The following is a 57,671-nucleotide window of genomic DNA, read 5'->3' as shown; positions in this document are numbered from 1 at the left end:
CATTGCGGATGTCACCAATGATCAGAACGTCCTGATGAGGAACGGCAACCGTCATTTCGCCTTCTATTTTATCAGCCATCTCTTTTAAAAACGAGTCATTTAAGATTCTGCTGGCATCATATCCGTCATTCGAGTTCAGGAAATAGAATACATTCTCTGCCACTTCATCCCGTTTCATCTCTGCTGGAAGGGAACGGACATTGAATAGTGCCATTTCCTTCATTTGGGCATGTGTCCAGCCCTGATCTTTCAGGAATGGTTCATCAATCAGCCGGTATGTTTTCCCAAGATCCATCGCATAAAAGATTCTCGTTTCTGCAGTATGCTCATCAAATACAAATGAAACGCCTTCTTTTGCTTCTGTCGGGAAAGAAGTCGAGCGAATCACGGGCAGGACATGCTTTTCAGGGTTTTGAACAGCCGCTTTTCTTCCCATCACTGCAAGCGCTTCTTCAACATAATAGGCGGTTTCTTCAACTGCCTGGTCCTTTTTCTGATTCCATTTGCCGATGACACTCGGAATTGAAATTTCGATTCCTTTTTTCGTTTCTTTATCTTCAACTCTGAGCTGGTCCTTTTCACGGTCGTACGTGATGACACGAACCGGATGCTCAAGTCGTTCCTTCAATTTATTTCTCATTTTCAATGAGTCCATTTTTTCTGCCATGATAACCCTCCAATAGTTGAACAGGTTTTTCTCCGCATTCTATTGTACATGAAAAAAGCCTGACGCTAAAGGAATTCATTTTGCGTCAGGCTTTACTTTTTTATGGCGATGATCTGTTTATGCAGGAAGACTCTCTACAAAATGCTCGATTTCTTCCTGCGTCTTGCGGTCCTTACTCACAAAACGGCCCGTCTCTTCACCGTTTTCAAAGGCTACAAAGCTTGGAATACCGAAAACACTAAGGTCGGCACATAGATCAATAAAATCATCACGATCTACGTAAACAAATGTGAATGATGAAAACTTTTCTTCCACTTCAGGGAGAATCGGTTCAATCACACGGCAATCCGGGCACCAGTCAGCTGAGAACATAAAAATGTGCTTACCATTATTTTTCAACTCATTAAATTGCTCCATTGATTCAAGCTTTTTCATTCTTTTCATCCTCCTGTATGAATCCTCATCTGACCTTCTTTAATCAGACGGGCTTTTCTCATGTAATGAGATAGTAACAGGGTTATAACGGCAGGTCCAATAATATGCAACAGGAGAACCTGACCGAGTACGGGAAATGAAAAACCCATCGTATTAAAAGTCATGATCTGCCCAACGAGCCCACTCGTCCCCATTCCTGCTCCTTCAGGTGAATTCTCCATTTGGAAAATAACGGTTCCAATCGGTGCGAGTAGAACACCTGCAACGGTTGGAGGGATCCAGATGAGCGGATTTCGGATAATGTTCGGAACCTGAAGCATAGATGTCCCAAGCCCCTGTGCAACCAGGCCACCCCATTTATTCTCTTTATAACTCGCCACTGCAAAACCGATCATCTGCGCGCTGCATCCAATCGTTGCAGCACCTGCAGCAAGGCCATCGAGTCCAAGCATCAGAGCAATCGCAGCACTTGAAATTGGCGCTGTAAGAGCAAGTCCCATGATGCCGGCCACAAGCATGCCCATTACAATCGGACGCTGTTCCGTTGCCCAGCTGATCCAGCTGCCGATCGACTGCATGAATTCATTAATCTCCGGTCCAACAAACGCCGAAATGATATACCCTGTTGCAATCGTAATGAATGGGGTCACGACGATATCAAGCTTTGTTGTCTGACTGACCATTTTACCGATCTCAACAGATACAAGTGCCGCCACATAGGATCCGGCAGGACCACCAAGTGAATAGCCTGCCGCTCCCGTAACAACTGCGGCAAACAGCACTAGTGGCGGCGCTTTTAGACCATATGCAACAGCTGCGCCAATGGCAGGACCGGCAAGAGTTATCGCAAGCGTCCCCATTTCTGTTAAAAAGGGAATAGAGAATTGATTTCCTATTGTCTGGATTATGAGTCCGATGATGAGGGAACTGAAAAGCCCAAGTGCCATGTAACTGAGGCCGTCAATTAAGTATATTTTAAGGGATAATGAAACTCCTTTTTTTCTAAGCCATTTCACGAATGCCCTCTCCTTTACACTTTTACTAGTGTAAAGACAGTTGTTTGTTTTGTAAAGTGGTGGCTTTATGATTTTTCATATGCAGTCGGGCCGTCCTCATCCTTCGCTTTCCGCGGCCGCGCGGTGAGCCAGCTATTGCTACGCAATACGCTGTCTCACCTGTCGCTTCTCTGCCGCAGGAGTCTTCGGATGAGGTCGGCCCTCGGGTTTGTTTATTATTATATGTTTTTTAAAATTCAGGTTGAATCGAGCGGCAGTCAGACTGATAAGTTTTTATGATCCCTGAACCATGATGATTCTATTGTGGTTATTTTGGTTATCGGGCAATAAAAAAAGAAAATGCCCAATGGTTTTGGGCATTTTCCTTTGAATGGTTATTTCCACTGGGCAGAACGGGCTGTTTCCATCATCCATTCGGCATTGTCAGCGATGTTTTGAAGGTCTGTTACGGTGGTGACTTTTACGTGGTTTACGCCTGTCACAAGTTCGTATTCTTCTTCGTCAATCTGTCTGAGCAGTACGTAGCCAAATTGGTCGTTGGCTTCGAACGTTTCGTTGACGAGCCACTCTTCAGATGAGGCTTCTGTCATTGTATAGATCGCATCCTGGCCTGCTTCTTCGTTCAGGTGATGAAAAAGAACGTAGGTTTCATTGCTTTTTTCAATGACGATGTTGTGATCAGCTTCTTCAGCGACTTCTGCGAAATAAGGAATGTGGAACTCGAGATCCTGTGCTTCTTCGTTCGCACGTTCAGGGTCTGCATTAAATACAGCCTCTACTTCTTCAAGTGTCTTGTCTCTTTGTTCCTCTATAGTTGTATTACAAGCTGCCAATACAGCTGAAAGGGCGAGTAATAGGATTAATAAACTGAATTTCTTCATGGTATTTCCTCCTGAAATTTTAAAGCATTCGTTTAACATCATACTGTTCATAGAGGCTTTTGACAACCCCTGGGAAGAGCAACTTATTTCCAGCCTATTTTTTATCGTGATATACTTTGACTATTGCGACATATTTTGAGGAGGAATGTAGATGGAACTGACGATTTATCTTGCGGGAGAAATTCACAGTGACTGGCGGAAACAGTTAAAGGAAAAAGCGAAGGAACTGCCGTACACTCTTCATTTCACAGGTCCGATGGAAAATCACGAGCGCTCGGATCAGATCGGGGAGGAAATACTCGGTGAGCAGCCTTCACCTGTTTTCAAAGATGATGCTGCATCTGCTTTTAATAATCTCCGTACACAGGTACTTATGCAAAAGGCAGACCTGGTCATCGCGCTTTTCGGTGAACAATATAAACAGTGGAACACCGCAATGGACGCTTCCGCTGCCTTAACAGCCGGAAAACCACTGATACTGATTCGACCGGAAAAGCTTCATCACGCATTAAAGGAACTCTCAAGAAAAGCAACCGTCACAGTCGAAACACCTGACCAGGCACTAAAAGCCGTTTCTTATATATTTGAAGAGGAATAAAACGACTATTTTTATACTCTTGTACGAATGAAAAAAGAGATGTCTGTTTTCACGCCTAAATAGAAGGACATGAATGACTATACTTTTGAGTGCCGGTGACATCCGAAGACTCCTTTGGAGCAAAAAAGTGCCAGCTGACTCAACGCTCGGCCACAGAAAAGTGGAAACGGGCTATATAACACACGAATTAGACAACTATTTTTGAGTATTTAACAAAGCTGTCTGTTGAATTATTTGACTACTCTTTAGCTTTATTTGACAACTTTCCTAGGTTATTTGACAACTTTAGATCGTTATTAAACAACTCTCATAGTTTTGATAATACATTTACTTAAAAAATCCGGCATTTCTGCCGGATTTTTTTATGTTCTCTTTGAAAACTCCCACTGACCAATCAGCAGCTCCAAAATATGTTCAAACATCTGATCACGGGTAATCCTGTGGTTTGTAAAAAAACCAACCGCCCCTTCTTCCTGACTGATGTTTTTGTTATGACTGTATGTCCTCATCAGCGGACCAAGTTCTTCCCCCTGTCTGAGCGGTTCAGCCAGTTCGTCCGGCAGCCTGAAACTCGCACCTGCAGCGATAAACGGCTCTCTGCCATCAGGTGTCACAAGCGCTCCCCAGTTACAAATAAAAAGTCCGTGCGGTGTCTCTGTTACACCACCTTCAAGACCAATACCAACGGCTCCGGGAAGCTTTTCTGCTGCTCCTTTTGCCCTGTTCACCGCGCCTTCGATTGTTTCCTCGTGTCCAAATGGCTGATCACTGACACCTGAGGGAATATCAAATCCTTGAACATCACCAATCTGCCAGGCGGTTTCAACAGCTTTTAATTTCGATTTGTTCAGTGTACCGACTGCTGCTTTCATTTTATGAACCCTGACGGATCGATTCGACCGTTGAACGATCACTTGCCTTTACGAGTTTAACGAGCAGCTCTTTTGCAGCTGCATAGTCATCGATATGGATCATGGAAGCTGCCGTGTGGATATAGCGTGAACAGATACCGACAACCGCACTTGGAACCCCTTCGTTCGAAATGTGGACGCGGCCTGCATCGGTACCACCCGCAGAAACAAAATACTGATACGGAATGTTGTTCGTTTCTGCTGTATCCAGAACGAATTCACGCATACCGCGGTGTGTCACCATACTGCGGTCTAAAATACGCAGGAGCGTTCCTTTTCCGAGCTGACCGAATTCATTTTTATCGCCTGTCATATCATTGGCAGGACTTGCATCCATGGCAAAGAAAATATCCGGTTTAATCAGGTTGGCAGCTGTTTGTGCCCCTCTCAAGCCGACTTCCTCCTGCACGGTTGCACCACTGTACAGCGTATTAGGCAGTTTTTCATCCTTCAGCTCTTTCAGTAGCTCGACTGAAATTCCACAGCCATAACGGTTGTCCCATGCTTTGGCTAGGATTTTTTTATTGTTTTCCATAGGCGTGAATGGACAAACCGGTACAATCTGCTGACCTGGACGGATGCCCATTGATTCAGCATCTGCCTTATCGTCTGCCCCAACATCAATCAGCATATTTTTTATTTCCATCGGCTTTGCCCGTTTTTCTTCGCTTAAAAGATGAGGTGGAATTGATCCGATCACACCAATGATTTTTTTATCTTCTGCCACAATTTCAACGCGCTGTGCCAGTAAAACCTGACTCCACCAGCCGCCGAGTGTCTGGAAACGGATCATCCCGTTTTCGGTAATACCTGTCACCATGAACCCAACTTCATCCATGTGGCCTGCCGCCATGACAACCGGTCCATCTTCAGGTCCTTTTTTCAGTCCAAAAATACTGCCAAGACCGTCCTGAACGATTTCATCTGAATACTTGGAGAGTTCCTGTTTCATAAACTTGCGGATTGCATGCTCATTTCCGGGTGCGCCGGGTAATTCTGTTAACGTTTTAAATAGAGATAATGTATCCTGATTCATTATGTATAACTTCCTTTCTGTCGTGTGTCGAAACAACTAACGTTTATTTTACAGAACTTTCACTCCTCTTGCCACAATGGAACAACTAATTTGTCAAAATTGGAAAAGAGAGATGCAGATAAAGAGCCGATCCGCTATACTGATAAAAGAACGGTCCGGAGGTGAAAGTGAACATGAACTGGAAAGATGTATCAATTGGTGCAGCAGTTGGGCTGGCAGCAGGTGTTCTTATCAGTAAAAGCGCTGCTCAAACCGTTTCAGTATCTGCTGACAAAGTGTTGAATGATGTAAAAACACAATTTAAGAAGCAGGGCCCAATCGATGGCTCCTGGATTCAGATGAATCCTGAAGAGCATGAAGTGATGGGTGTAAAAAATAAAGTCTACCGTGGGGGCATTTCCCGTCATCAGGGAAGTGATCTTGAGCAGTTTGAGTTTATTGCGGACTCAAAAACCGGTACAGTGATGGATATTTACAAGATCTCATAAATGCTAAAGAGACTGGAACGGTTTGTTCCAGTCTCTTTTTGAGTTTGAGAAGATTCTTAAAAAACGGGCTAAGACTCATCCTGCGCTTTCCGTGGCCAGGCGATCCCGCACCTGATTAGCGCTAACAAACATTATGAAGCAAAAACGGGACGGGTCGCATCCTTCGCTTTCCATGGCCGGGCGGTGAACCTCTTGTGCTGCGCACAATGGGTTCACCTGTCCCTTTCCGCCATAGGAGTCTTCGGATGCGACCCGTCCCTCTGATTATTATTTCCAGAAAAAAAAACAATAAGAACAAAGCGCGCTGTTCAGTCTATTTGTTAAAAAGATCTATTAATCCTTGAAAGCAGTCCTTTTTAGGGAGTCTGCTACTTCTTTGCCTGATGGATCCCATTTGATCATGCGGTAGATGGCGTCGTGGTAGAAGCTGAACCACCAGCCTTCTGCCAGTCCTTTTTTCACCCAGTGTTCTTTAGCGAAGACGCTGGTCATTGGGTAATCGTCATAGGCAAGCACCCATAAAGGGTTCTGGTGGGCGTGGGTTGGCATGAGATCAGCCATATGAACAATGGTTTCTCCCTGCTGTTCAAGAACAACGATGGAGTGTCCGTCACTGTGTCCGCCTGTATGGATCATTTTGATGCCGGTCAAAATCTCTATCTCTTTTTCAAAAGTTTTCACCTGATCCTGAACCGGCTCCCAGTTTTCTTTCCAATATGTATTACGTGATCTAATATTCGGATTTCTCAATTCATTCCATTCTATCTCTGATGTGTAAATATCCGCATTCGGGAACACTGAATTCAGGTGACCATCAGTAATGCCGGTTAAACCGCCTGCATGATCAAAATGCATATGTGTCATTAAAACCGTATCAATATCCTCAAGCGTAAGCCCCAGCTCCTTCAATGATTGATCCAAAGCAGCTTCCCTGGTAACCCCGTAATTCCTTTTTTTCTTGTCATCGAGCTTACCGTATCCGACGCCTGAATCAATCAGCAGATTCCGTTCACCTGTTCGGATCAGTAACGGCTCTGTCACAAGCTCGATCTGATTAAGCTCATTAACCGGGTATTTTCGTGACCAAAGCGGCTTTGGCACAACCCCAAACATCGCACCTCCGTCCATGTTTGTAATACCCCCATCAAGCCAATACAAAGTCCAATCACCAAAAGTAAAAGAATCCAACTCCATCCCCTCCTTATGTATACGTTTTCATTTTAACATAAACAGTATGAAAAATGAGCGCTTGCTCAGTTGCTCATATATAAATAACCCGACTCACCCGTACACTCCTATGATGGAAGCGAGGGATTAGTCGAGCCCGATTTTTTCTCTATATATAAAAAAAGAATGAGGTTTTATACAAACCAAAGGGCCGGACTCATCCGTAGACTCCTGCGGCAGAAAAGCGACAGGTGAGACAACGTAGCGCGAAGCGCAAGTTGGCTCACCGCGCGGCCGCGGAAAGCGAAGGATGAGTCCGGCCCGGTTCTTTATTCTTGATACTGCACTTCACAACGGTAAATCGGCTGACCTTTAGCCGAAAACTTCTCTTCATACTCTGTCATAATATTACCCTCAAAATCACTCTTATGAAGATCCAGACTTACATATTTGAGCAGCATGCCATACTGCGAAAAACTCCAAAGCGAATACTCAAATAGTCCGCGATTATCTGTCTTAAAATGAATCTCTCCATTTTCAGGAAGCACCGTTTTATACAAATCAAGAAACTTCTTAAATGTCAGACGGCGTTTCTCATGACGGGTTTTTGGCCATGGATCTGAAAAGTTAAGATACACTCGGTCAACCTCACCCGGCTCAAATACGTCAGCCAGGATTTCAGCGTTGATCGTCAGAAGCTTTACGTTTGGCACATCAGCTTCAATCATTTTGTCCAATGCCACAACCGCAACACTTTCAGACAGCTCAATGCCGATATAGTTGACGTCCGGATTTTGCACGGCCATTCCTGTAATGAATTGGCCTTTCCCCATACCAACCTCGATATGGATCGGATTGTCGTTACCAAAAACGGCATTCCATTTTCCTTTGTGTTCCTGAGGAATAGCCGGAACAATAGAAGGAAATTCATCTAAACGGTCTTTTGCCCATGGTTTATTACGTGTTCTCATTGCTTTCTCCTTATCCAATTGCTGATTTCAGCATTTTTTTATAAAAAGCTGTGCATAAAAAATAGCCTTGATGATTTCCAGTTTCCCAGAAAGGCACCAGGCTATTTTTTATTTTCATGAACCCAGGCTGTCTGGAAACAGCGCTGTAGGAAATTCATCCATTTCGTGACGTCATGAAGCCGGCCTTTATCTTTTTGCCACTGGAGCATAATGAGGGCCTGGCATACGACATACCATTTCATACGAAGACGGAATTCATCTGTCAGTTCTTCTCCGTAGTCAGCCATCCAATCTGCCCATTCAACTTCGGGCACATACCAGTATAGCAGCATTCCAACATCGACTGCAGGATCTGCAAGCATCGCACCATCCCAGTCAATCAAAAACAGTTCGTCAATTTCAGAGAGCAGCCAGTTATTGTGGTTGACATCTCCGTGACAAACAGCAAAATTCTCCGTTGTTAGATCATCTATGTGCCGGTTTAAAAAGTCGAGTGCTTCCCTGACCGGCTTTAAAAACGTTAATTCCGTGTCCAGTGTGGATACCACCTCTTCAAGCATTAAAGAAGGGGCATACGGTTCTTTTCCTAAACGACGCAGCATAGAGGTTAACGGCTTGGAGCTATGAATTTTTTTCAGCATTTTTGCGATACGGGGACCATTCATCTCCTGCGCTTTTAACTCACGGCCGTTTAGCCAATGCTGAGCCGTAATGACATCGCCATTTTCAAGCCTCTTTGTCCATTTCAGCCGGGGAACAATTCCTTCAGCAGATAACACGGCAAGAAAAGGGGATGAATTGCGCTTAAGAAATAACTTCTGCTCGTGATAGCGTGCGAAAAAAGCTTCACCCGACGCTCCACCAGCGGACATAATCTCCCATTCCTGATCAAACAGATGTTCCAATTCACTCACCTACTAATGTTGAGTCATTTCTTTTACTCGTTTTACAGAACAGAAAAAGATAGCTGCTGCTTACATAAACAATAGCTATCTTATGCAGATTTTATCGTTAATTGATGGGTTTCGTCAAGACCCATCTCTGAAATCCGCTATTTTCAACGTTTTTGCAGCCACCTGTGCGAAAAGCTTGGCATCCGGTCCAATTTTCCCTTTATCCTCACCATCTGCATGAAGACGTACATAATGGGAGGGAGTCAGTTCAATTCTCTTCACTTTTGCTGTATGTACTTCTTTAAAACGGATATGTTCGCCTTTGAAAACACTCAAAAACACCGTTAGAAATTTGATGACTGACAGACCGTGAACAATGGTCACGTCAAGCTCCCCATCCATGGAATCTGCCTTCGGTGCAATCCGCATCCCTCCACCAAAGTAAGGCTGATTGGAAATCGTGACGAACCAGACTTTTTCAAATGAGAAAGGCTGTCCATCAAGTTTCGCTTTCAATGTAAATGGCTTAAATGTAAACAGACAACGGATTAAAAATACGACATAGACTAGCTTCCCTAGCGAAAGCCGGTTCAGCTGTTTTTTCAGCTTTGACCGATTGGCAAGCCAGGCTACTTCAGCATCAAAACCCGCACCGAGATTGCTGACCGCATACCCGTTTTCATTAGCCTGAAATGCAATCGATTCATGGGACGTTGACGTTTCATCCCACTCTATGATTCTCTTGATCCCCGTTTCAGAAAGAGGTACCCCACTGAAATATCTCGCAAAATCATTTCCCGATCCTGCTAGAACAGAGGTAAAGTAAGCCTCGTTATGTATGGATGACCCGTCAAAAACCTCATTCATCGTCCCGTCTCCGCCCATCACGGCAAAAAGCACTTCAGTCTCCCGGTTCAAACGGCACCAGGCTTCTGTCCGTTTCCTGGCGTCTCCAGCTGATGTAGTCACCCAGATTTCGACAGACTCATTCTGATAGCGGTTAAGCACCTCCAGAAAAGCAGGACCCGCCTTTCCTCCACCTGCCTGTGGATTTAAAACAAAGATCGTTTTCATTCTTCCGGATCCATCAGCAGGTCGTTTTCATCCTGTTCTGACTCACTCCACTGCATTCTTCTGACAGAGGTTGTCTGTGTAAAGTCGACCAGCGCTTTTGCTGCTTTCATCTGCATGTGCTTAAATGGAGAACCCATGTTTTTCTGGGCTTCATGCCACTGGTTGACGGTTCGTTTATCAAGAAGACGATAGCCATAAGGTACATCAGGGAAATCAAGATAACCGTTTCTTGACATGATAGCTTTCTTAACTGAAAAGTCTACTTCTGCTTTGGCAAAAATCGTTTTAATAATAGATTCTGTCCGGTCTAATGACAGCATCGGACTGAGCAATGAGCGCTCCTTATCACCATGCTTCACTTTCCAGAATCGGTCCATTGATCCGACAAATACGGCATCATTCGCCTCCTCAAGAATAGAGATACACCACAGATCCGTCGGGGTAAATAACAGAACCTCCAGTTCAACCGGTGCTTTTTTCAACAGCATAACCGGTTCATACATCAGTAAAAACGTATCAGGGAAGCGCTGTAAAAAGAATTTCAGCTTTTCATCTCTTGTATATTTCGCATCTATGTATGATTTTTCAGTTAAGGTGGAGCTCGCCCATTTTAACTGAAAATGAAACAGCTGATCGAGATAAAGGTGCTTCAGGTCCTCGATCGTTTCTGGGCGGTAATAGACAGAAGGCTCAAAACGGAAGGAATCATCATCCTCAGGTGCAGGCTCCCCCTCCACTTCCTCATGAGATTCATTTTTCACCCATATCTTCTTGAAGCGGTCAAACAGCGTACTTTTGCCCTCAACCTCTTCTTTGAACTGATTGAATTCATCTTCGTTTAAAAAAATCCCGCCGTCTTCCCATTGTTCCTTCAGCTTGTTCCACTGCTGTTTTTTCAACCTAACGTACTGTGAAGGATAGCGGATCATATCTCTTTCATATCTTGATACGTAATCCTGAAGCTTAATCAGCTGAGCCACTTAATCTCCTCCTTCTTTACTCGTAAGTTCATATGTCCAAACCCCTTTATATTTTGGCGTTTTCTCAGGGAAGATCTGATATAAAACAATGTCTTTCACCTCGAGTATAAATGGCAAAAGATCCTGCTTAAGGGCAATCGGTTCCTGATGATCCCATTTCTTTGCCACCGTAATATGGGGCCTGAACGGCCTGTTTTCACGTTTTCTTCCGGCCTCTTCAAGACACAGCTGCACATCCTCATACAGCTGCTCAAGCGAGTCAGAAGCTTCAGGTCCTGCCCATAAAATCCTGGGCTTAAGCGAATGTCCGAAAGTACCCACTTCCCGTACTTCAACTTCAAATGAGTGATGAACCGGCAATTTTTCCTGTAAACAGGTTTTAAACTGCTCAAGAAAGCTTGAATCAGCAGACCCGAGAAAGCTCAGTGTAAGATGAAAATCCTCAGGGTGGGTCCATTTTTTAAATGCGTATATTTTCTTCCATTGCTCCTGCTGTAAAGCGAGATGCTCCTCTGCAGGTTGCGTCAGGCTGACTGCCAGAAAATAATGAGGCTCCATGCATACACGCTCCATTCTCATTTGCTGCAACGCTCTTTCCTTTTATTATCGGCAAAAAAGTCCGATCTTTGCGGACAGTTTATTTTACCACTCTTCACCTTGATCATTACCGTTATTATACAACGATCAACCCGGAAGGAATAGCAATCATGATGAATGCCTGATCATTGAATCCCGCTGACGTTAAATGTAGAATAAAACCACAACGTGCAGTTGAAAGGATGACCGTGATGAGAGTTGTAAATAATATCGCTGAATTAATTGGAGATACTCCATTTGTTAAACTAAACAGGCTGCAGCCTGAAAAAGGCGCAACGGTCTATGCAAAGCTTGAATTTTACAATCCAAGCAAAAGTGTAAAAGACCGCGCTGCATTTAATATGATTGTTGAAGCTGAAAAATCAGGAATGTTAAAGCCCGGCTCTACCATTATTGAGCCGACAAGCGGAAATACAGGAATCGGAATTGCCATGAATGCTGCCGCAAGAGGCTACCGTTCCATCCTTGTCATGCCTGATACGATGACCGCTGAACGCATTAACCTGCTGAAAGCTTACGGGGCAGAAGTCGTATTAACGCCGGGTGACGAGAAAATGCCGGGCGCGATTAAAAAAGCGAATGAACTGGCCGGGCAAATTGAAGGAAGCTTTGTCCCAATGCAGTTTGAAAACTTCGCAAACCCCGATGCGCACCGAACATCAACAGCACTCGAAATCATTGAAGCTGTTGAACAGATCGGAAAACCGCTTGGTGCCTTTGTCGCAACAGCTGGAACCGGCGGAACGATTACAGGTACTGGCGAAACATTAAAAGAAAAATACGACAGCGTCCAGGTACACGTCGTTGAGCCTGCCGGATCACCGGTCCTTTCAGGAGGAAAACCCGGAAAACATAAACTGGTCGGCACAAGCCCGGGATTTATTCCTGATATTTTAAATCAGGATGTTTATGATGAAATTCATAAAATTGAAGATGATGATGCTTATGACATCACACGCAGACTTGCGCGCGAGGAAGGGATCCTTGTCGGTCCGTCATCAGGTGCTGCCTGCTATGCCGCTTTGAAGGTGGCTGAGACACTGCCGGAGGATTCCATCGTGATCTTTATTGCCTGTGATACAGGGGAACGTTATTTATCGAGTGATGTTTTTAGATTTGAGGAGTAATATAATAACCGGGTCGGATGCCGTAGAAGTCTAGAGGCATCCGACCCTTTTTTAGCGTTAATACATAAACCAATCGGGTTTCAGAAAAGAGATTTTCACTAAAGTGTCCAAGTTCCGGTGAAAGGTGACTAAGTAATACGGCAAAGTGACCAAGTTCGGTCGAAATGTGTCCAAAGAACATCAGCAAGTGACCAAACAAAGCCCAAAAGTGACCAAGCTCCGCACGCCCCCACTACAGTTCCTGCCTACCGCTCCCCCAAAACCGCTTCTGCCACATCCAGCCCTGACAAATAAGCACTTTCACACCGTGTTGTGCCTGCTTCGTCGTCTGGACGTAGAAAGGAATCACCTGCTGCCCATAGTCCATCACCAAGCTTGAGCGTTGAAGTGTTAAGCGGGTTAACTGTTTCGGCGTAACGCCATTTTTTAAGCTGGCGCGTTCTGATCGATGCCTCTCCGAAAAACGGAGCTGCCTGCTTTTCGATGAATGACAATGTCTCTTCCTGGTCATGATCAAAGTGCTTTTTAGACCACTCTCCTGTCATATAAACCGTTGCAACCGGAGTGTCTGATATCCCTTTTTCTTTATGTTCAATGATCCGGTCGATTCCTTCATGAAAGTCACCGGTGATTAAGCCTTTTTCAGAAGACGGAGCTGTTTCAAAAGAGAACAATCCCGCAACAACAGGTGTCATGTCTACATTTTTCAAATCGGTAGGAACATCTATTGCGTTCCCCTCCAGCAGATCTGTTATCTGCGGTATCGGCATTGTGAGAATGACCTTCTCTGCTATTGCAACAGATTGCCCTTCTTCGTCCGTCAGCTCATATCCGCGGTCAACCTTTTTCAGCCCTGTGATTCTTTTATCGAGCACAGCAGGAAGATTTTCTGCATAACGTTTCATCAGCGCATTCATCCCATCAACAGACGCGTAACGGGGATGATCGTCTCCGAACCAGTGCTTAACCCAGCCTTTCTCAAGCCATTCGGCGGTGATCTGTTTAAATGCTTCTGTTCTTGTTGTGAAGAACTGGGCACCGTGATCGGCTTTACCACCATCCACCCGACGTGTAGCCATCCTGCCGCCGACACTCCTGCTTTTATCAATTAATAGAATGTTTTCCCCTTTATGCTGAAGCTGTCTGGCAGCGGTAATCCCGGTTAAACCTGCACCGACAATGACTGTTTGATATGTATTCATCTTCATCCCTCCTGTAGCTTTTATCGTAGCACGAACATGCCAAAAACCCCCGGGAGAATGTGTCCCGGGGGTCAGAAAAATTCAGGATTAAATGGTTTGTGCAAGTGATCCGCACTGCTTCTGGACAGCTTCTTCAAACGCTGCCTGCAATTTTTGCGTCCACTCACCAGGCTTGCCGTTTCCAACCGGTGTTTCATCCAGTTGAACAAGCGGCATGACTTCCGCTGTCGTACTGGCCATAAACACTTCGTCTGCATTCGCCAGAGCCTCAAGTGTAAATGCCTGTTCAGCCACCGAAAGCCCGATTTCTTTACAAAGCTTTAGAATCTCCCTGCGTGTGATCCCATTTAAAATCAGGTTCGTAGCAGGATGAGTATATAATGTGTCGCCTGAAATAATAAACACATTGGAAGAAGAGCCCTCCGTTACGGTCCCATCACGGTGAAGAACGGCTTCAAATCCACCTTTTGAAACAGCTTCCTGTTTAGCAAGCAGATTTCCGAGAAGGTTCAGACTCTTAATATCACAGCGCAGCCAACGCACATCATCGGTAATAATCGCCTTCACCCCTGCAGTCATATCTGCCACAGGACGTGCTACTTCTTTTGTATAAGCGGTCAGCACGGCTTTTGTCTGCTCGGGAAAATGATGCTGTCTGGCAGATGATCCTCTCGTAACCTGCAGATAAATAATGCCGGTATCAAGCTGATTGACCTCCATCAGCTTCTCAAGTCTGGCAACAAGCTCATCGTACGTAAATGGAAGTGTCAGATGAATTTTTTCAGCTGACTCGAATAACCGCTCGAGATGCTCTTTTGCTGTAAACATGTTTCCGCCATAAACGCGGACGACTTCATACACACCATCACCAAACTGATAACCGCGGTCCTCTATATCCACTGACCCGTTTTCACGATCTAGAAACTGATCATTAACAAGAATTGTACCCATTCTGATCTTCCCCCTCATTACATTATTTTTCGCAGGCAAGCTCATAAATGGCTTCTGCGTAAATGGCTGTTGCACTCAATAGATCTTCAATATCAATATATTCATCCTTCTGATGGGCTACATCTTCCTTACCCGGAAAGAGCGCCCCAAATGCTACACCCTTTTTTAGAGAGCGGGCATATGTACCGCCGCCAATGGCCAGCAGCTTACCTGGCTCACCCGTCTGTTTTTCATAAATGGAAAGCAGTGTCTGAACAAACGGATCATCCCCATCAACATGATGCGGCTTCGAATCATTCAGCAGCTCTAACGTAACGCCAAGCGCATCCATTTCTTCCTGAAGATCGGTACGTCTTTCATCCATATCATATGTGACAGGATATCGGACGTTCAGCCCGACATACGCTTCCTTTTCGCTGTAACGCATGACCCCTGTATTCAGTGTCAGATCTCCACTGATCTCGTCACTGCCGGAAAGACCAAGTGCAATCGCCCGTGAATCACCATATAAATACTTTTTGGCAAATGAAAGATAGGTTTTTGCCCTGGCATCACATTCAAATCGGCACAGGAATTTCACAAGAAGCAGTCCTGCATTGATGCCATTGTCAGGCTCCATTGCATGGGCAGATTTCCCATGCAGTTCAAGCGTCAAAAGCCCTCTGTCCACATAAAATTCGCCTTTTACATCCTGTTCCTTTAAAAACTCTTCAAACTCCTGAAGTAAATACGTCTGTTCAGCATGAACAATCAGTTCAGCCTTTACGTAATCAGGAACCATATTGTAACGCTCGCCGGAATATAATGTCTTCACTTCAATTTTAGGCGCACGCTCATCTTCCTTAAATCGGGTCAGATGAAGATTAAAGTCTGTGATGCCTTTTTCCGCATGAATAATTGGAAAATCAGCATCCGGTGCAAATCCGATTGAAGGCATCTCCTCGTGCTTGAAGTAATGCTCCACACAGCGCCAGTCACTTTCTTCGTCCGTGCCGATAATCATCCTTACACGTTTATTCAATGTTAAATTAAGCTCTTGAATCATTTTCATCGCAAAATAGGCAGCAATGGTCGGGCCTTTGTCATCAATAGCGCCTCGTCCAAAAAGCTTACCGTCGTGAACCGCTCCCTCAAAAGGATCGTAAGTCCATCCATTTCCTGCAGGCACCACGTCCACATGACAGAGGATCCCAAGAAGATCATCTCCCTGTCCCATTTCCAGATGTCCTGCCAGATTCCCAACATTTTTAGCTGTAAATCCATCGCGCTCTCCTGCATCAAGCAGATAAGATAATGCGCGCTTTACTTCTGTCCCAAGCGGCGCATCCTCCGTGGCATCATCTTCATTGAGCACACTTGGAATCGCAATCAATCCCTGCAGCTCCTGAATGATCTCATCCCGTCTCTTTTCGGCTTCCTGTTTCCATTGAATTGTCACAGCATTCACCTCAACTGTTGATAATGGTCCTATTATAGACTATTTTAAATCGGGAATCACCATGCAATTCGGATTAGTCACAAAACATTGATAAGAATCTTTATAAGTAAAACGATGATCTTTCATCAAAAGATCAGTTTTATGACATCACATAAGAATCGTGTTGATATAATAGATAATCCAAACCATAATGTCGAACATTCATATAAAAGCACAATAATGAATAAACCTTCATTTAATCAATTAATACGCAAATTGGACTTATGAAATCAATAAATTTTATTTTTATGAAAGCGTATACAAGATTATGATAATGCGAACATTAACCTTTCAATATTGTAAATAGTATGTAAAAAGCATCAAAACACTAGAAAAAACAAAAGAATAATTGTACAATGAAATTGTCAGACAATATCGTTTGTCGAAATAGAATGAAAAGGGGCTGTCGTGAGGCATCCAATTTTAATCTTACTCGTGAACTTTAACCTGTCACCTGTCGTCCTTGCCATGGAAAAAAGATGAGGGAGTGGTTTTTTGAAACCAACTACGAACAGAATGCTGACCCGGATCAAATCGGTTTACATGTTCATTAAGGAAAATGGAACGGTAACAACGAATGATCTGGTAGACGAATTCGGCATTACACCTCGCACCATTCAAAGAGATTTGAATGTGTTAGCCTATAACGATTTAGTGACAAGTCCTAGTCGGGGCAAATGGACAACGACACAAAAGAAAGTAAAAATTTCATAATGAACTTTTTTGAAGAGGGCTTTGGCCCTCTTCTTTATTTTTACGCACAAAAAGACCGGACTGATGTCCGGTTTTTTCTCATATTGAATGAACCTATAAACCGTGCCAGGTCATTCCTGCGCTTTTCGCGGCCGCGCGGTGAGCCAGCTAATGCTCCGCATTACGCTGTCTCACCTGTCGCTCCTCTGCCGCAGAAGTCTACGGAATGACCTGGCACTTTTGTATAGAAGAAATATTTAAACCTGAAAATCTACCCTTTCTAGCAAGTTGAACCCTAAAAAAACCATCAGTCCGGTTTTTTATCGATTCTTCAGAAGGTGAACTTCCTCTTCTGTCAGCTCGCGGTACTCTCCAGGGCTGAGTTCAGGATCAAGAGACAGCGGACCCATTGAGAGCCGCTTTAGAAACACGACTTCTTTTTCAACAGTCTGAAACATCCGTTTGACCTGATGGAACTTGCCTTCTGTGATCGTTAATTCGATTTCTGAGGTTTCTGCGCTTTCGAGGATCACGAGCTTACCTGGTTTCGTTTCGTATCCGTCATCAAGTGTAACTCCCTGATCAAACGCTTTTACGTCCTCATCGGTGACACGCCCGTCAATTTTGGCATAATACGTTTTATCGACGTGCTTTTTTGGTGACAGTAATTCGTGGGCAAGGACACCGTCGTTGGTCAGCAGGAGAAATCCTTCTGTATCCTTATCAAGACGACCGACCGGAAAAGGCTCAAACAAATGCAATTCTGTATCAATCAGATCAAGCACCGTTTGATGAAGATTGTCTTCCGTTGCAGAAATAACGCCCTGCGGCTTATTCATCATCAGATAAATGAATTCTCTGTAATGAACCTGTTCTCCATTTACTTCAACAACCTGCAATTCAGGGTTCACCTGCAGCTTGCCGTCTTTTGCATGGACACCATCCACTGTGACAGCCCCTGATTTCAGCCACTTTTTCATTTCTTTCCGGCTGCCAAATCCCATGTTTGACAGCAGTTTATCTAATCGCATAGTGCGTCTCCTTTAATTAAGAAAATCGATTACGCAGTCTTGTAATCCGGTCACCGAACAAGCGGTCAGCGAGCCTTGATTTCATGCTCAGCACTGCGTATACAAAAGCACCGACTGAGCCGCAAACGACAAGAATGAGGATCGCCTGCAGTCGGCTCTCAGGATCAAGTACGAGACCCAGTCCGTAATACAGCACCAAAACAGGCACTGCCATGATGACATTAAAAATCAGCATGAGCATCGTTCGTTTGACAACCATTCTGTATTTATAAGCAGCAAAATGCCTGATGACAATCAGGTTGATGACAATCGCCGCCACATACCCAATACTTGTTGATAACACAGCGCCCTGCACTTCCATTAGCTGGACAAGCGGAATATTCAAAGCCAGCTTTACTAACAGACCGACAAGGAGGCTAAGCACACTCCAGCGCTGTTCATTGATTCCCTGCATCATTGCGGCCGTTACAGTATAAACAGCAAACAGGATCGCGACCGGCGCATACGTTCTAAGCACTTCAGTTCCAAGCTGATCCGCTCCGTAAAAAACTGTGTACGCAGGCTCCGCCAGTAAAGACAAGCCGATTGCAGCCGGCATCGTCAGAAACAGCAGAATTTGAAACGTCTGATCAATCTGGCGGTTTAAATTGCTCCAGTTCCCTTTAGAAAAACTGGACGTAATAACCGGAATGAGCGTCATCGCAAATGCGGTTGCGAGTGACACCGGGATGATGACAAGCTTATGGGTTGTAAAATTTAATATTTCAAGCTGCAGATCCGTGACGGCTGCGAGCCCTATGCTGACCATCGCTTTGTTAAATGTCAGTGTATCAACCAATTGGAATAACGGATTGGCTACCCCTACAAGTACAAACGGAATGGAATAAAGAATGATCTCCTTATACATATCCTTAATGGAAATGTCCATTTCGTTTTTACCCTGATCGCGCGTTTTATCCAGATAGGGTTTGCGTTTCAGGAAATAAAACACAAGCAGTGCAAGACTGGCAACTCCCCCGACAAATGCAGCAAAAGTGGCCACGCCGATCGCCTCTGTCATGGAACCTTCCATGACAAATAACACGACATATACGCCAGCAAGCAAAAAGACGATTCGGACAATCTGTTCTATCACATTGGATACAGCAGTTGGCCCCATCGACTGATATCCCTGGAAAAACCCCCTGATCAGACTCATGACAGGAATGACAATTAATGCAAAGCTGACAGCCCTGATTACTGAGATAACCTGCTCCACACTGACTTTCTGCTCATCAGACTCTATGACCATTTCCGCAAAAACTGGTGCAAATAAATACATAATTAAAAAGGCCAGAATGCCTGTCAGTGACATTAATACAAGGCCTGATCGGAAAAGCTTCCTCCCAACCTCATATTCCTCTAACGCATTATATTTTGATATAAATTTCGACACTGCGAGCGGTACCCCCGCAGTCGCAATCGAAAGGAAAATCGTATATGGAAGATATCCGTACTGATACAAGGCAAGTGCTCCCGGCTCTCCCTTTACCAGCTCATTAAACGGGATTACATAAAACAGTCCAAGAAACTTAGAAATAAAGGTACCCAACGTCAGAATAAACGTCCCTCTGACTAGTGTTGAAGTTGACATCTGGTTATTTTCACTTCCCGATCCTTAAAACAAAATTTTGACACTATTCGTAGTGTACTACTCAGTCGTGTCGATGACAATGAATAACTCGGGTAATTCATTGAATTGTCGGGGATATCACGCTAGAATAGATGGAGTTCATACGCATGTCATTTGGAATTGATGCAGAAAAGAGATGAAACGAATGAAATACGATGTCATCGTGGTGGGTGGTGGCCCATCCGGTTTAATGGCTGCCATTGCAGCCGGTGAGAAGAAGGAACGCGTTCTTCTTATTGATAAAGGAAACAAACTTGGACGTAAGCTCGCGATTTCAGGAGGCGGCAGATGTAACGTCACAAACCGTCTTCCGATTGATGAAATCATTAAACATATCCCCGGAAACGGACGCTTTCTGTACAGTGCGTTTTCAGTCTTTAACAACGAAGATATTATCCGCTTTTTCGAAGGACTCGGCGTGGCATTAAAAGAAGAGGATCACGGCCGGATGTTCCCTGTCTCTGATAAAGCCCAGTCGGTGGTGGATGCACTGCTGCGCAGGCTCGGGGAACTGAAAGTCGAAATCCGCACAAATGCACCTGTGAAGGAATTGCTGATTGAAGATGGATCCGTTACAGGAATTGAAACTGAAACAGGTGACCGCATTAACGCTGATGCAGTCGTTTTAGCTGTAGGCGGAAAGTCTGTACCGCAGACAGGCTCCACGGGTGATGGCTATCCGTGGGTGGAAAAAGCCGGGCACACTGTTACGGACCTGTTCCCGACAGAGGTTCCCCTGCTGTCATCCGAACCCTTCATTCAGAATAAATCACTGCAGGGACTCGCACTGCGTGATGCTGCAGTCAGTGTGATAAATAAAAAAGGCAAAACCATCGTGACCCATCAGATGGACATGCTTTTCACCCATTTCGGACTATCCGGACCAGCCATTTTACGCTGCAGTCAGTATGTAGTGAAGGAAATGAAAAAGCAAAAAGGTGCACCGGTTACGATGCATATCAGTGTCATGCCGGATCAAAACGCAGAATCCGCTTTTCAAATGCTGTTCAAACTCGCAAAAGATGAAGCAAAAAAAGCAGTCAAAAACACATGGAAAGGGCTCGCCCCGGAACGCTACCTGCACTTCATAATGGAGGTCAATGAAATCGACCCGGATCAGCAGGCCGGTACGATTTCTTCTGAAAAAATAAGAGGAATGGCCAAAGCCTTAACCGGTTTTGAAATGAAGGTCAACGGAACCCAGTCTATCGAAAAAGCCTTCGTCACAGGCGGCGGCGTTTCCGTAAAAGAAATCGAACCGAAAACGATGGCTTCAAAAAAATGCGAAGGATTATTTTTATGCGGAGAACTGCTCGATATCCATGGATATACAGGCGGCTACAATATTACGTCAGCACTCGTAACCGGACGACTTGCAGGGACGAATGCGGCGGAGAAATAACCGGGGCTTGATGCTCCGGTTTTTTATTTGAGCGTGTAGGGCAAGTAGAGGGTGATTTGACCACTTTTTGTGATGATTCGACTACTTTTACGGGTTATTTAACCACTCTTTTACATGATTCAACCACTCTTTCAGGTTATTTGACCACTCTCCCTCCTTATTTAACCACTCTATCCCAAAAACCCCGGCGTAGACCGGGGACACTTGATGCTTTTTACAATCTGAAAACCGATTTGACCACTTTTTTGGTTATTCGACCACTCTTTTAGGTTATTTAACCACTCTTTTGGATGATTCAACCATTCTTTCTTGTTATTTGACCACTCCCCCTTCATTTAACCAAACTTGGACATTCACTAAATAGCTACCACAAGCATCTGAATGTATCTGTCCTCAATCTGATGCATGAAGCCAACTAACATACTCAGCCGACTTCGTGTTCCCAAAAATTTCAATACCTGACGATAGTAAAGCGTACTTCAAATTTCTAGAATTATCCACAAGATAAAATGCACACAAATCCTTTAATTTTGCCTTTCTATTTAACAATAGAAAATAATCAATGAACTGTTCTTTTTCAATTTTTTGCAGCAAACCAAGACAGTTTTCACATTTCCACTTAAATCTTTCTTTTTTCAATTTAAACTTCCCGCATTTAGGACATTGCATTCCCAAACTTAATTCATCAACCAAAATATTATATTTTATTAAAGGGTCTTTCCATGATAATTGAACTGAGAGATTCTTTAAGGAAGAAGTGAGCGCTTGGATTTGCTCACAATTGAGGTATTTCGTTTGATAATCTTTTTCAAGCTTCCTGATTTGAGAAGTCAATTGCTCACTTTTAATCACTTTTTCGAGTTTCATTTGCTGGTGAGTAGTAGTGTGTAAACTGCTATTTGTAGAGGTAAATACGATGTAGCCAAGTACAGGAATATTTAATCCCAGCTCAGTGAGGATTTTTTTCATTCCCTCCACTTGCCTATGGAGTTGCCAGAGCGGATCCCTGAAATAATTCTCAACACCATTAATCTCTCTTTTCAAAGAGCTAGCCTCTGGTTGAAATGTCAGTTTTCCAATGATGTTTTTACATTCAATGATAAGAATAAATGAGGGAGTAATATGAATTTGATCGTACTGAATAGTTTCAAAATAAGAGGGTACTGTGAGGTTTTTAATGGTGGAGAAATTCGAAGTCATAAATGGGTCTGTCAAAGAGTCCAGGTAGCACTCACCTTTATAGCCTGCTTGGAGTCGTCTTAATTCTTCTTCGAGATAAGAGAGATTCGGGTGATTTCTGTCTAACCTTGCTATCAACCTTTCTAGGGTAAGCAGATCAAGAGGTTTTTTTCTTTCCAATTTTTGATTCCTCCTTTTTTGTAAGAATATCACATCTGCATTTGGAAATATATCTAAACTAATGACTGAATCCAAATTATATCCATTGCTTTCGAACTTTATTTAGTGAGTTTAAAATATTTCGTCTGGTTATTTGACCACTTTTCGTGATGATTCGACCACTTTTCTAGGTTATTTAACCACTCTTTTGCGTGATTCAACCACTCTTTCAGGTTATTTGACCACTCTCCCTCCTTATTTAACCACTCTATCCCAAAACCCCGGCGCAGACCGGGTGCACTTGATGCTTTTTACAAACAGAAAAACCGGACTCCTTCGTAAGGAATCCGGCTTTTTAAATTACGCTTTCGGCTTCGTTTCGCCCTGATATTCAAGCATGCCGCCTGTCATATTGACGACTTTGTAGCCGTGGTCATGCAGGAACCAGCCTACATTTTCACTGCGTCTGCCTGAGCGGCAAATGAGAACATATTCTGTTTCAGTATCCAGCTCATCCAGATGCATCGAGATATCTCCCATCGGAATATGTGTTGCCTGAGGAATCATTCCTTCCGCAACCTCATCATCCTCACGCACATCAATCAGGTGAAGGGACTCTCCCGCTTCAAGCTTTTCCTGAACTTCTTTTGCTGTTAATGTTTTCAATTCTGACATGATCCAGCACCCTTTCTATCATTGAACTTTTTTCATTATATCAAAAAAGGACCAAAGGAAAAACATAACCGCAACTTCCCTCTTCCGAAATCGAGCAAACTGAAAAATTGCTGCAAATATATTTTTCAAAATTTCTTTTCCTATCATGATTAGGAAATGATTCATATAGAAAGGGCTCAATTCACCCGAAAGATTCTTATGGCGGAAAAACAGATGTGCGAAGCACAATGGGCTCACCGCGCGGCCGTGGAAAGCGAAGGGTGCGACCCGGCCCGGTTTATTAAATCAATTCGCCACAATATTCACAAGCTTGCCTGGCACGGCAATGACTTTGCGAATCGTTTTGCCTTCAACAGCTGCTTTGATCGCTTCTTCTTCAAGCGCAATCTTTTCCATGTCTTCACGTGATGCGTCGCGGGCGATCATCATCTTCTGCTTCAGCTTACCATTAATTTGTACGACAATCTCAACCTCGTTATCCACAAGCTTTGATTCGTCAAATGTTGGCCATGCAGCGTAGCTCAGCTCACCTGATCCAACCTTTTCCCAAAGCTCTTCAGCAAGGTGAGGCGCAAATGGCGACAACATCTGTACGAACCCTTTTACATACTCAGCAGGGATCGTATCCGCTTTATATGCATCATTGACAAATACCATCAGCTGAGAGATCGCTGTGTTAAAGCGGATGCCTTCGATATCCTCTGTCACCTTTTTCACTGTCTGGTGGTACACTTTTTCAAGATCAGCGTTAGGTGCGTTGGTTACTTTAGCGGAGAGCTCTCCGTTTTCAGTAACCAGCAGGCGCCATACGCGGTCAAGGAATCGGCGTGCTCCATCAAGACCGTTTTCAGACCAGGCAACGGATGCTTCAAGTGGACCCATGAACATTTCATAGACGCGCAGTGTATCGGCACCGTGCGAACGGATAATTTCGTCCGGATTGACGACATTGCCTTTTGATTTACTCATCTTTTCATTGTTTTCACCAAGAATCATCCCCTGGTTAAACAGCTTCTGGAACGGCTCTTTTGTTGGGACAACCCCAATATCATAAAGCACCTTGTGCCAGAAACGTGCATAAAGCAGGTGAAGAACGGCATGCTCGGCTCCACCGATATAAATATCTACCGGAAGCCAGTGCTTGATCTTTTCCGGATCCGCCAGTGCATCTGTATTATCAGGATCAATATAGCGCAGGTAATACCAGCAGCTGCCCGCCCATTGTGGCATTGTATTCGTTTCGCGGCGTCCCTTCATGCCTGTTTCAGGATGAGTCACGTTTACCCACTCATCAATATTCGCAAGTGGCGATTCGCCTGTGCCTGAAGGTTTGATATTTGTTGTCTTTGGAAGCTCAAGCGGCAGCTCTGACTCCGGTACGCCTGTTGTTGTACCGTCTTCCCAATGAATGATTGGAATCGGCTCTCCCCAATAACGCTGACGGCTGAACAGCCAGTCACGCAGACGATACGTGATTTTCTTCGTACCAAGCTGCTTTTCTTCAAGCCATTCAATCGCTTTTGAGATCGCTTCATCTTTGCCAAGTCCATCAAGGAAGCCGGAGTTCACGTGTTTACCTTCACCTGTATAGGCTTCTGTTGAAATGTCTCCGCCTTCTACAACCTCTTTAATTGGCAGCTCGAATTTTTTCGCGAATTCGTAATCACGCTCATCATGCGCAGGCACGGCCATAATCGCACCGCTTCCGTAGCTCATCAGAACGTAATCAGCAATCCAGATCGGCATTTTTTCGTCATTAACCGGATTAATTGCATATGCGCCTGTGAACACCCCTGATTTATCCTTCGCAAGGTCCGTTCTTTCAAGGTCACTTTTAGATTTGATCGTGTCAATGTAAGCATCAACTGCAGTCTTCTGGTCATCTGTTGTGATTTTCGCTACAAGCGGATGCTCCGGTGCGAGGACTGCATACGTTGCGCCAAACAGGGTATCCGGACGTGTTGTAAACACATCGAACGTTTCATTCGTTCCGTCAATCTGGAAGTTGATTTCCGCTCCTTCAGAACGTCCAACCCAGTTGCGCTGCATGTCCTTAATGCTTTCAGGCCAGTCCAGATCATCCAGATCATCAATCAGGCGGTCCGCGTAAGCTGTAATCTTCAGCACCCACTGCTTCATCGGACGGCGCTCAACCGGGTGTCCCCCACGTTCACTTTTACCGTCAATGATTTCTTCATTTGCAAGGACGGTTCCAAGTGCCGGGCACCAGTTCACCGCTACCTCATCCACATAAGCAAGTCCTTTTTCATAAAGCTTCAGGAAGATCCACTGTGTCCATTTGTAGTACTCAGGATCCGTCGTGCTGATTTCACGATCCCAGTCATAAGAGAAACCAAGCTCCTGAATCTGACGGCGGAATGTATCGATATTTTTCTTTGTAAAGTCAGCCGGATCATTTCCTGTGTCGAGCGCATACTGCTCAGCAGGAAGACCAAACGCATCCCAGCCCATTGGGTGAAGAACGTTATAGCCCTGCATACGCTTGTAACGGGAAAGGATATCTGTTGCTGTATAACCTTCAGGGTGTCCAACGTGCAGACCCGCTCCGGATGGATAAGGGAACATATCCAGTGCATAGAATTTCTTTTGGGAAAGATCTTCTTTTGTTTTAAATGTTTTTTCGTTTAGCCAGTGTTGCTGCCATTTCTTTTCGATCGACTGATGATCAAAGCTCATGTCGGTTCCTCCTAATGTAAAAATTTACCTAAAATAAACAAAAAACTCCCGCCCCATATATGGGACGGGAGGTAATTAACACTCCCGCGGTACCACCCAAATTCGTGTACACGCGCTCAATCCTTATCGCGGAAAACGGATGATGCTAATGACTTTCACATCATCGACTCAAAGGTGAGTTCACAGTGCTGCCGATCTGCTTTCACCAACCGCAGATTCTCTACATTCAGCCGCTATCCTGCTACTAATCCTTCTCAGCGTCAACTTATTCAATCTATTTCCTTATTGTATGCAAATGTGTATAGGCTTGCAAGTCTTTTATGAAACGGATGCAACCGGCTCCTCCGCTCTTAAAGGACGATCGTATAAAAGCGTCAAACCAATCGAAAATACGAGAAGCACAATTAACAACATAAACAGGGCCGGCATTCCGTACAGATCGACCATGATTCCGCCGAGCAACGGGCCGATCATGCGGCCTCCAGTTGCCGTACTGTTGACGATCCCCTGATAAAAGCCTTCTCTTCCCTTCGGCGCAAGGCGGCTTGCAATCGTCGGAACCGCCGGCCAGATCAGCATCTCACCGATCGTTAAGACGATCATCGCTGCTAAAAAGCCCATAAAGTCTCCTGCATAGGCCGTGATTCCGAATGAAAACATAAAAATCACGGTGCCAATTGTCATCTGGATTTTCAGATTATGCTCAAAGCGTTTTACAATCGGTTTGATCAACGGCTGCCCGGCAACGATTAACAGTCCATTAACCGTCCAGAGCAGGCTGTACTGTTCAAGCGGGATATTAATCTGCTGCGTATAATCAGCGATGGTGCTTTGCCATTGAACGTAGCCTACCCAGCACAGCAGATATCCTCCACATAAAATGAGCAGCGCGTTAAATGCAGCTTTACTTTTAATCTTTCCTCTTTCCTGCAAAACATTCGTCTGGATATTCGGCTGAAGCTCTATGTTTTTATAGGTTAAAAGCGCAATGAAAAAGAACACAATATACATGATCAAATTTGCGATAAAAATATATTCGAATGAAAATGACGCAACAAATCCACCAAGCGCAGCGCCTGTTGCCACCCCGACATTGGTTGCAAGGTAAATGGCATTAAACGCTCTTCTTCCACCTTCCGGCCAGACAGAACCGGCCATGGCATACATGGATGGAAACACAATTCCGGATCCAAAGCCGATGATGACCATAAAGAAGACATAATGCGGCCATCCGTGCCACACCGTCAGACCTGCTACTGCTGCGAGTGTAATCACGATTCCCGACATGATCGAGCGGTAACCGCCGATTTTATCGAAAAGTACACCGCCAAGAAGATTTCCAAGCACACTCGCACCGGCATTTGCCATCAGGACAAGACCTGCCGTTGTGAGCGATTTCCCAAGCTCTCCGCTTATGTAAATCGTATTAAGCGGCCATAAAAAAGAAGCCCCGGTCACATTAATCATCATACCAATGACTAAAAACCATAAAGATCGCGGCACTGTACTCCCTCATTTCCCTATTTCACTGTATGTGTATTTATTTCGGGCACCAAATCATTTTACCGGACAATCGTCCCTGTGACAAGATAACCTTTTCCTATAAAACAGTCTCTTTCGGCTGGTTCAATATTGTGTCTCATGATAGAATTCGAACAGGAGACAGAACAGCTGTTTTAACATAAGGAGGTTCACCCTTTTGACAATCAACAATCCATTCCAGTACGCAGCGGATAATAAACGCTACCATACATGGAATTATCACTTACGTAACCATTTTGGACATAAAGTATTTAAAGTCGCACTCGATGGCGGCTTCGACTGCCCGAACCGTGACGGCACTGTTGCACACGGGGGCTGTACATTCTGCAGCGCCGCAGGGTCCGGGGATTTCGCGGGAAACCGTGTGGATCCGCTTGAAAAGCAGTTCAATGACGTCAAAACCCGGATGCATCGTAAATGGAAGGAAGGTAAATACATGGCCTACTTCCAGGCATTTACGAATACGCATGCGCCTGTTGAGGTTCTGCGTGAAAAATATGAAACAGTGCTCGGCTTTGAAGATGTGGTCGGACTGTCGATCGCTACACGCCCGGACTGCCTGCCTGATGATGTCGTTGATTATCTGGCTGAGCTGAACGAGCGCACCTATCTATGGGTAGAGCTCGGGTTACAGACAGTTCACGAATCAACCGCTGACCTGATCAACAGAGCCCATGATTTCGAATGCTACAAAGAGGGAGTAAAGAAGCTGCGCGACCGCGGCATCCGTGTATGCTCACACATCATTAACGGCCTGCCGGGTGAAGACCGGGACATGATGATGGAAACAGCAAAAGCTGTGGCCAACCTTGATGTACAGGGAATCAAAATCCATCTGCTTCACCTGCTAAAAGGAACACCGATGGTTAAACAGTATGAAAAAGGCCATCTTGAGTTTTTAACACAGGAGGAGTATGTTCAACTCGTCTGCGATCAGCTCGAAATTCTTCCTCCGGAGATGATCATCCACCGTATTACCGGTGACGGACCGATCGATCTTATGGTTGGACCAATGTGGAGCGTGAACAAATGGGAAGTACTCACGGATATTGACCGTGAACTGATCAAACGGGAATCCTGTCAGGGCAGCCGTTATCATAGTGAGGTGCAATTGTAATGAAACTGGATCGTATTCTGCCGTATACAAGACAACTGCTGGAGAGAGCGGTCTCTCCCGGTGAGGTCGTCATTGACGCAACGGTTGGAAACGGCAACGACACACTGTTTTTAGCAAGATTAGTCGGGGAACACGGCCGGGTTTACGGCTTTGATATTCAAAAAGAAGCGATTGACGAGACCATGACAAAACTCGAGGAACACGAGCTGAAAAACCGCGTTCTTCTTTTCAACCAGGGACATGAAACGATAGAAGATACCCTGCCTCCTGTTCATCACGGAAAAGTAGCAGGGGTTGTCTTTAACCTCGGTTATCTTCCTGGCGGAGATGAAACGATCGTGACACGTCCGCGCACGACGATTTCTGCTGTGGAGCAGTGCCTGCGTGTAATGAAGCCTGGCGGGATGATGGTGCTTGTTGTGTATCACGGTCATCCAGAGGGTGCAGTGGAGCGTGATTACCTGCTGCGTTTTGCCGAACAGATTGATGGCATGGAGGCGCATGTGCTGCGTTATCAGTTCATTAATAACCAGACGCCTTCGCCTTTTATTATCGCGATTGAGAAAAGATAAGAGTAAAAACCGGACCAGACAAACCCTGCGCTTTCCGTGGCCGGGCGGTGAGCCACCACGTGCTTCGCACGCTGGTGTCTCACCTGTCCCTTCCTGCCACAGGAGTCTCCGGGTTTGTCTGGTCCTTTTTAAAATTTTATATCTCTGATTAAGAAAACCCCGGCAAATAACCCTGCAGAGTTGTTAAATCGACTTTCTATAATAAATCCTAATTTTTAATCAAGTATCCAAAAGCCAACAGCAAACAAAATAAAACAAAAAATAATACCAAACAACGCCTGCAGCAGAATCTGTTTAAACTTCCGGTCATCTTTACGTGCTTCTTCTGCATCATTTAAAAATGAAAGGATCCCTGAGGTGAAAATAGTATCCCATAGTTTCCAGCCTTCTTTTTTCTTCTTACCCCTTTTATCCTTATTGTCCAGTTAAACCCCTCCTATTTGCTTTTATACTCAATCAACGCATATTCCTCTATTCAACAAACCTAATTAAATTCCTCTTTATAAAGATTGATTAACAATTCATGGCGCGTTTATATTAATTGATTAGCAGTACCGTAGAAACATGCAAGTCTATCATTTGAGATATTTTTCTTTATATAATCATGAGTTCGGCCCGGTTTCCTTTTATTTTTTCAACCAAAAATAAAAAGCATACCCAACTTCATCCAGAGGTCCGGGACGCATCCGCAGACTCCTGTGGCAGAGGAGCGACAGGTGAGACAGCGTAATGCGAAGCATTAGCTGGCTCACCGCGCGGCCTTAGAAAAGCGGAGGCGGCTCGTCCAGCCCCGACAAGCATAAGGCGAAGATGAAAAGAGGGCTGACCTTCGCCCTCGTTCAGCTTTGACTTATGACCTCGAGGGGCTAGCCGCCGCAGCTAGACAAAAGAAAGCGGAGGATGCGTCCCGGACCGCTTCTCTTAAAACTTTTCTAATCCCCCTAAAGATTAAAAAACCAGGACCCATAAAGGCCCTGATTTTTTATTTAAGCATGCGCTCCGCTATTCGTTTAAACGAATTTACTTTATCCTCAAAATCATACGTAATCGTCGTCAGCATGATCTCATCTGTACCATACTCTTCCGACAGGCGGTACAATTCTTTTTCGATATGGTCAATATCACCGATAATCATACGCTTGCGATTTTCCTGCACCCTCATCATTTCATAAGGCGTATACTCATAGCTCATCGCCTTTTCGGGACTTGGGGTACCTTTTGACGGCATGCCCTGTTCCAGCATAACCATGGAAAGGTCAAGACTTGAAGCGATCCGCTCAGCATCCTCCATTGTTTCTCCGCAGATCGCAAAAACCGCTACAGTGTTTTGTGGCTCTTTATAATAATCTGATGGCGCAAATCTCTCTTTATAGCGTTTAGTGTAGAGAGGGCCGCCTTCTCCATTGATAAATAGGGCAAACGTGTATGGCAGACCTTTTTCAGCTGCGGTCAGGGCCGATGAAGGACTTGATCCGAGCACCCATACATCCGGAACGGTCTGTGTGACAGGCGTTGCTTTGATGTTTCCGTATGGATGATCAGCCGGCACGTCGTCATGCAGATATTGAAGAAGTTCATCAATCTGCTCGGGATAACGGTTGATATCGCGTGGTTTACCGTCACCAAGTGCGTAAGAAGCACGCGGCATTCCACCCGGTGCCCGCCCGATTCCGAGATCAATTCTTCCGGGAGTTAACCCTTCAAGCACTTTGAAATTCTCTGCTACTTTATAGGAGCTGTAATGTGGCAGCATAACGCCGCCAGAGCCTACTTTGATCCGCTCTGTTTTGGAAGCGAGATGCGCAATCAGTACCTCGGGTGAAGATCCTGCAAGGGTCGGGGCATCGTGATGCTCCGACACCCAGAAGCGGGTGAATCCAAGTTCATCTGCGATTTTCGCCAATTCTACTGTCTGTTTAAGCCCTTCTTCTGCTGTGCTTCCCTCAGCAATGGACGATTGGTCTAATATACTTAATTTTAATGTCATTCCGGTCACTCCTTTGCCCTTACATTATTCTTCAGGTACAGGCGTGAAAGCAAGAATACTGCTCAATGTGTAGTCAATCAAAAAACCGGAATTTCCACAAAAACAGGATTTCCGGTAAAGGTTGATCACGATCATGAAATTGTCTTTTTATCAAAGGTTCTGGCAGAAAAAATCCTGGTGACGTTGCGGTAAGCGCGACCGTTTAAATAGAAGAAAAAACTGACGGGTCCGCTTGAACGGATCATTTTCCAGGCAAGTTTTTTTACATCGCTCTGTTTATGGACTTTTTCATCTGAAAGATATACACCGAGAAGTCCACGGTTGATCAGCTTATGAAAACGGCTGTGAGGAAGTTTACCGGTGTGCAGATCCGCTTGTTTTACAAAATGCTGAAGTCTGTTAAAAAGAGCATCGTGATCCGGATAATAAAAACAGAAGTTCAAATCCCCTTCTGCACGGTCCTCTTCCTGATCAATAAAATAATCGAGCAGGATATGCAGCCCTTGAATATACGGAAAATAGCCTTCCTGAATCATTTTGGCATGTTCTTTTTTAAAATCTGGTCTCAGTGAATAAGCTACGAGACAGAAAATACCGAGCGTGGATCCGGTACATGCTGAAAACTCATACCATTCCATTCCTGGAAAGTCTTTACGGTGATCGTTGAACCACTGCTGAAGCCTTTGTTCCCGTTCATTTTCCCGGACGTGCTTATGTATTTGCAGATCACAATACAGGCGGGATAGATGGAGAAGTTCATCTTTGATAAGTGGATAATTAGGTATCCTTGACAATACCTCCTGACAGCGCAGGACGAGTGATGTTAAGTAACCGGGCTCCTGATCCTCTCTGCATTCATAGTAATTACCAGGCACCGCACCGACCGTTAATGCATCCTCCATGGCACGATGAAGACAGGCAAAATCTTCAGGATCGAGTGAGGTACTGCGATCACAAAGATTATCAAGGTAATCACTAATCGTCTGATACGCCACAATAAACTCCATGGCATCACGTTTTCCATGCAGCGCCAAAAGCCCCATGATCCCTCCACCTTCACAGTGAAAGGTTTTATCATGAAGGCTGTCGAGCGCCTGTTTTCTAAGCTCTTCGTTGTCAATAAGAACAGCTTTCTCTTTCCAGTAAGCCAATTCCCTGTGAACAATCGGAAATACTTTTCGATATACCTGATTCATTAAAAAAAGCGGTTCATTCGGTATTGCCATCCTGATCACCTCTTTTTATACATCATAGCCAATCGACCGGAGTCTGTTACGTGCGAACGACTCCGCATAATGAAATACTTCTTCTCTTTCCGGTTCGTTAAATAGTTCGTGATAGCACTGTGGCCATTCCTTTACCTGCATCTCTGTCAATGGCAGCTGAAGAAGCCACTTTCTTGCCGGTGCACTATCCACCAGTCTGTTGTCACCGCTCTGCATCAACAACACCGGAATATCCGGAAACACCTTACCATCCATTGTAACATTCTTCATTGCCTGAAGAACCTCCCGATACCACCTGACGGACACTCTGGAGATGTAGATCGGATCCTCAATATCCAGTTCAATTATTTCTTCATTTCGCGTAGCATCTGTAATTGGAAATCCAAAAGAAAAACGATGTTCCGGAGACAATTTATTTAAGCTTCCTGATAAAAGCTGGGTTGTTTTAGATGGAGTGTATTTATAGGCGAAGCTTGGATTAGAGAGAATCAGACCTGCTATTTCCTTGTTCACCTTCTGTAGCATCCGGACCGCGATTAAACCACCCAGACCATGGCCGAGTAAAAAAACAGGTAAATCAAACAGGTAAGCCGCTTCAATCCATTCATTCACTGCCGCTTCATATTCTTTAAATGAATCAATGTGACCTCTTTCTGTGCGCTTCACCATTCCCTGTCCGGGCAGATCTCCCATAACGACATGATAACCTTTCGACCTCCACATTTCTATCAGCCAGCCGTAACGTACGTGATGTTCAAATTCTCCATGAATGATCACGATCACGCCATGAGCTGCATGTTCCGTTTCCCATTTCCACATGACCGGATTCCTCTCTTTCTGACTCTGTTTACTGTGTAAAAGCCTATATTTTCAGTTTTAAATCGTGACTGTGATACACTAAACTATAACATAATAAAGACTGATTAAAGGAGCGATAACATGATCATCCCCTACAAAACTCACCACCCAAAGCTACACGAAAGCGTCTACATATCAGACTCTGCAATGGTTTCCGGAGATGTGACAATCGGGGCACATTCAAGCGTCTGGCCGGGCAGTGTGATCCGGGGAGATGTTTCTCCAACCATCATTGGAGAAAAGGTCAATATACAGGATTTGTCTGTGCTTCATCAAAGTCCGGATCATCCACTGATCATTGAAGATGACGTAACAGTTGGTCACCAGGTTACACTACATAGCTGTATCATCAGAAAAAAAGCATTAATCGGGATGGCATCTGTCATTCTTGATGGAGCGGAGATTGGAGAAGGCGCCTTTATAGGTGCAGGCAGCCTCGTACCGCCAGGCAAAAAAATTCCTGCCGGCATGATGGCTTTCGGCAGACCCGCAAAAGTGATCCGGGAAGTGACCGATGAAGACCGGCTTGATATGGAGCGGATCAGCAGAGAATATGCTGAAAAAGCTCAGCTATATAAAAAAGCTGAAGTTGATTATATGAACAAGCACCATTCAAATTAAGCATAAAAACCGGCATCTGCCGGTTTTTTATCATTTAAAATCCATTTCAATCTTACCGTCCCTCAGCACGAGCCTTGCACTGAATGTTTTCCCATTTTTACTTTTAAAGCCCTTTAATAGAGCAGTCTGCCCTTTTTCACAGAGGGCTTTAATTTGCGCATCTGACAGTTTTTTTGATAATAATATTTTCGGCAGTGTCTGACGGCAGCCGTTTTTGTATTCATTACAGCCGTAGAATCCGCCTTTATCTACCATTTTACCTTTTTTACACGCTGGACATTCAGCGAGAGATGAGGATCTTTTCTTGGTCCCTGTGCCGCCTTGACCTTTTGGAATCGCGCCCATTTTCTCTGGAGCTGTCTGCATCATATGATCAATAAATGATCCGATATTTTTCAGAAAAGCTTCCTGACTCCCCTGCCGTCTTCCTATTTTTTTCAGATAAGCCTCCCATTTCGCGGTCATCTCCGGGCTGCTCAAAAGCGTTCCTTCAATGACTTTGCAAAGTGTGACTCCCTTATCCGTCACACTTACGATGTTTTTCGCAATCGTAATATACTTCTGTTTTTTCAGCGTATCAATAATGGACGCGCGGGTTGCTTCCGTACCAATCCCTTCCACTTCCTTTAACACAGCCTGATCCTGTTCGTCTTCCAGCAGTTTACCCGCTGTTTTCATCATTAAGATCAGCTGACCTTCTGTATAGGGCTTTGGCGGCTTGGTCACGTCCTCTTTCACGGTTACCTTACTCGGCAGCGTATCCCCCACCGTTACATTTGGCAGGATCGCGTCCTTTTTATTTGTCTCATTAAACAGCTCTTTCCATCCGCGAATTTTTTCCACAGTTCCTTTTGCGATAAATGGAAGTCCGTTTATATCCACTTCGATGACGGTTTCCTCATAGTGATAATCCTCATGAAACATTGCCAGTGTGCTGTTAACGATTTCCTCGTAAACATTCCGCTCCATCGGCTTCAGTTTTTCAAGACGGTCTTTTGTCAGCAGCTTTCTCGTCGGGATGATGGCATAGTGCTCCTGTACTTTCTGATCCTGAACATATTTTGGCCTTGGGCGTGAATGCTTTACATCAAATGAAGCGCCTACTGATTCTTTCATTTTTTCAACCTGTGCCGCCAAATAGTTAAATTCATTCCTTGTAATAAACGGACAGTCGGTTCTTGGATAAGACACGAGTTTTTTCTCATACAGATCCTGAACCGTTTTTAATACATTTGAAGGACTGTACTTAAATCTCCTGTTCAGCTTCGCCTGCAGAGTTGAGAGACTGTGCAGACTTGGTGCCTGCATTTTCTTCTGCTTCTTTTCTGCTTTAGAAACGTTACCGAAGAGCGTTTTTCCTTCTTCAATTTGATGTTTTGAAAGGATCTGTGCAGCATCTTCTGACGTTTTAAACGATTCTTTATGTTTCGTCTGAAAGTTGATTTCTTTTGCCTGATGATCAGCGAGCAGCTGGAAAAACGGCTCAGGCTTAAAGTTTTCGATCTCATGCTGCCGCTGCCAGATCATATAAAGCGTTGGTGTCTGAACGCGGCCAACGCTGAATGGTCCGTCAATTCCTTTTTCCTGAAGCAGCAACGTATACAGCCTCGACATATTCATACCGACAAGCCAGTCACTCAGCTGTCTCGTTTGCGCTTCGTCATACAGAGACAGATAATCCTCCCCATCCCGGAGCTCCTGAAATCCTCGACGGATCACGTCTTTTTCAAGCGAATTAATCCATAAACGTTTCGTCGGTTTATGCATCATATTAGCCTGTTCAATAATAGAGCGGGCAATATTTTCCCCTTCACGGTCACTGTCTGTTGCCACGATAATCTGATTCGCTTTTCTTAAAAGGCCTTTTATGATGTTAAATTGAGCCCGTTTTGCGTATGGGACTGTAAATTTGAATTCATCCGGAATAATCGGCAGCAGATCAAGCCGCCAGCGCTTCCATTCTTTTTTGTAGGCATGTGGCTCCTCCAATGATACGAGATGTCCGAATCCCCAGGTAATGGCGGCACCACCCGGAAAAAGCGGATCGGAGATTTCATAATAGCCATTGCTTTTTTTAGCGGATGAAAAAGCATCCGCGTAGCTTTTTGCCTGTGATGGTTTTTCAGCAAGGATGACTGTGTACAAGGGAATTCCTCCTAAGTTGTTTTTGAGGGGATTTGTTTGGGGAGTGCTGCGGATTGTTTTATTTTATCATTGTTGGGGATGGAATGCGAACGTTTATTCGGAGAGTGGGTTGATGTTGTGAAAAGTATAGGAGTATGTTTGTATAAACCGGACTGGGAGCATCCTTCGCTTTCTTTTGTCTAGCTGCGGCGACTAGCCCCTCGAGGTCATAAGTCAAAAATGAACGAGGGTAAAGAGCAACCCTCGTTTCATTTTCGTCTTATGCTTGTCGGGGCTGGACGAGTCGCCTCCGCTTTTCTAAGGCCGCGCGGTGAGCCAGCTAGCGCTTTGCGCTACGCTGTCTCACCTGTCGCTTCTCTGCAGTAGGAGTCTACGGATGCCCCCAGCCCTTTGAGCTGTTTTCTACAATCTTATTGATTGAAATAAGTGATGGGAAAACCGGTCCCGGACCTTTGAGATGAAAACGGGAATATTCGATACATTTATTTGTTAGAACAGTACAATTCGGTCCGCAGAACGATACAAATCACAATCGGAACATGACAAATAAAGTCATTTACAAGGTGAACATAACAATAAAAATTTGAAACGATTAAAATAAATTTTAGATCGATTTAATTAATCTCTGAAACAGTACAATTCCTCCATCCCCACACAAAGACGCATAAAACTAAAAAACCGGAACCTGCACAAGTCAGGTCCCGGTTCATTATTTACAAATGATTACGCGTTTACTTCCGCTTTAAGCACGTCAGCTTTGTCTGTTCTTTCCCATGGAAGGTCAAGATCATTACGTCCGAAGTGTCCGTATGCTGCTGTCTGCTTGTAGATTGGACGGCGCAGGTCAAGCATTTTGATGATGCCGGCCGGGCGAAGGTCGAAGTTGTTGCGAACGACTTCGATCAGCTTTTCTTCATCTGCTGTTCCTGTTCCGAATGTGTCGATTGAAATAGATACAGGCTGTGCTACGCCAATTGCGTAGGCAAGCTGTACTTCACATTTGTCAGCAAGGCCTGCTGCTACGATGTTTTTCGCTACGTAACGGGCTGCATAAGCACCTGAGCGGTCAACCTTTGTTGCATCCTTACCAGAGAATGCGCCACCGCCGTGACGTGCATAACCGCCGTATGTGTCAACGATGATCTTACGTCCTGTAAGACCTGCATCTCCCTGAGGTCCTCCGATTACGAAGCGGCCAGTCGGGTTGATGAAATACTTTGTATTGTCATCGATCAGGTGTGCAGGCACAACCGGCTTGATGACATGCTCCTTCAGATTGCGCTGGATACGGTCCAGGCTTACTTCAGGGTGGTGCTGAGTTGAAATAACGATTGTATCGATGCGTACAGGCTGGTTATTTTCATCATACTCAACCGTTACCTGTGTTTTACCGTCCGGACGAAGGTAAGGAAGAACGTCTTCTTTACGTACTTCTGTCAGGCGTCGGGATAGTTTATGTGCAAGTGAGATTGGAAGAGGCATAAGCTCTTCTGTTTCGTTGCAGGCAAAGCCGAACATCAGCCCCTGGTCACCCGCTCCGATTGATTCAATTTCAGCGTCAGTCATATTGCTTTCACGATCTTCAAGGGCACGGTCAACACCTGCTGCAATGTCAGCTGACTGCTCATCGATTGATGTCAGTACTGCACATGTTTCAGCGTCAAAGCCGTATTTTGCACGTGTATAGCCGATTTCACGAATCGTTTCGCGCACGATTTTCGGGATATCAACATAAGTAGATGTTGAAATTTCTCCGGCTACGAGTACAAGACCCGTCGTTACAGATGTTTCACAAGCCACGCGGGCATTCGGATCATCCTTTAAAATGGCATCAAGAATTGAATCAGAAATCTGGTCACAAATTTTATCCGGATGTCCCTCCGTTACGGACTCGGATGTAAAAAGATGACGTTTTGTTGACATGAAAGTCTCCTCCTTGTGAAGCGTATATAGTCGACGGTACTCATTACCCTTAGAGATCGAACGTTAACCTTTTATGATCTTCCAAGTATCGGCCAAAATAAAAGAAACCTCTCCCCATGTTTGTGAGGAAAGGTTCATTCGTCAGATCGCCTTTCACTCTTATCGTTCAAGACAAGTTCGTCTTGCTACAGGTTAGCACCTTCGCTCAAGTGATGGTTTTACCGCAAAAGCTGTTCGCTTTTTTGCAGAGCAGGTTGCTGGGTTTCATAGGGCCTGTCCCTCCACCAGCTCGGGATAAGAGTATCCGTTCAAAGAACAATCATACGGAAACAGCCGGGTGATGTCAACACTTACTTTTTCAGAAACAGAGTCACGATAAATGTCAGAAAATACGAACAGATTTCTTCTTTATTTCATTATAATGTAAGGGCTTTCAATTCAGGGCTGGAAAATGTTATGTTTAATAGGTGAAGTATTTTTACTTAAGCAACCAGGAACTTTTTCTGTGACAATCCTGTAAATTCGATTAATTAGTATAGACTATTTAAGTTAATGTGTTATACTAATTTCGAACAAAGGGATAACCATTTTTAAAAAAGGGTGGGAATGCAATGACAACAATCCGGAATTCATCAGACCTTCAGGAACTTCTTGCAGGGAACAATGTTCATAAAAACTTATCTGTTCCTCAGCTGACTGAAAAAGTCCTTATGCGTGAAGAAGGAACATTAACCTCAACCGGAGCAGTCCGTGCCGAAACAGGTACATATACCGGCCGCTCACCTAAAGATAAATTCATCGTTGATGAGCCGTCTGTACGTGATCAGATTGACTGGGGCAATGTCAACCAGCCAATTTCACAGGAATCTTTCGAGCGTCTATATGAAAAGGTTCTTGCACATCTGTCAGAAAAAGAAGAGCTCTTCGTATTTGAAGGGTTTGCCGGTGCCGATCTTGATTCAAGATTACCAATCCGTGTCGTAAATGAGCGCGCGTGGCATAACCTGTTTGCCCATCAGCTCTTTATCCGCCCGAAAAAAGATGAGAGCTGGAGCAGCCCGACAGAGTCACCATTTACCATTTTGTCCGCTCCGTCTTTAAAAGCCGATCCGGCTAAAGACGGCACCCGTTCTGAAACATTTATCGTCGTTTCATTTGAGCAGCGTACCATCCTGATCGGCGGAACGGAATATGCCGGAGAAATGAAAAAGTCAATCTTCTCTGTCATGAACTACCTGCTTCCGCAAAAGGATATTATGCCGATGCACTGCTCAGCCAATGTTGGAGCTGAAGGTGATGTTGCCCTGTTCTTCGGACTTTCCGGTACAGGAAAAACAACGCTGTCGGCAGACGCTGACCGCCGCTTAATCGGGGACGATGAGCACGGCTGGTCTGATAACGGCGTGTTCAATATTGAAGGCGGCTGCTACGCAAAGTGCATCCAGCTTTCAAAGGAAAAAGAGCCACAGATTTATAACGCGATCCGCTTCGGATCCGTACTTGAAAACGTTGTGCTGGATCCTGATACGAAAGAACCTGATTACGATGATTCATCACTGACAGAAAATACGCGTGCCGCTTACCCGCTACAGGCAATGGATAATATCGTGGACCCAAGCAGAGCGGGACATCCAAATACGATCATTTTCCTGACAGCTGATGCGTTTGGCGTACTGCCTCCGATTTCGAAATTAACGAAAGAACAGGCGATGTATCATTTCCTAAGCGGATATACATCAAAGCTTGCCGGAACAGAGCGTGGCATCACTGAACCGGAAGCAACATTCTCAACCTGCTTCGGCTCACCGTTTCTGCCATTGAAACCAACCGTTTATGCTGAAATGCTAGGTAAGAAAATGGAAGCTCATGATGTAGAAGTGTTTCTCGTTAACACTGGCTGGACAGGTGGCGCCTACGGAACCGGATCCCGCATGAAACTTGCTTACACAAGAGCCATGGTCCGTGCAGCCCTTCACGGTGAACTGAGAAACGCTGAAACAACGAAAAACGGACTATTTGGTCTTGAAACACCGCTTCACGTTCCAGGTGTTCCGGATGATGTACTCGTTCCACGTTTTGCATGGCCGAGCGAGGAAGCTTATGAAGCAAAAGCAATGGAGCTTGCACAGAAATTCAAAGAAAACTTTAAGAAGTTTACGACCGTTGATGAAAAAATCGCTGAGCTTGGCGGTCCAGTTATTTAATACTGATTGGGGTCAATCAACGAACGTACACATAGAAAAAAAGAGTCCTTAACAGGGCTCTTTTTTAATGCTTGTTATTCTACGAAACCTGCCGGGACATTCCTTCGCTCCTTTGTCTAGATGTGACAGGCAGGGACTAGCAAACTTTCTGCACAATTTTTAAAATTATCAAATCATTTAGGAATACAACTCGAAGTGCACAAACCAAAGAGACTATAAAAACTGTATGAGGGCTGGGGGACATCCGCAGACTCCTATGGCGGAAAGGGACAGGTGAAAACCTTGTGCGAAGCGCAAGGGGTTCACCGCCCGGCCATGGAAAGCGGAGGATGTCCCCCAGCCCGGTTTTTTCTATCTTCTTCTAGGTATGAGGAATGTCCCGGCACGGCTTTCGAAAACTACCTTCTAGTTAAAAAGAGCCCAATTATGGACTCTTTTTAGTTACTCGACTGCAATGTCTTAAGTTCATACGAAATAATCGTTGCCTGGTCGCGCCATTCGAGGCGGTGTATTTCTGCGGTTCCTTTTAGTTCACCTTCAATTGTTTTGCGCACTTCAAGAGGCACATGCATTGGATAAAGCCTGTATCCGTCCTTGACCAGCTGAAAAAAGTTTTCCTGCTGACGCACTTCTTTTCCTTTTGTGACAATCATTGTGTTCATTTCAAGAGGCATCCCCATGACCGTTCACTCCTTTCTGCTGTTTCATCCATGTCGTTAATTTCCTTACTACTCCCAGGTTTTCAAGCGGTGGAAAATTATGATCGAAGTGTTCATAATACCACGTTTCGCAGTGTTTACCGAGTTCCTTCAGACGATTTTCAAGTCTCAAGGCGTGTTCGAAAGTTACATTTGTATCTAATACGCCATGTATAATCAGAACCGGACATTGAATACGCTCTGCATCGTAGAGCGGTGTTCGCCATTTATAAGATTCGGGCTGAGTTTTAGGAGAACCGCCAATGACTCTTTTCATCATTCTTCTCATGTCTTTTCTTTCATCATACGTCAGTTCCATATCTGATACGCCGCCCCAAGTGACCAAAGAAGTGACATGTTCGAGTTCTACGGCTGCCTGCAGCGCCATGACGCCTCCGCGGGAGAATCCGAAGATATGCAGCCGCCCGTTTACAGATGGATGATCTCGTAAATAGGCAGCTGCTGAGAATACGTCATGACGGTCTTCCCCGGCAAAATCCTCGTTGCCTTCTCCCCCTCTGTTTCCCCGGTAATAAGGGGCAAAAACAACGAAACCCTGCTGGGCAAACTGGGCAATTCTTGAGGGTCTGACCATACCTACTCCCTTGATCCCTCCACGCAAGTAGAGAAACGCATCATATATCCCTTCTTCTGCAGGCTCAGCTAAAAGTCCTTTTACCCGAAGGCCGTCTGACCAGTAAATCACTTCATGCATTTTGACGGAGGCAACCGGTGAAGGATAGGGATTTCTGGTTAATTCAACACCATCGTTCATATTTTAGCTCTCCCTTTATCAAGCTGATTCAGGAAAGCCAGCGAGTGCTTCAGCACATCATCCTTCATGATAAAGCTGTAGGCATCGTCTTGCTGCTTTTCAACGAGATCATCTTGTGTCAGCACCGGCCCTTCTGTCTCATGAAAGTCGTCCTGATCATAAAAGGACTGAAGCTCTGTAAAAAAAACATTTTTGATGATCGGTGTATCAAGATGTACTTTATATTGTCCGATATAATGTAATTCCCCTGCTTCTGCTCCAAGCTCTTCCCTGATCTCTCTTCGTGCAGCCTGTTCAGGATTTTCCCCCGGCTCCACTTTACCCCCAGGAAACTCAAGGCCGCGTTTTTTATGTTTGGTTAATACCCACTTACCTTTGTATCGCGTCACGATCCAGACATGTGCAGGTGTGCTGGAAAACGGGTTTTGATCATATGAAAAATCAACATTGTTTTGATAATAATCCAGAAATCGAAACATTCAGGCACCTACTTTCGACAGGAAATTCTATTTTTTAGGATTTTTATGAAACTTTATCTATTTATACCCGTATCTATACTGTACGATAAACATAACAACATTACAGGAGATGATATAAGATGAAAAAATGGCCAATCTATGCTGCGTCTGCTTCATTAGCTTTATTACTTGCAGCGTGTACCGAATCTGCCGAGCCTACAGAAGGCACAGAAGAAGCATCTGATATGACACTGCAGGAAGTATTTGAAAAATCCATTGAGGCTAGTAACGACATTTCGAGCCTCAAATCCACGATGAATATTGATCAGACCATGACAATCAGTGGAGAAGATATGACATTTGACACAACATCCAGCTCTGATGTGGAAATGACTGCTGATCCACTCGCGATGTATCAGGTCACAACAACAAGCATGTCCGGTGAAGGTGCTGAAGAAGCCATGCTGCCTGAAACTGAGATGGAGTCTTATATTACACAGGATGGGTTCTTTATGTATGATCCTGCCTCAGAACAATGGATGAAACTGCCTAAGGAAATGTCTGATCAATTTCTTCAAATGAGTGAGCAACAGTCAGATCCAGCCGCTCAAATAGAAGCACTTGAACCGTTCATGGACGATTTCTCATTTGAGCAAAACGACTCTTCCTATATTTTAACCCTCAATGCATCCGGAGAAAAGTTTAGTGAGTTTCTGATTGATCAGGCAGGAGAAATGATGCCTGAGATGGGCATGGGGATGTCTGTTGAAGAACTGTTTGAAACGACAACATTTGAGGATGTAAAATATGAAATCGTCATCTCAAAAGATGATTATCTGATGGAGTCTCTTGTGTTGGATATGACAATGAATATGGACATGGAAGGTGAAACGATGTCTATTAAACAGCACTTGGAGTCCGAGTACACAGAATATAACACAGTTGACGAAATTACTGTGCCGCAGGAAGTATTGGACAGTGCTGTAGAAATGGAAATGTAATAACAAAAAACGATGAATCCCCTCTAAAAATTTTTTTAGAGGGGATGATTGATTATTCCGAACGCTTTTCTTCCAGATCCTCTTCCCCAACACCGATATAAGGATGATCGGCAGTCGGTTCTTTTAGACCCATCGATTTGATATGGTTTCTTGCTTCCTCATCTCCTATTTCCCCGATCAGTCTGTATATGCGGATCAACAATGAGTCAGACTTCATATTCGGTTCATCGTCATGGTACGGTACAAATGGGGTCTGTGCTCTCACGAATCCTTCCATTGAGGCATCCTCCCCACGATCAAACAGCATTCTGAGTTCCGTAATTTCATCATCCGTTGCATAAACGACAAATTCATAAGGTGAATCCGTGCCGCTCCTCAGTATTTCTCCTCTGGCAACTGATACATAATACGTTTTTTTCTCCTGTTCCATATCATCCCTCCTATAAAGAAAGTATGCCCAGACATCTGTATGCTAAAAATATGATTATCTTCAACTTGACCGGGTATAGTTATTCTAAGACAAACGACACCCATGATCTCTCTCATACTAATTACATCAAAGGAAATGGGGACGACTGAATGAAACTCGTAGACGAGATTTTTGAAATGTATAAAGGAAAAATACGCGGCACTCAGGAGGACTTTGATATTATTGCTTTTACCATTCTTGAGCAGCTGGATTACAACGAGCTGATTGATATGGTCAAAGAGCTTCCGGAAGAGGAACTTGCTTATTTCATACGCCTTTACATAGTTGAATCATTAAAGGGCCGTATGGAAAAATATGCAGATGATACTTCTTTTTATCATTAATACGAAATAGGCGGGACAGGCTCCGTTGGAGCGTCCCGCCTATTTTTATTTACCAAGAAACGATCTTAACATCCAGGCATGCTTCTCAAGACTCTGGTGAATGGACAGCAGCATATCGCTGGTCATTTCATCATCATCCTTCTGTGCAAGCTCCATACCTGTTTTTAAATCATTCATAAGCGTTTCAAAGTCATCGTAAAGTGCCTCCACCATCTGGTCAGCTGTCTCGTTTCCTTTTGCTTCTTTTACGAGTGACAGTTCAAGAGATTCCTTCAGGGTGGCAACCGGCTCTCCTTTTAGTGCCAGAAGACGCTCGGCAAGTTCATCAATATGAAGGGCCGCTTCATTGTAAAGCTCTTCGAATTTTTCGTGTAATGTGAAGAACTGATGCCCTTTCACATACCAATGAAAATTGTGCAGCTTCGTATATAATACTGTCCAGCTTGCAATTTGTTTGTTCACGTTTTTCACCAAGTTAGGGTTCGCACTCATTTTGAAATCATCCTTTCGAAATTAATGATCCGTTTGTTCACACCTATATTTTTACCACTCAAGGTCATATTATAAACATTTAAGCATTTATCATGCGGCTTGAAAGGTCATCCGTGCTAAACTTAAATAAGGAGTGTGATCATAGTGGCTTTATCTACGTTAATTATTATTTCACTGGTCGTTATTGCTTTAGTCTTAGCGCCGTTTTTTATTGCTATTAATAAAGGTTATGGCTATGAACATAAGGTGGACCCTCTTCCGGATCAGGAAAAGGAAGCTGACAAGGAACGTGAACAATGAAAAGATTGATGTTAGGGTTTATCCGTTTTTATCAGAAAGGAATATCCCCTTTAACTCCACCGAGCTGCCGCTTTTATCCGACGTGCTCTCAATACGGGCTTGAAGCAATACAAAAACATGGTGCATTTAAAGGCGGAATCATGACGATTATCAGAATTTCAAAGTGTCACCCTTTTCATCCGGGTGGCGTCGATCAGGTGCCCGAAAAATGGCCGTCAGGAAGAAAAAATTCCTGACGGTTTTTACTTGCTTTCTTTTTTAAACCGTAGTAAAGTAGCATATGTTGATTATAAATCGTAACTATTACTATTTAAAAATAAGAGGTGCAAATATGAAAAAGAAAGCTTTACTTTTACTAGCTGCTACTGCTCCCTGGATTTTGGCTGCCTGTAATTCATCAGACGGTTCATCCAGTGAAAATAATGAAAATACATTAGATGTTTATACAACGGTATATCCGCTTCAGTATTTTGCTGAGGAAATTGGCGGAGAATATGTAAATGTAGAAGCCATTTATCCTCCGGGTGCTGATGAGCATACGTTCGAACCTTCCCAGCGCGATATGATTGATTTGGCTGAAGGCGATTTATTTTTCTATATCGGTCTTGGTCTGGAAGGTTTTGTAGATAATGCCACAGACGTTCTTCAAAGTGAAGATCTCACAATGGTTGCGACAGCAGATTATGTGTCTGACGCTGAACTTGGTGAAGGCGGAGACGGGCATAATCATGGTGAAGAAGAACACGCTGAAGGCGAAGAGCATGCACATGACGAAGAAGAGCACGCTGAAGGCGAAGAGCATGCACATGACGAAGAAGAGCACGCTGAAGGCGAAGAAGAACACGCTGAAGGCGAAGAGCATGCGCATGAGGAAGAAGAACACGCTGAAGGCGAAGAGCATGCACATGGCGAAGAAGAACATGCTGAAGGTGAAGAGCACGCTCATGAGGAAGAAGAACACGCTGAAGGTGAAGAACATGCTGAAGGTGAAGAGCATGCGCATGAGGAAGAAGAACATGCTGAAGGTGAAGAGGGTCATGAAGGACACGATCATGGAGACACAGATCCTCACTTATGGCTCGATCCAGTTTTATCCCAGTCACTTGCGGAATCGATCAAAGACTCACTTATAGAAAAGATGCCTGAGCAGGAAGCTTATTTCAATGAAAATTATGAAGAGCTTGTTACCCAGCTGGATGAACTGAACCATGAATTCGAAGAGCTTGCTGCTGCAGTTACTGTAGATCAGTTCTTTGTTTCACATGCAGCATTCGGTTACTGGGAAAGCCGTTATGGATTAAACCAGCAGGCGATTGCCGGTCTATCCACTACTGATGAGCCATCACAACGTGAACTGACTGAAATTGTTGAATCTGCCCGCTCTCAAAATGTGGAGCATATCCTGGTGGAACAAAACGTTTCATCGAGTTTAACAGATGTGATTCAGGGAGAAATCGGTGCAGAAGCACTTCCATTGCATAACCTCTCTACTCTGACAGAAGAAGATATTGAAAATGAAGAAACGTACTTCACACTGATGGAGCGAAATATTGAATCCTTAAGAACCGCTATGAAAGCTGAATAATATGGAGACAAGTAAAATCCCGGACAGCTTTGTCCGGGATTTTTTACTATTTCTTTATATCAAATGAATGAAGGGTCACTTCCTCAAGCCTTTTGCGATTCAGAGAAACACCGATTCCGTGACCTTTAAACGGTTCAATCTCTCCCGATCTGACCATTACATCAGGCATTGCAATGTCTTCTTCCCAATAACGGCTTGACGATGAAAGATCTCCCGGGATGTCAAAGCCCGGCAGCATGGAAAGCGCGACATTATGTGCTCTTGAAATGCCAAACTCAAGCATCCCTCCGCACCAGACCTGAATATGATGCTCCTGACATAAACGGACGATTTTCAGCGCTTCCGTTAAACCACCTACCCGTCCTATTTTTATATTGATTACCTTACAGCTATTAAGTGCAATGGCGTTTACAGCTGCATCATAAGAATCAATGCTTTCATCCAGACAGATCGGGGTATTTAAACGTTTCTGTAGCGCTGCGTGCCTGGCAAGATCTTTTTGTGATAACGGCTGTTCAATCATCTGCAGGCCAAGTCCGTCTATAGCCAGCAGTTCATCCTCTTTTCCCTCGTACGCAGAGTTTGCATCTGCCAGAATAGACAACTCCGGATAAGCTTTTCTGAGCGCTGTCAGAGGCTTTATATCATACCTCGGCATAATTTTAACCTTTACACGCGTGTAGCCTTCACTGACCGCCTCTTTGGCCTGTTCAAGAAGATCATCAATGGATTGCGATCCGATGGCTACACCCGCAAGTGCTCTCTTTCTCGTTCCACCAATCAGCTCGTAAAGCGGTTTATGAGACTGCCTCGCATATAAATCCCATAACGCCATATCCACTGCAGCTTTAGCCATTGGGTTCCCCCTTACCGCTCCATACACGCGTGCTGCTTCTTCCGGATGACGCAGATCCTCTTTTAACAAAGCAGGCAGCAGGTATTTCTGAAGCATGATCAGGCTCGTGTCAATGGTTTCCTCTGTATACCATGGCTCAGAGAATGCGACACCCTCCCCGAGTCCGATAACACCTTTTTTATCATGGAGCTCAAGCACGAGACCTCTTCGCTCTGTCACGGTACCAAGACTCGTTTTAAACGGTTTTTTCAGCGTCATGCTGATTTCATGCAAGACGGCTTTAACGATGTTCATTGTCTGCATTCACTTCCTCTTTTAAAAAGCGGCGAATCAGCTTACCACCTGCATTACGCGGCAGGCTGTCTGTAAAATTAATGTTTTTTGGCGTTTTGTAAGCAGCTAATCGCTCCCGGCAATAGTTGAGCAGTTCTTCCTCAGTACACGGCTGATCCGTCACGACAAAAGCGACGGGCACTTCCCCCCACTCACGGTCCTTCTTCCCTGCCACACCGGCTTCCCTGACAGCAGGATGACTCATCAGGACAGATTCAATTTCAGCCGGATAGACGTTCTCTCCACCTGAAATAATCAAATCCGAACGACGATCAACCACATATAAAAATCCATCAGGATCAAGATAGCCGAGGTCCCCTGTCCTGAACCACCCGCGCTGCAGTGCTTTATCCGTAGCCTCGCGGTTGTGGAAATAGCCTGATGTAACAGACGGTCCTGTCAGCGCAATTTCTCCAATCTCATTCTGGGTAACAGTCTCTCCTGATTCAGTCACAATTTTTAATTCACCAGGAAAAAGAGGTTTGCCAGATGAACCGATTTTAAAAGGCGCATCCTCGGGTGACAGTGTGGTGAATTGAGAGCACGTTTCAGTCATGCCATATGATTGAAAAACCGGTATGTTCAGCTGATGGCACTTCTCAACCATCGATTCAGGCGCAGGTCCTCCGCCCAGAAGCATACAGCGGAACGATGCATGATATGCAGAATCTTTCACATCAAGGAGACGCTGCAGCATGACTGAGACGACTGACAATATCGTTCCTTTTCCACTGGCCAGATCCTGATGGATGACCCGCTCATCAAATTTAGCGTACAGTCTGACACCGATCCCGTAAATGACACTTCTCATCAGGATAGAAAATCCGCTGATATGAAATAACGGTACGGCACACATCCAGATGTCCTTCGTGTCCAATCCAATATTAAACGCAGATGCCGAAGCGCTCGCAAAATGATTATCATAGGATTGCATAACGCCTTTCGGATGACCTGTAGTCCCTGAAGTATACATAATAGAACAAAGTTCAGCGTGTCCCCACGTCGTCAGATCGACAGGATCAGCCAGCTTAACCTCATCTGCTGTGATTACATCTGCATCGAGGTCTGGAACGGAGTGATGATCCGTGATCACAAGCTGTGCTCCGCTGTCCTGAAGCTGAAAATTCCACTCTTCAGCGGTGAGCCTGCTGTTCAGCATCAGCACAGGAAGCTCCAGCTTTTGAATGGCGTGAATGGCAATGACCGTATCCGGATGATTTTGCAAGAGAAGCGCAACGGGGTCAGTTGAATCAATAAAGCCTGACAATCTGGCTGCAAACGCCTGTGATGCCGTCTCCAAATCTTTAAATGTCCAGGTTTGATCTGCAAAATAAAGTGCGACCCTGTTTGGCGTCAGGTACGCTCTTTTCTCAAGCCAGGTTGACATACTGTTCACCTCTTTCTGTTCATTGACTTCGTATGTATTGTGATCGATAAAAAAGCCCATGGACCATGCCATGGGCTTAGAAACATCTGCTTAAGGAAAACGCGGGAATTGTCCGAAGTCCGGTGAACGCTTTTCTTTAAATGCGTCACGGCCCTCTTTCGCTTCATCTGTTGTGTAATAAAGGAGCGTTGCATCTCCTGCAAACTGCTGAAGACCTGCAAGGCCATCTGTATCAGCATTCATCGCTGCTTTGATAAAACGTAGTGCAGTCGGGCTCTTCTCAAGCATTTCCTCACACCATTTAACCGTTTCATCTTCCAGCTGATCAAGCGGCACAACTGTATTGACCAAGCCCATATCAAGCGCTTCCTTCGCGTCATACTGACGGCATAGGAACCAGATTTCACGTGCTTTCTTGTGGCCAACGATGCGTGCCAGATAACCTGAACCATAACCTGCATCAAACGATCCAACCTTTGGACCTGTCTGACCGAAGATCGCATTATCAGCAGCAATTGTCAGGTCACACACAACGTGTAATACGTGTCCGCCACCGATTGCATAGCCTGAAACCATCGCAATAACCGGTTTTGGAATCACACGGATCAGACGCTGAAGGTCCAGCACGTTCAGACGCGGAATTTCGTCTTCCCCTACATATCCGCCGTGTCCACGCACACTCTGATCTCCGCCTGAACAAAATGCTTTATCGCCAACACCTGCAAGGACGATGACACCAATTTTCGCATCGTCACGGGCATAAGCAAATGCATCAATTAACTCCATTACTGTTTTCGGACGGAAAGCATTACGCACTTCCGGACGGTTGATCGAGATTTTGGCAATCCCATTATACGTTTCGTATAAAATATCTTCATAGTTTCGTTCCTGTACCCATTCACGAGTCATGAAAGAAACCTCCTTTTATGTAATCGGGCTTTAATTCAAAGTATGAATTAAAAACTCCCTTACTATTGTATCAAACTTTTCGGGTTGTTCCACCTGAATTGCATGCCCTGCACTCAAAATGACTTCATGCCGACTGTTAGGCAGTAATTTATTCATCTCTTCTGCAATATTGACAAACTTCGTGTCATACTCACCTGTCAGCAGCAGCACCGGCATCTGAAGCTCCGGCAGCCGCTCCCAGTATGAAGCCTGATGACCGGTTCCCATAAACTTTAGACTCGCTGAGAGCCCCTCAGGAGCATTCGATAGCCGCTGCTCTCTGATCATTCTCTTCTGTTTTTCAGGGAGGTTTTTTTGTGAATTAAACAACGGGATCGCTTCCCACCTGTCAGTGAAGGCGCAAATGCCTTCCCGCTCAATAAATTCAGCCAGTTCCTCATCCTGCAGACGCCTCTTAGTCCGTTCTTCATAAAGCTTCAGACCAGGTGACGCACTTTCAAGGATGAGTGAAGGGACTCTCTCAGGGTAACGCATTGAAAAAGCAAGTGCAGTCCGTCCCCCCATTGAATAGCCGAGGAAAGCTGCCTGATCAATGGATAAATGGTCCAGAACAGCTTTGATATCTTCACACACGATTTCCATCGAAACATAGTCCTCATTCAGAGGCACCTCTGTTTGACCATGGCCTGGGAGATCAATAGCTATAACACGGAACTGATCCTGCAGCTGGTCCTGAAATCGGGACCAGCTGCAGGCAGAGCCTGTAAAACCATGCAGCACGACCAGATCGCTGCCGGATCCTTTTACCTGTAAATGATAGTACCCGTCTCTGATCCTGATCTTCATTCAAACCTTCTCCAATACTGCCCGGCACGCTGCTCCAACGTCCTGCCAGAGCTTACGATGGGCCGTTACGTTTTCGTCACGGTTTGTCAGCACTTCAGTCAGTTTCAGACGATCCGCCTCTTCATGCAATACAGCTTTAAGTTCGTCCTTCGTTTCACAGCGCTGATAATCAAGCCCGTAAAAAGCGGCTGCCTGCTCAAAATTAAGAGATGGCGGCGTGCCAAACAGCGTTTCAAAATGAGCCGGTTCTTTTGCCTGAGGTAGGAAGGAAAAGATCCCTCCACCATTATTATTCATGACGATAATCTGCAGTTTGCTGCGATGCTGTTTTGCTACGAGCAGACCATTCAGATCATGGAACATCGACAGATCACCGATTAACAAATAGACCGGTTCGTCTTTCACCGCAGCGATACCAAGTGCAGTAGAGACAACGCCATCAATGCCGTTGGCACCGCGATTCGCCCAAAGATGTATGTCTTTTGTGTCTCTCGTCCAAAAGGTGTCGACATCCCTGATCGGCATACTGTTGCCTGCCACCAGGTGACTTCCGGCAGGGAGAGCCTTCAAAAGCGTACCAACTGCTGCCCCTTCATCCTTCTGCTCCAGTACATATTGGCTGATCACACGTTCTGCAGCTCTGTTCAGCTCCTGCCATACCTTTAACCAATCACCATTAGGCTGCTTTGTCAGACGCTCCGCAACATCGGAGAATCTCTGTATAGAGCTCTCAATATACGACGTAGCTGCCGAGATCGGATCTCTCCACTCCGCTCCCTCATCAAACAGCCAGTGCTCAGCATTACACCCTTGTAGATACTGACTGAGTGCTTTTGAAACAGGCATGCCGCCAACGCGGATAATCAGGTCAGGATTCAGTGTTTCTTTTACCGATCCATCCTTTAAAAAAGCATCATACGTTTCGATCACCATGTCATGCTTTTGCATGCTGTCCCTCAAACCGCTCAATGGATCAGCGAGAATGGGATACCCCGTTTTTTCTGCCAGTACAATCAGATCGTCCAGTGTATGTTCCGACTCCATCGGTCCTGCAATAATCAGCCCTTTTGCGGAATGGTCTATTTTATCTGCAAGAACAGAAAGCTGTTCATCAGACAACTGCTTTTCCCCGTGGAAAACATCTGCAAAAACAGCCGTTTCCCTGTAGGAATCAAGCTTTGGAATTAAAGGCTCCCTGAAAGGAAAGTTCAGGTGAACAGGCCCTTTCGGATGTGATTCTGCTTTCGCTGCAGCCTTAGCCGCAATCCTACCCGTATAGCGCAGGACAGCTGATTCAGCTTCAGGAAGCGGCATATCATAAAACCATTTCACATGATGACCAAATAAATGAATCTGATCAATCGCCTGTGGTGCTCCGTTGTCCCTCAGCTCATGCGGACGGTCCGCCGTCAGCACGACCAGTGGTACCCGTGCATACTTCGCTTCTACAACAGCCGGAAAATAATTCGCTGCTGCTGTCCCTGATGTACAGACAATCGCAACCGGTTTTCCGCTCGCTTTCGCCATACCGAGCGCATAAAAAGCCGCTGATCGCTCATCCACATTAATGTGAGTTTCAATCAGCGGGTGGGCTTCAAGTAAATAAGCAAGTGGAGTTGAGCGGGAGCCGGGACTAATCACAGCTCTTCTCACCCCACTTTGATACAGTTGTTCTATAAAAGTTGATACATATTCAGTCAATCGATCCTGATGATTCATTTCATTGTTCCTCCCACGGCTCTTAACATCGGGCGGAATTTGATTAATGTTTCCTGGTATTCACTCTCAGCTACTGAATCTTTGACCACCCCGCACCCGGCATACAAATAAGCATAATCCTGAACAAGGAGGCCAGAACGGATTGCCACTGCAAACTCCCCATCACCATCTGCATTCATCCAGCCGACAGGCGCTGCATAAAGTCCACGATTCATTTTCTCCTCTTCCCGGATGACCTTAAGCGCTCTCTCTGTAGGCGTTCCGCCAAGCGCAGGTGTCGGATGAAGTTTTTCAACAAAATCAACAATCGTCTTTTCAGAGCCTGTGAAACCTTTTACCGGTGTATATAAGTGCTGTATATCTCTCATTTTCATAAGACCAGGCTTTGACGGCACGTTAATGGATTCACATAACTGCCCGAGACTGTCTGAAATCATTCGGACCACAATCTCATGCTCATCGAGATTCTTCTGATCATTCAGCAACTCCTGTCCAAGCCGTTCATCCTCATCAATCGTTTTCCCGCGGGCAATAGACCCCGCAAGGCAAGTGGAGAGCACTTCATTTCCCTGTTTTCTAACCAATCTTTCAGGAGTGGCCCCAATAAAGCAGGAATCTGCCACCTCAAAAGAAAAAATAAAGCTGTCCGCCTGATCATCACGAAGGCGTTCCAGAACTGAATCTGATCGTTTCTTATCGTTAAAGCCAATCTTGATCTTTCTTGCAAGGACAACCTTCTCCATCTCACCCTGATTGATGCGTTCCACCACAGATGTCAGGGAATTTTTCCACTCTTCCGGTCTGATCTCATCAATCGTTTCCACGCTGATGTCCTTAATATGTGTAGACTGTCCTGTCATGAGTCGTTCTTTCGTAAGCTGCATTCGGTTCCAGACCTCTGCTGCCAGATCACCTTCCATACAGACAATATTCATCGTCAGATAGGCACTGCCATCATGCTCAACAGTCAACATAAAAGAAGGCAGATGGAAATAAGCCTTTGAAAAATTAGACCACTCTATTGCTGTCTCCTGCTTTGGATCAAATGTAAAGCCGCCCATCAAAACAGGGCCTGTACTCATCCCGGCTCTGTCCTCTATCACTGCGTCTTCTAAAAACTGAAACCACTGCTTTTGAAGCTCATTGAAGCGCGCTTCCTCTCTGTCAGAAGAAAAGATCTCCGCATTTCCAAGCCCGACCAGTGTTGTTTCACTCTTAGGATCCTCCCAGAACGAGCGCTCACCATGATAGATAGAATAACCCGCTTCATAAAATTGAAGTGGGTCCACTGTGCCGATTTTCATTACCTTGCTATATAAAACTTTCTTATTTGTTTTTTCAGCGCTTTCAAAAGCGCGTTCAAATGCTGTAAACCCCTGTGATTCGTGTAGGATTTTCACTGTGCTTCCCCTCCAAAAATCGCACATTCGTCCATCTGAATTGCTCTCTTAAAGATACACTTCTTTTTACAATGATGTCAATGAATCGTCATCGGCAAACGTTCTATTTTACAACCATCACCAACTTTTTCACAGAGGGAAAAAGAGATATAATGAAACTGTAGAAACTTTGTCGATTTTTGAAAAGTTTATTGACACAGTTCTTCCTGTTTCATACACTTTAAGTTGGCTTTATTGCGTTACTACAGTTAGGAGAGAATAACATGAGTTTACAACCTGAACGCGATCAGGGATGGCGCATCTGGTGGCAATTGACCAGACCGCATACATTGACCGCAGCATTTGTTCCCGTATTACTCGGAACAGTATTAGCACTTGATTACAGCAGCCTCAACTGGCCAATGTTTCTGGCTATGCTTCTTGCAAGCATACTCATACAGGCTGCAACCAATATGATTAACGAATATTACGATTTCGTACGCGGCCTGGATAACGAAAAGTCTGTCGGCATCGGAGGCGCAATCGTAAGAAATGGCGTTAAGCCAAAGACAGTATTGAACCTTGCCTTCATTCTGTTCGGTGTAGCATTACTGCTGGGTCTCTATATTTGTGCCAACAGTTCATGGTGGATCGCCGTGATCGGACTAGTCTGTATGGCAGCAGCCTATTTCTACACAGGTGGTCCAGTCCCAATCGCCTACACACCATTTGGTGAAATAACGGCCGGATTTTTCATGGGATTTGTCATTATCCTGATCTCATTCTATATTCAGACCGGCATGGTAAATGCGGTAGCAATGCTTGTATCGATTCCGGTTTCCATTCTGGTGGGTGCAATCCTTCTTGCCAACAACATCCGTGATTTAGACGGAGACAAGGAAAACGGCAGAAAAACCATTGCTATTCTCCTCGGTCGACAGAAAGCGATTTATCTGCTCGCCGGTATGTTCACCGTATCATACGGGTTTGTAGTAGTCCTCGTGATCACCGGTACAGTATCACCATGGCTGCTCATCAGTCTGTTCAGCATTCCTAAAGCTGTCAGAGCAACCAAAGGATTCATTGGGAAAACAATGCCGATCCAGATGATGCCTGCAATGAAAGCAACAGCACAGACCAACACTATTTTCGGCTTTTTGTTATCAATCGGTTATTTAATTGGATACTTCTTTTAAAAGACTCCTCCGGGGGTCTTTTTTAATTTTTGAAAGGCAGCGAAATACAATGTTAGGTTTCAATTTTTGTGAGAAGGATAAACTGTAAGAAGTGACTTAGATGAAGGAAGGATGTTTTGCATGATTACAGATAAACAAAAACAATACCTTAAACATGAATTACTCACCAGAAAAAAAGAAATCATTGAACAAAACGAAAAACCTGATGGTAACACGAATACAGAGCTATCAAACTACGATAATCACCCTGCTGACAATGCCACGGATCTTTTTGAAAGAGAAAAAGACCTGGCACTCGAGGAACATACACAAAAAGAACTTGACGATATTAACCGTGCATTGAAGGCCATGGATGAAGGCACTTACGGGATCTGTGCCGTAAGCGGAGAAGAAATCCCTTACGAACGTCTAGAAGCCATCCCTACTGCACTGACATGCGTGGAGCATGCTGAACAATTCAGCAATGATCACTCCAGACCAAGCGAAGAATCGGTCCTGTCCCCTTCGTCTGATCATCCATACAGAGGAGAAGAAAGCGAAGTCCGTGACTACGAAAACAGTTTCGACGAAGTAGGACGATACGGTACTTCCGAAACCCCTTCCGATATGGCTGACGGATCCGGAGACTATAATGACCTCTACAGCGAAGAAGATGTAAACGAAGACACAATCGGAACAGACCTCGAAGGTGACGAAAGAAAAATTTATAAAAACAGTGATAAAGAATAATAAAAAAAGGAATGCACCTATTTAACTGGTGTATTCCTTTTTTGCGCTAAAATCGTCGTATTCTTCTTTTCTAAAGATACCTTCGTTTAAATCTGTTTATGATACGCTTGGATAGTTTTTTGAGATCAGGGTGTTGAAATTAGCTATCGACTATTTCATTGACGTGATCAACGAAATTCAAACGACTATCGACAGAAATCAAACGTCTATCTACATTAATTACAGAACACTCAACTAATCTGGCTTACCGAAACAGTCTATCATCATCAACTGGCCAGCTATCGACAGAAGGCATCGAGTGATTGATAGCAAAAAAGGTAATTTACCTGACTCATTACATGTACTATCCCCATTCGCTTAAATCAAAGTAATGACCAGGCATGGAATGAGATAGGAGAAATCATTATATAGGGTTTACCATACTGCCTTGGAGATAGAAGACAAAATCCAGCTTCGATTGTTATTTTTTGAGAGATGGAAGAATAGAAAAAACACACTTCGTAATGAAGTGTGTTTTAAAAGGATGACCCGTACGGGATTCGAACCCGTGTTACCGCCGTGAAAGGGCGGTGTCTTAACCACTTGACCAACGGGCCTAAAGAGCGGAGAAGGAGGGATTTGAACCCTCGCGCCGCTTACGCGACCTACACCCTTAGCAGGGGCGCCTCTTCAGCCACTTGAGTACTTCCCCATAAAAAAATGGCTCCACAGGTAGGACTCGAACCTACGACCGATCGGTTAACAGCCGATTGCTCTACCACTGAGCTACTGTGGAATAATGGTGGGCCTAAGTGGACTCGAACCACCGACCTCACGCTTATCAGGCGTGCGCTCTAACCAGCTGAGCTATAGGCCCATACTTTATTTAATAAAGTTGGAGCGGGTGATGAGAATCGAACTCACGACATCAGCTTGGAAGGCTGAGGTTTTACCACTAAACTACACCCGCAGTTAATGTATGGGGCGACTGATGGGAATCGAACCCACGAATGCCGGAACCACAATCCGGTGCGTTAACCACTTCGCCACAATCGCCATAGAAAAATGGTGGCTTTGGACGGAATCGAACCGCCGACACATGGATTTTCAGTCCATTGCTCTACCAACTGAGCTACAAAGCCAAAATAAAAATGGCGGTCCCGACCGGGATCGAACCGGCGATCTCCTGCGTGACAGGCAGGCATGTTAACCGCTACACCACGGGACCAAAGGTAATTGCGGGGGCAGGATTTGAACCTGCGACCTTCGGGTTATGAGCCCGACGAGCTACCGAGCTGCTCCACCCCGCGACGATAAATAAACATCATTAAATTAAAATGGAGGAGGTAGAGGGATTCGAACCCCCGCGGGCTGTTACACCCCTGTCGGTTTTCAAGACCGATCCCTTCAGCCAGACTTGGGTATACCTCCATGAATCTGTATAAAAGTGGTGGACCTTGCAGGACTCGAACCTGCGACCGGACGGTTATGAGCCGTCTGCTCTAACCAGCTGAGCTAAAGGTCCTTTATTATATTGGTGGCGGCAGAGGGGATCGAACCCCCGACCTCACGGGTATGAACCGTACGCTCTAGCCAGCTGAGCTACGCCGCCCAATAAATAAAGTATCCTTCAAAAAATATGGTGGAGCCTAGCGGGATCGAACCGCTGACCTCCTGCGTGCAAGGCAGGCGCTCTCCCAGCTGAGCTAAGGCCCCTTAATAAATGGTCGGGAAGACAGGATTTGAACCTGCGACCCCTTGGTCCCAAACCAAGTGCTCTACCAAGCTGAGCTACTCCCCGAAAAAAAGTATGTGGTATTCTATGTATGGCGCGCCCGAGAGGAGTCGAACCCCTAACCTTTTGATCCGTAGTCAAACGCTCTATCCAATTGAGCTACGGGCGCTAAATATAGTAAGCGGAAGACGAGATTCGAACTCGCGACCCCCACCTTGGCAAGGTGGTGTTCTACCACTGAACTACTCCCGCATATTGAATTGGTGCGGGTGGAGGGACTTGAACCCCCACGCCTTGCGGCACTAGA

General features: G+C 44.9%; 53 protein-coding genes, 16 tRNA genes, 1 riboswitch and 1 other annotated feature (1 of these 71 running past the window's edge). Of the genes, 16 read left to right on the top strand and 53 right to left on the bottom strand.

Annotated elements, in window-relative coordinates; genetic code table 11:
- From H7968_RS13170 to H7968_RS13155, 4 genes are all read right to left on the bottom strand, one after another.
- On the bottom strand, positions 1–667 hold the 5' portion of the coding sequence (locus H7968_RS13170; protein ID WP_227396588.1) for a DUF1444 domain-containing protein. It extends 143 nt beyond the left edge of the window; 667 of the gene's 810 nt are visible here — the first part of the coding sequence; it begins with the start codon at positions 665–667; the stop codon falls past the left edge of the window.
- A 117-nt stretch (positions 668–784) separates the two neighbouring features.
- On the bottom strand, positions 785–1,102 hold the full coding sequence (locus H7968_RS13165) for a thioredoxin family protein (RefSeq protein ID WP_134375019.1): 318 nt from the start codon (positions 1,100–1,102) through the stop codon (positions 785–787).
- 5 nt (positions 1,103–1,107) lie between these two features.
- A complete protein-coding gene (locus H7968_RS13160) occupies positions 1,108–2,118 on the bottom strand; it encodes a PTS transporter subunit IIC (RefSeq protein ID WP_227396587.1) in 1,011 nt (336 codons plus the stop codon).
- A 374-nt stretch (positions 2,119–2,492) separates the two neighbouring features.
- Positions 2,493–2,999 carry a hypothetical protein gene (locus H7968_RS13155; protein ID WP_227396586.1) on the bottom strand — a complete coding sequence of 169 codons (507 nt, stop codon included), beginning with the start codon at positions 2,997–2,999 and terminating at the stop codon, positions 2,493–2,495.
- 151 nt (positions 3,000–3,150) lie between these two features.
- Between H7968_RS13155 and H7968_RS13150 the strand changes: the two genes are divergently transcribed.
- On the top strand, positions 3,151–3,597 hold the full coding sequence (locus H7968_RS13150) for a YtoQ family protein (protein ID WP_227396585.1): 447 nt from the start codon (positions 3,151–3,153) through the stop codon (positions 3,595–3,597).
- Between the two features lie 362 nt (positions 3,598–3,959).
- On the opposite strand, the gene H7968_RS13145 is transcribed toward H7968_RS13150, so the two are convergent.
- Both H7968_RS13145 and H7968_RS13140 read right to left on the bottom strand, forming a co-directional pair.
- On the bottom strand, positions 3,960–4,469 hold the full coding sequence (locus H7968_RS13145) for a DUF84 family protein (RefSeq protein ID WP_227396584.1): 510 nt from the start codon (positions 4,467–4,469) through the stop codon (positions 3,960–3,962).
- Position 4,470: 1 nt separating this feature from the next.
- The gene (locus tag H7968_RS13140; RefSeq protein ID WP_134375011.1) at positions 4,471–5,544 is read right to left on the bottom strand and encodes a M42 family metallopeptidase; all 1,074 of its coding nucleotides are present in this window, start codon (positions 5,542–5,544) and stop codon (positions 4,471–4,473) included.
- A gap of 173 nt (positions 5,545–5,717) precedes the next feature.
- On the opposite strand from H7968_RS13140, the gene H7968_RS13135 reads away from it, so the two are divergent.
- Positions 5,718–6,032 carry a hypothetical protein gene (locus tag H7968_RS13135; RefSeq protein WP_134375009.1) on the top strand — a complete coding sequence of 105 codons (315 nt, stop codon included), beginning with the start codon at positions 5,718–5,720 and terminating at the stop codon, positions 6,030–6,032.
- Between the two features lie 333 nt (positions 6,033–6,365).
- Here the strand turns inward: H7968_RS13135 and H7968_RS13130 are convergent, their stop codons facing one another.
- From H7968_RS13130 to thpR, 6 genes are all read right to left on the bottom strand, one after another.
- Positions 6,366–7,220 (bottom strand): YtnP family quorum-quenching lactonase, encoded by an 855-nt coding sequence (locus tag H7968_RS13130; protein ID WP_227396583.1) that lies wholly within the window; start codon positions 7,218–7,220, stop codon positions 6,366–6,368.
- 308 nt (positions 7,221–7,528) lie between these two features.
- Positions 7,529–8,170 (bottom strand): tRNA (guanosine(46)-N7)-methyltransferase TrmB, encoded by a 642-nt coding sequence (gene trmB / locus H7968_RS13125; RefSeq protein ID WP_227396582.1) that lies wholly within the window; start codon positions 8,168–8,170, stop codon positions 7,529–7,531.
- Between the two features lie 101 nt (positions 8,171–8,271).
- Positions 8,272–9,075: a phosphotransferase family protein gene (locus tag H7968_RS13120; protein WP_227396581.1), complete on the bottom strand. Its 804-nt coding sequence runs from the start codon at positions 9,073–9,075 to the stop codon at positions 8,272–8,274.
- Between the two features lie 123 nt (positions 9,076–9,198).
- A complete protein-coding gene (locus H7968_RS13115; protein ID WP_227396580.1) occupies positions 9,199–10,137 on the bottom strand; it encodes a diacylglycerol/lipid kinase family protein in 939 nt (312 codons plus the stop codon).
- Positions 10,134–11,117, bottom strand: a complete 984-nt coding sequence (locus H7968_RS13110) for an NERD domain-containing protein (protein WP_227396579.1) — start codon at positions 11,115–11,117, stop codon at positions 10,134–10,136. The genes H7968_RS13115 and H7968_RS13110 overlap by 4 nt, the downstream gene beginning before the upstream one ends.
- A complete protein-coding gene (gene thpR / locus H7968_RS13105) occupies positions 11,118–11,675 on the bottom strand; it encodes an RNA 2',3'-cyclic phosphodiesterase (protein ID WP_227396578.1) in 558 nt (185 codons plus the stop codon).
- Between the two features lie 230 nt (positions 11,676–11,905).
- Here thpR and cysK point away from each other — a divergent pair, with 230 nt between their 5' ends.
- Positions 11,906–12,841, top strand: coding sequence for a cysteine synthase A (cysK, locus tag H7968_RS13100; RefSeq protein ID WP_227396577.1), 936 nt, complete (start codon positions 11,906–11,908; stop codon positions 12,839–12,841).
- Positions 12,842–13,086: 245 nt separating this feature from the next.
- Here the strand turns inward: cysK and H7968_RS13095 are convergent, their stop codons facing one another.
- The 3 genes from H7968_RS13095 to pepV form a co-directional block, all read right to left on the bottom strand.
- Positions 13,087–14,043 (bottom strand): NAD(P)/FAD-dependent oxidoreductase, encoded by a 957-nt coding sequence (locus tag H7968_RS13095; RefSeq protein WP_227396576.1) that lies wholly within the window; start codon positions 14,041–14,043, stop codon positions 13,087–13,089.
- An 87-nt stretch (positions 14,044–14,130) separates the two neighbouring features.
- A complete protein-coding gene (gene dat / locus H7968_RS13090) occupies positions 14,131–14,994 on the bottom strand; it encodes a D-amino-acid transaminase (protein ID WP_227396575.1) in 864 nt (287 codons plus the stop codon).
- 22 nt (positions 14,995–15,016) lie between these two features.
- A complete protein-coding gene (gene pepV, locus H7968_RS13085) occupies positions 15,017–16,432 on the bottom strand; it encodes a dipeptidase PepV (RefSeq protein WP_227396574.1) in 1,416 nt (471 codons plus the stop codon).
- Between the two features lie 534 nt (positions 16,433–16,966).
- Between pepV and H7968_RS13080 the strand changes: the two genes are divergently transcribed.
- Entirely contained in the window at positions 16,967–17,185 is a 219-nt protein-coding gene (locus H7968_RS13080) for a DeoR family transcriptional regulator (RefSeq protein ID WP_134374987.1), read from the top strand.
- Positions 17,186–17,484: 299 nt separating this feature from the next.
- Here H7968_RS13080 and H7968_RS13075 read toward each other — a convergent pair whose 3' ends face one another.
- Both H7968_RS13075 and H7968_RS13070 read right to left on the bottom strand, forming a co-directional pair.
- The gene (locus tag H7968_RS13075; protein WP_227396573.1) at positions 17,485–18,195 is read right to left on the bottom strand and encodes a pseudouridine synthase; all 711 of its coding nucleotides are present in this window, start codon (positions 18,193–18,195) and stop codon (positions 17,485–17,487) included.
- 16 nt (positions 18,196–18,211) lie between these two features.
- Positions 18,212–19,828 carry a putative polysaccharide biosynthesis protein gene (locus tag H7968_RS13070; protein ID WP_227396572.1) on the bottom strand — a complete coding sequence of 539 codons (1,617 nt, stop codon included), beginning with the start codon at positions 19,826–19,828 and terminating at the stop codon, positions 18,212–18,214.
- Positions 19,829–20,012: 184 nt separating this feature from the next.
- On the opposite strand from H7968_RS13070, the gene H7968_RS13065 reads away from it, so the two are divergent.
- On the top strand, positions 20,013–21,269 hold the full coding sequence (locus H7968_RS13065; RefSeq protein WP_227396571.1) for a BaiN/RdsA family NAD(P)/FAD-dependent oxidoreductase: 1,257 nt from the start codon (positions 20,013–20,015) through the stop codon (positions 21,267–21,269).
- Positions 21,270–21,662: 393 nt separating this feature from the next.
- Here the strand turns inward: H7968_RS13065 and H7968_RS13060 are convergent, their stop codons facing one another.
- From H7968_RS13060 to H7968_RS13045, 4 genes are all read right to left on the bottom strand, one after another.
- Positions 21,663–22,628 carry a nuclease-related domain-containing protein gene (locus tag H7968_RS13060; protein ID WP_227396570.1) on the bottom strand — a complete coding sequence of 322 codons (966 nt, stop codon included), beginning with the start codon at positions 22,626–22,628 and terminating at the stop codon, positions 21,663–21,665.
- Positions 22,629–22,967: 339 nt separating this feature from the next.
- Positions 22,968–23,282, bottom strand: coding sequence for a rhodanese-like domain-containing protein (locus H7968_RS13055; protein ID WP_227396569.1), 315 nt, complete (start codon positions 23,280–23,282; stop codon positions 22,968–22,970).
- Between the two features lie 285 nt (positions 23,283–23,567).
- Positions 23,568–25,979 (bottom strand): leucine--tRNA ligase, encoded by a 2,412-nt coding sequence (gene leuS / locus H7968_RS13050; protein WP_227396568.1) that lies wholly within the window; start codon positions 25,977–25,979, stop codon positions 23,568–23,570.
- Positions 25,980–26,036: 57 nt separating this feature from the next.
- Positions 26,037–26,246: a binding site (T-box leader), on the bottom strand.
- A gap of 51 nt (positions 26,247–26,297) precedes the next feature.
- Complete coding sequence (locus H7968_RS13045) at positions 26,298–27,482, bottom strand: MDR family MFS transporter (RefSeq protein ID WP_227396567.1); 1,185 nt, start codon at positions 27,480–27,482, stop codon at positions 26,298–26,300.
- Between the two features lie 196 nt (positions 27,483–27,678).
- On the opposite strand from H7968_RS13045, the gene H7968_RS13040 reads away from it, so the two are divergent.
- Both H7968_RS13040 and H7968_RS13035 read left to right on the top strand, forming a co-directional pair.
- Positions 27,679–28,638: a TIGR01212 family radical SAM protein gene (locus H7968_RS13040; protein WP_227396566.1), complete on the top strand. Its 960-nt coding sequence runs from the start codon at positions 27,679–27,681 to the stop codon at positions 28,636–28,638.
- Positions 28,638–29,210 (top strand): tRNA (mnm(5)s(2)U34)-methyltransferase, encoded by a 573-nt coding sequence (locus tag H7968_RS13035; RefSeq protein ID WP_227396565.1) that lies wholly within the window; start codon positions 28,638–28,640, stop codon positions 29,208–29,210. The genes H7968_RS13040 and H7968_RS13035 overlap by 1 nt, the downstream gene beginning before the upstream one ends.
- A 982-nt stretch (positions 29,211–30,192) precedes the next feature.
- On the opposite strand, the gene H7968_RS13030 is transcribed toward H7968_RS13035, so the two are convergent.
- From H7968_RS13030 to H7968_RS13020, 3 genes are all read right to left on the bottom strand, one after another.
- Positions 30,193–31,197 (bottom strand): LLM class flavin-dependent oxidoreductase, encoded by a 1,005-nt coding sequence (locus tag H7968_RS13030; protein ID WP_227396564.1) that lies wholly within the window; start codon positions 31,195–31,197, stop codon positions 30,193–30,195.
- Between the two features lie 131 nt (positions 31,198–31,328).
- Positions 31,329–32,423, bottom strand: coding sequence for a tetraprenyl-beta-curcumene synthase family protein (locus H7968_RS13025; protein ID WP_227396563.1), 1,095 nt, complete (start codon positions 32,421–32,423; stop codon positions 31,329–31,331).
- A gap of 15 nt (positions 32,424–32,438) precedes the next feature.
- Entirely contained in the window at positions 32,439–33,242 is an 804-nt protein-coding gene (locus tag H7968_RS13020) for an alpha/beta fold hydrolase (protein WP_227396562.1), read from the bottom strand.
- A 120-nt stretch (positions 33,243–33,362) separates the two neighbouring features.
- Here H7968_RS13020 and H7968_RS13015 point away from each other — a divergent pair, with 120 nt between their 5' ends.
- Positions 33,363–33,902: a gamma carbonic anhydrase gene (locus H7968_RS13015; protein ID WP_227396561.1), complete on the top strand. Its 540-nt coding sequence runs from the start codon at positions 33,363–33,365 to the stop codon at positions 33,900–33,902.
- A gap of 30 nt (positions 33,903–33,932) precedes the next feature.
- Here the strand turns inward: H7968_RS13015 and H7968_RS13010 are convergent, their stop codons facing one another.
- Positions 33,933–36,047 (bottom strand): type IA DNA topoisomerase, encoded by a 2,115-nt coding sequence (locus tag H7968_RS13010; RefSeq protein WP_227396560.1) that lies wholly within the window; start codon positions 36,045–36,047, stop codon positions 33,933–33,935.
- A 723-nt stretch (positions 36,048–36,770) separates the two neighbouring features.
- Positions 36,771–37,970: a methionine adenosyltransferase gene (metK, locus tag H7968_RS13005; RefSeq protein ID WP_227396559.1), complete on the bottom strand. Its 1,200-nt coding sequence runs from the start codon at positions 37,968–37,970 to the stop codon at positions 36,771–36,773.
- 156 nt (positions 37,971–38,126) lie between these two features.
- Positions 38,127–38,271, bottom strand: a riboswitch (SAM riboswitch).
- A gap of 310 nt (positions 38,272–38,581) precedes the next feature.
- Between metK and pckA the strand changes: the two genes are divergently transcribed.
- Positions 38,582–40,174, top strand: a complete 1,593-nt coding sequence (pckA, locus tag H7968_RS13000) for a phosphoenolpyruvate carboxykinase (ATP) (RefSeq protein WP_227396558.1) — start codon at positions 38,582–38,584, stop codon at positions 40,172–40,174.
- Between the two features lie 437 nt (positions 40,175–40,611).
- On the opposite strand, the gene H7968_RS12995 is transcribed toward pckA, so the two are convergent.
- Genes H7968_RS12995 through ytkD form a run of 3 tightly spaced genes read right to left on the bottom strand, consistent with a single transcriptional unit; the run spans position 40,612 to position 42,126 of the window.
- Complete coding sequence (locus tag H7968_RS12995; RefSeq protein WP_227396557.1) at positions 40,612–40,854, bottom strand: DUF2584 domain-containing protein; 243 nt, start codon at positions 40,852–40,854, stop codon at positions 40,612–40,614.
- The gene (locus H7968_RS12990; protein ID WP_227396556.1) at positions 40,838–41,647 is read right to left on the bottom strand and encodes an alpha/beta hydrolase family protein; all 810 of its coding nucleotides are present in this window, start codon (positions 41,645–41,647) and stop codon (positions 40,838–40,840) included. Before H7968_RS12990 ends, H7968_RS12995 begins: the two co-directional genes overlap by 17 nt.
- The gene (gene ytkD, locus H7968_RS12985) at positions 41,644–42,126 is read right to left on the bottom strand and encodes an RNA deprotection pyrophosphohydrolase (protein WP_227396555.1); all 483 of its coding nucleotides are present in this window, start codon (positions 42,124–42,126) and stop codon (positions 41,644–41,646) included. The genes H7968_RS12990 and ytkD overlap by 4 nt, the downstream gene beginning before the upstream one ends.
- Positions 42,127–42,245: 119 nt before the next feature.
- Here ytkD and H7968_RS12980 point away from each other — a divergent pair, with 119 nt between their 5' ends.
- Positions 42,246–43,106 carry a DUF6612 family protein gene (locus tag H7968_RS12980; protein ID WP_227396554.1) on the top strand — a complete coding sequence of 287 codons (861 nt, stop codon included), beginning with the start codon at positions 42,246–42,248 and terminating at the stop codon, positions 43,104–43,106.
- A gap of 52 nt (positions 43,107–43,158) precedes the next feature.
- Here the strand turns inward: H7968_RS12980 and H7968_RS12975 are convergent, their stop codons facing one another.
- Positions 43,159–43,536, bottom strand: coding sequence for a hydrolase (locus H7968_RS12975; RefSeq protein WP_227396553.1), 378 nt, complete (start codon positions 43,534–43,536; stop codon positions 43,159–43,161).
- Between the two features lie 149 nt (positions 43,537–43,685).
- Here H7968_RS12975 and H7968_RS12970 point away from each other — a divergent pair, with 149 nt between their 5' ends.
- A complete protein-coding gene (locus H7968_RS12970) occupies positions 43,686–43,919 on the top strand; it encodes a DUF6154 family protein (RefSeq protein WP_134374944.1) in 234 nt (77 codons plus the stop codon).
- 45 nt (positions 43,920–43,964) lie between these two features.
- Here the strand turns inward: H7968_RS12970 and H7968_RS12965 are convergent, their stop codons facing one another.
- Positions 43,965–44,411 (bottom strand): Dps family protein, encoded by a 447-nt coding sequence (locus tag H7968_RS12965; RefSeq protein ID WP_227396552.1) that lies wholly within the window; start codon positions 44,409–44,411, stop codon positions 43,965–43,967.
- A 144-nt stretch (positions 44,412–44,555) separates the two neighbouring features.
- On the opposite strand from H7968_RS12965, the gene ytzI reads away from it, so the two are divergent.
- The 3 genes from ytzI to H7968_RS12950 all read left to right on the top strand — a co-directional run bounded on the left by ytzI (position 44,556) and on the right by H7968_RS12950 (position 46,296).
- Positions 44,556–44,711 (top strand): YtzI protein, encoded by a 156-nt coding sequence (gene ytzI / locus H7968_RS12960; protein WP_227396551.1) that lies wholly within the window; start codon positions 44,556–44,558, stop codon positions 44,709–44,711.
- Entirely contained in the window at positions 44,708–44,947 is a 240-nt protein-coding gene (gene yidD, locus H7968_RS12955) for a membrane protein insertion efficiency factor YidD (protein ID WP_227396550.1), read from the top strand. The genes ytzI and yidD overlap by 4 nt, the downstream gene beginning before the upstream one ends.
- Positions 44,948–45,042: 95 nt before the next feature.
- Positions 45,043–46,296 (top strand): metal ABC transporter solute-binding protein, Zn/Mn family, encoded by a 1,254-nt coding sequence (locus H7968_RS12950; protein ID WP_227396549.1) that lies wholly within the window; start codon positions 45,043–45,045, stop codon positions 46,294–46,296.
- A gap of 46 nt (positions 46,297–46,342) precedes the next feature.
- Here the strand turns inward: H7968_RS12950 and menC are convergent, their stop codons facing one another.
- The 6 genes from menC to H7968_RS12920 form a co-directional block, all read right to left on the bottom strand.
- Positions 46,343–47,446 carry an o-succinylbenzoate synthase gene (gene menC / locus H7968_RS12945; protein WP_227396817.1) on the bottom strand — a complete coding sequence of 368 codons (1,104 nt, stop codon included), beginning with the start codon at positions 47,444–47,446 and terminating at the stop codon, positions 46,343–46,345.
- On the bottom strand, positions 47,433–48,872 hold the full coding sequence (locus H7968_RS12940; protein ID WP_227396816.1) for an o-succinylbenzoate--CoA ligase: 1,440 nt from the start codon (positions 48,870–48,872) through the stop codon (positions 47,433–47,435). The genes menC and H7968_RS12940 overlap by 14 nt, the downstream gene beginning before the upstream one ends.
- A gap of 90 nt (positions 48,873–48,962) precedes the next feature.
- Positions 48,963–49,781, bottom strand: a complete 819-nt coding sequence (menB, locus tag H7968_RS12935; protein ID WP_227396548.1) for a 1,4-dihydroxy-2-naphthoyl-CoA synthase — start codon at positions 49,779–49,781, stop codon at positions 48,963–48,965.
- A gap of 30 nt (positions 49,782–49,811) precedes the next feature.
- The gene (menH, locus tag H7968_RS12930) at positions 49,812–50,627 is read right to left on the bottom strand and encodes a 2-succinyl-6-hydroxy-2,4-cyclohexadiene-1-carboxylate synthase (protein ID WP_227396547.1); all 816 of its coding nucleotides are present in this window, start codon (positions 50,625–50,627) and stop codon (positions 49,812–49,814) included.
- Positions 50,628–52,346 (bottom strand): 2-succinyl-5-enolpyruvyl-6-hydroxy-3-cyclohexene-1-carboxylic-acid synthase, encoded by a 1,719-nt coding sequence (gene menD, locus H7968_RS12925; protein WP_227396546.1) that lies wholly within the window; start codon positions 52,344–52,346, stop codon positions 50,628–50,630. It abuts the gene before it with no gap.
- Positions 52,343–53,746, bottom strand: a complete 1,404-nt coding sequence (locus H7968_RS12920; RefSeq protein WP_227396545.1) for an isochorismate synthase — start codon at positions 53,744–53,746, stop codon at positions 52,343–52,345. The genes menD and H7968_RS12920 overlap by 4 nt, the downstream gene beginning before the upstream one ends.
- A 263-nt stretch (positions 53,747–54,009) precedes the next feature.
- Between H7968_RS12920 and H7968_RS12915 the strand changes: the two genes are divergently transcribed.
- A complete protein-coding gene (locus H7968_RS12915) occupies positions 54,010–54,921 on the top strand; it encodes a 1,4-dihydroxy-2-naphthoate polyprenyltransferase (RefSeq protein ID WP_227396544.1) in 912 nt (303 codons plus the stop codon).
- Between the two features lie 120 nt (positions 54,922–55,041).
- Positions 55,042–55,650 (top strand): TraR/DksA C4-type zinc finger protein, encoded by a 609-nt coding sequence (locus H7968_RS12910; protein WP_227396543.1) that lies wholly within the window; start codon positions 55,042–55,044, stop codon positions 55,648–55,650.
- Between the two features lie 524 nt (positions 55,651–56,174).
- Here the strand turns inward: H7968_RS12910 and H7968_RS12905 are convergent.
- The 16 genes from H7968_RS12905 to H7968_RS12830 all read right to left on the bottom strand — a co-directional run bounded on the left by H7968_RS12905 (position 56,175) and on the right by H7968_RS12830 (position 57,616).
- Positions 56,175–56,246 (bottom strand) — tRNA-Glu (locus tag H7968_RS12905).
- 7 nt (positions 56,247–56,253) lie between these two features.
- A tRNA-Ser gene (locus H7968_RS12900) sits at positions 56,254–56,341 on the bottom strand.
- A gap of 9 nt (positions 56,342–56,350) precedes the next feature.
- Positions 56,351–56,425: transfer RNA gene (locus H7968_RS12895), tRNA-Asn, on the bottom strand.
- 4 nt (positions 56,426–56,429) lie between these two features.
- Positions 56,430–56,506: transfer RNA gene (locus tag H7968_RS12890), tRNA-Ile, on the bottom strand.
- Positions 56,507–56,525: 19 nt separating this feature from the next.
- Positions 56,526–56,599 (bottom strand) — tRNA-Gly (locus tag H7968_RS12885).
- Positions 56,600–56,609: 10 nt separating this feature from the next.
- Positions 56,610–56,685, bottom strand: a tRNA-His gene (locus H7968_RS12880).
- 10 nt (positions 56,686–56,695) lie between these two features.
- Positions 56,696–56,771, bottom strand: a tRNA-Phe gene (locus H7968_RS12875).
- A 10-nt stretch (positions 56,772–56,781) separates the two neighbouring features.
- Positions 56,782–56,857, bottom strand: a tRNA-Asp gene (locus tag H7968_RS12870).
- An 8-nt stretch (positions 56,858–56,865) separates the two neighbouring features.
- A tRNA-Met gene (locus H7968_RS12865) sits at positions 56,866–56,939 on the bottom strand.
- Between the two features lie 28 nt (positions 56,940–56,967).
- A tRNA-Ser gene (locus tag H7968_RS12860) sits at positions 56,968–57,060 on the bottom strand.
- A gap of 17 nt (positions 57,061–57,077) precedes the next feature.
- Positions 57,078–57,154, bottom strand: a tRNA-Ile gene (locus H7968_RS12855).
- A 10-nt stretch (positions 57,155–57,164) separates the two neighbouring features.
- Positions 57,165–57,241, bottom strand: a tRNA-Met gene (locus H7968_RS12850).
- Between the two features lie 28 nt (positions 57,242–57,269).
- Positions 57,270–57,345 (bottom strand) — tRNA-Ala (locus H7968_RS12845).
- A gap of 8 nt (positions 57,346–57,353) precedes the next feature.
- Positions 57,354–57,430 (bottom strand) — tRNA-Pro (locus tag H7968_RS12840).
- A 26-nt stretch (positions 57,431–57,456) separates the two neighbouring features.
- Positions 57,457–57,533 (bottom strand) — tRNA-Arg (locus H7968_RS12835).
- A gap of 11 nt (positions 57,534–57,544) precedes the next feature.
- Positions 57,545–57,616: transfer RNA gene (locus H7968_RS12830), tRNA-Gly, on the bottom strand.
- Between the last annotated feature and the right edge of the window lie 55 nt (positions 57,617–57,671).

The sequence above is a fragment of the Jeotgalibacillus aurantiacus genome, assembly GCF_020595125.1.
Taxonomy (GTDB): Bacteria; Bacillota; Bacilli; order Bacillales; family Jeotgalibacillaceae; genus Jeotgalibacillus; species Jeotgalibacillus aurantiacus.
The sequence above is the reverse complement of the archived record's forward strand: the minus strand, read 5'-3'. Positions and strand labels throughout refer to the sequence as shown.

Bases quoted from the DNA above. Each gene is read 5' to 3' on its own strand.
- H7968_RS12980 (WP_227396554.1), top strand. From the start codon at position 42,246: ATGAAAAAATGGCCAATCTATGCTGCGTCTGCTTCATTAGCTTTATTA.
- H7968_RS12950 (WP_227396549.1), top strand. From the start codon at position 45,043: ATGAAAAAGAAAGCTTTACTTTTACTAGCTGCTACTGCTCCCTGGATT.
- pckA (WP_227396558.1), top strand. From the start codon at position 38,582: ATGACAACAATCCGGAATTCATCAGACCTTCAGGAACTTCTTGCAGGG.
- H7968_RS13115 (WP_227396580.1), bottom strand. From the start codon at position 10,137: ATGAAAACGATCTTTGTTTTAAATCCACAGGCAGGTGGAGGAAAGGCG.
- menH (WP_227396547.1), bottom strand. From the start codon at position 50,627: ATGAAGATCAGGATCAGAGACGGGTACTATCATTTACAGGTAAAAGGA.
- H7968_RS13150 (WP_227396585.1), top strand. From the start codon at position 3,151: ATGGAACTGACGATTTATCTTGCGGGAGAAATTCACAGTGACTGGCGG.
- H7968_RS13165 (WP_134375019.1), bottom strand. From the start codon at position 1,102: ATGAAAAAGCTTGAATCAATGGAGCAATTTAATGAGTTGAAAAATAAT.
- cysK (WP_227396577.1), top strand. From the start codon at position 11,906: ATGAGAGTTGTAAATAATATCGCTGAATTAATTGGAGATACTCCATTT.
- thpR (WP_227396578.1), bottom strand. From the start codon at position 11,675: ATGGAGCCTCATTATTTTCTGGCAGTCAGCCTGACGCAACCTGCAGAG.
- H7968_RS13075 (WP_227396573.1), bottom strand. From the start codon at position 18,195: ATGCGATTAGATAAACTGCTGTCAAACATGGGATTTGGCAGCCGGAAA.
- menD (WP_227396546.1), bottom strand. From the start codon at position 52,346: ATGAATCATCAGGATCGATTGACTGAATATGTATCAACTTTTATAGAA.
- menC (WP_227396817.1), bottom strand. From the start codon at position 47,446: ATGAACATCGTTAAAGCCGTCTTGCATGAAATCAGCATGACGCTGAAA.
- trmB (WP_227396582.1), bottom strand. From the start codon at position 8,170: ATGAGAACACGTAATAAACCATGGGCAAAAGACCGTTTAGATGAATTT.
- H7968_RS13095 (WP_227396576.1), bottom strand. From the start codon at position 14,043: ATGAATACATATCAAACAGTCATTGTCGGTGCAGGTTTAACCGGGATT.
- dat (WP_227396575.1), bottom strand. From the start codon at position 14,994: ATGGGTACAATTCTTGTTAATGATCAGTTTCTAGATCGTGAAAACGGG.
- H7968_RS13155 (WP_227396586.1), bottom strand. From the start codon at position 2,999: ATGAAGAAATTCAGTTTATTAATCCTATTACTCGCCCTTTCAGCTGTA.
- H7968_RS12995 (WP_227396557.1), bottom strand. From the start codon at position 40,854: ATGGGGATGCCTCTTGAAATGAACACAATGATTGTCACAAAAGGAAAA.
- H7968_RS13020 (WP_227396562.1), bottom strand. From the start codon at position 33,242: ATGTGGAAATGGGAAACGGAACATGCAGCTCATGGCGTGATCGTGATC.
- metK (WP_227396559.1), bottom strand. From the start codon at position 37,970: ATGTCAACAAAACGTCATCTTTTTACATCCGAGTCCGTAACGGAGGGA.
- H7968_RS12910 (WP_227396543.1), top strand. From the start codon at position 55,042: ATGATTACAGATAAACAAAAACAATACCTTAAACATGAATTACTCACC.
- H7968_RS13070 (WP_227396572.1), bottom strand. From the start codon at position 19,828: ATGTCAACTTCAACACTAGTCAGAGGGACGTTTATTCTGACGTTGGGT.
- H7968_RS13140 (WP_134375011.1), bottom strand. From the start codon at position 5,544: ATGAATCAGGATACATTATCTCTATTTAAAACGTTAACAGAATTACCC.
- H7968_RS13145 (WP_227396584.1), bottom strand. From the start codon at position 4,469: ATGAAAGCAGCAGTCGGTACACTGAACAAATCGAAATTAAAAGCTGTT.
- H7968_RS12940 (WP_227396816.1), bottom strand. From the start codon at position 48,872: ATGTCAACCTGGCTTGAGAAAAGAGCGTACCTGACGCCAAACAGGGTC.
- yidD (WP_227396550.1), top strand. From the start codon at position 44,708: ATGAAAAGATTGATGTTAGGGTTTATCCGTTTTTATCAGAAAGGAATA.
- H7968_RS12990 (WP_227396556.1), bottom strand. From the start codon at position 41,647: ATGAACGATGGTGTTGAATTAACCAGAAATCCCTATCCTTCACCGGTT.
- H7968_RS13035 (WP_227396565.1), top strand. From the start codon at position 28,638: ATGAAACTGGATCGTATTCTGCCGTATACAAGACAACTGCTGGAGAGA.
- H7968_RS12965 (WP_227396552.1), bottom strand. From the start codon at position 44,411: ATGAGTGCGAACCCTAACTTGGTGAAAAACGTGAACAAACAAATTGCA.
- H7968_RS13025 (WP_227396563.1), bottom strand. From the start codon at position 32,423: ATGGCAATACCGAATGAACCGCTTTTTTTAATGAATCAGGTATATCGA.
- H7968_RS13015 (WP_227396561.1), top strand. From the start codon at position 33,363: ATGATCATCCCCTACAAAACTCACCACCCAAAGCTACACGAAAGCGTC.
- H7968_RS13055 (WP_227396569.1), bottom strand. From the start codon at position 23,282: ATGTCAGAATTGAAAACATTAACAGCAAAAGAAGTTCAGGAAAAGCTT.
- ytkD (WP_227396555.1), bottom strand. From the start codon at position 42,126: ATGTTTCGATTTCTGGATTATTATCAAAACAATGTTGATTTTTCATAT.
- leuS (WP_227396568.1), bottom strand. From the start codon at position 25,979: ATGAGCTTTGATCATCAGTCGATCGAAAAGAAATGGCAGCAACACTGG.
- H7968_RS13030 (WP_227396564.1), bottom strand. From the start codon at position 31,197: ATGACATTAAAATTAAGTATATTAGACCAATCGTCCATTGCTGAGGGA.
- H7968_RS12970 (WP_134374944.1), top strand. From the start codon at position 43,686: ATGAAACTCGTAGACGAGATTTTTGAAATGTATAAAGGAAAAATACGC.
- H7968_RS12915 (WP_227396544.1), top strand. From the start codon at position 54,010: ATGAGTTTACAACCTGAACGCGATCAGGGATGGCGCATCTGGTGGCAA.
- menB (WP_227396548.1), bottom strand. From the start codon at position 49,781: ATGACTCGTGAATGGGTACAGGAACGAAACTATGAAGATATTTTATAC.
- H7968_RS13135 (WP_134375009.1), top strand. From the start codon at position 5,718: ATGAACTGGAAAGATGTATCAATTGGTGCAGCAGTTGGGCTGGCAGCA.
- H7968_RS12975 (WP_227396553.1), bottom strand. From the start codon at position 43,536: ATGGAACAGGAGAAAAAAACGTATTATGTATCAGTTGCCAGAGGAGAA.
- H7968_RS13065 (WP_227396571.1), top strand. From the start codon at position 20,013: ATGAAATACGATGTCATCGTGGTGGGTGGTGGCCCATCCGGTTTAATG.